The 56,517-nt window shown below is 61.4% G+C and carries 52 protein-coding genes and 2 pseudogenes; 23 read left to right on the plus strand and 31 right to left on the minus strand.

Annotated features, from left to right (window positions below; genetic code table 11):
- Positions 1-545: 545 nt before the first annotated feature.
- Positions 546-1,109 (minus strand): DUF4174 domain-containing protein, encoded by a 564-nt coding sequence (locus SOP95_RS22355; protein ID WP_323608343.1) that lies wholly within the window; start codon positions 1,107-1,109, stop codon positions 546-548.
- A 169-nt stretch (positions 1,110-1,278) separates the two neighbouring features.
- Here SOP95_RS22355 and SOP95_RS22360 point away from each other — a divergent pair, with 169 nt between their 5' ends.
- Positions 1,279-1,647: a VOC family protein gene (locus SOP95_RS22360; RefSeq protein ID WP_323608345.1), complete on the plus strand. Its 369-nt coding sequence runs from the start codon at positions 1,279-1,281 to the stop codon at positions 1,645-1,647.
- Here the strand turns inward: SOP95_RS22360 and map are convergent.
- The 3 genes from map to SOP95_RS22375 form a co-directional block, all read right to left on the minus strand.
- The gene (gene map / locus SOP95_RS22365) at positions 1,634-2,428 is read right to left on the minus strand and encodes a type I methionyl aminopeptidase (RefSeq protein ID WP_323608346.1); all 795 of its coding nucleotides are present in this window, start codon (positions 2,426-2,428) and stop codon (positions 1,634-1,636) included. The genes SOP95_RS22360 and map overlap by 14 nt on opposite strands.
- Positions 2,425-2,691, minus strand: coding sequence for a ParD-like family protein (locus SOP95_RS22370; RefSeq protein WP_323608347.1), 267 nt, complete (start codon positions 2,689-2,691; stop codon positions 2,425-2,427). Before SOP95_RS22370 ends, map begins: the two co-directional genes overlap by 4 nt.
- A 94-nt stretch (positions 2,692-2,785) precedes the next feature.
- Positions 2,786-3,445, minus strand: a complete 660-nt coding sequence (locus SOP95_RS22375; protein WP_323608393.1) for a tetratricopeptide repeat protein — start codon at positions 3,443-3,445, stop codon at positions 2,786-2,788.
- Positions 3,446-3,762: 317 nt separating this feature from the next.
- On the opposite strand from SOP95_RS22375, the gene speF reads away from it, so the two are divergent.
- The 3 genes from speF to SOP95_RS22390 are packed head-to-tail and all read left to right on the plus strand — an operon-like array spanning position 3,763 to position 8,300.
- The gene (gene speF / locus SOP95_RS22380) at positions 3,763-5,949 is read left to right on the plus strand and encodes an ornithine decarboxylase SpeF (protein ID WP_323608348.1); all 2,187 of its coding nucleotides are present in this window, start codon (positions 3,763-3,765) and stop codon (positions 5,947-5,949) included.
- Positions 5,950-6,004: 55 nt separating this feature from the next.
- On the plus strand, positions 6,005-7,345 hold the full coding sequence (gene potE, locus SOP95_RS22385; protein WP_323608350.1) for a putrescine-ornithine antiporter: 1,341 nt from the start codon (positions 6,005-6,007) through the stop codon (positions 7,343-7,345).
- 46 nt (positions 7,346-7,391) lie between these two features.
- Positions 7,392-8,300, plus strand: a complete 909-nt coding sequence (locus SOP95_RS22390; protein WP_323608351.1) for an amino acid ABC transporter substrate-binding protein — start codon at positions 7,392-7,394, stop codon at positions 8,298-8,300.
- Positions 8,301-8,307: 7 nt separating this feature from the next.
- On the opposite strand, the gene SOP95_RS22395 is transcribed toward SOP95_RS22390, so the two are convergent.
- Together SOP95_RS22395 and SOP95_RS22400 are read right to left on the minus strand one after the other, a co-directional pair.
- Positions 8,308-9,093: a sulfite exporter TauE/SafE family protein gene (locus tag SOP95_RS22395; protein ID WP_274077031.1), complete on the minus strand. Its 786-nt coding sequence runs from the start codon at positions 9,091-9,093 to the stop codon at positions 8,308-8,310.
- A gap of 197 nt (positions 9,094-9,290) precedes the next feature.
- On the minus strand, positions 9,291-10,040 hold the full coding sequence (locus SOP95_RS22400) for a hypothetical protein (RefSeq protein ID WP_323608352.1): 750 nt from the start codon (positions 10,038-10,040) through the stop codon (positions 9,291-9,293).
- A 342-nt stretch (positions 10,041-10,382) separates the two neighbouring features.
- On the opposite strand from SOP95_RS22400, the gene SOP95_RS22405 reads away from it, so the two are divergent.
- Positions 10,383-11,207, plus strand: coding sequence for an aldo/keto reductase (locus SOP95_RS22405; RefSeq protein ID WP_323608353.1), 825 nt, complete (start codon positions 10,383-10,385; stop codon positions 11,205-11,207).
- Between the two features lie 27 nt (positions 11,208-11,234).
- Positions 11,235-11,705: a DUF1810 domain-containing protein gene (locus SOP95_RS22410; protein WP_323608354.1), complete on the plus strand. Its 471-nt coding sequence runs from the start codon at positions 11,235-11,237 to the stop codon at positions 11,703-11,705.
- Here SOP95_RS22410 and SOP95_RS22415 read toward each other — a convergent pair.
- Positions 11,670-14,030: a DNA polymerase II gene (locus tag SOP95_RS22415; RefSeq protein ID WP_323608355.1), complete on the minus strand. Its 2,361-nt coding sequence runs from the start codon at positions 14,028-14,030 to the stop codon at positions 11,670-11,672. The two genes, SOP95_RS22410 and SOP95_RS22415, sit on opposite strands and share 36 nt — an antisense overlap.
- A gap of 250 nt (positions 14,031-14,280) precedes the next feature.
- On the opposite strand from SOP95_RS22415, the gene SOP95_RS22420 reads away from it, so the two are divergent.
- Positions 14,281-14,721 carry a CBS domain-containing protein gene (locus SOP95_RS22420; RefSeq protein ID WP_180204955.1) on the plus strand — a complete coding sequence of 147 codons (441 nt, stop codon included), beginning with the start codon at positions 14,281-14,283 and terminating at the stop codon, positions 14,719-14,721.
- A 117-nt stretch (positions 14,722-14,838) separates the two neighbouring features.
- Here SOP95_RS22420 and SOP95_RS22425 read toward each other — a convergent pair whose 3' ends face one another.
- Both SOP95_RS22425 and SOP95_RS22430 read right to left on the minus strand, forming a co-directional pair.
- Positions 14,839-15,462 carry a glutathione S-transferase N-terminal domain-containing protein gene (locus SOP95_RS22425; RefSeq protein WP_323608356.1) on the minus strand — a complete coding sequence of 208 codons (624 nt, stop codon included), beginning with the start codon at positions 15,460-15,462 and terminating at the stop codon, positions 14,839-14,841.
- Positions 15,463-15,583: 121 nt separating this feature from the next.
- A complete protein-coding gene (locus SOP95_RS22430) occupies positions 15,584-16,669 on the minus strand; it encodes a DUF1615 domain-containing protein (RefSeq protein WP_274077037.1) in 1,086 nt (361 codons plus the stop codon).
- A 250-nt stretch (positions 16,670-16,919) separates the two neighbouring features.
- On the opposite strand from SOP95_RS22430, the gene SOP95_RS22435 reads away from it, so the two are divergent.
- Together SOP95_RS22435 and SOP95_RS22440 are read left to right on the plus strand one after the other, a co-directional pair.
- On the plus strand, positions 16,920-19,121 hold the full coding sequence (locus tag SOP95_RS22435) for a TonB-dependent receptor (RefSeq protein ID WP_323608357.1): 2,202 nt from the start codon (positions 16,920-16,922) through the stop codon (positions 19,119-19,121).
- Positions 19,122-19,305: 184 nt separating this feature from the next.
- Positions 19,306-20,841, plus strand: a complete 1,536-nt coding sequence (locus SOP95_RS22440) for an FAD-dependent oxidoreductase (RefSeq protein ID WP_323608358.1) — start codon at positions 19,306-19,308, stop codon at positions 20,839-20,841.
- Between the two features lie 10 nt (positions 20,842-20,851).
- On the opposite strand, the gene hemB is transcribed toward SOP95_RS22440, so the two are convergent.
- Together hemB and SOP95_RS22450 are read right to left on the minus strand one after the other, a co-directional pair.
- Entirely contained in the window at positions 20,852-21,826 is a 975-nt protein-coding gene (gene hemB, locus SOP95_RS22445) for a porphobilinogen synthase (protein WP_274077040.1), read from the minus strand.
- A 128-nt stretch (positions 21,827-21,954) separates the two neighbouring features.
- Positions 21,955-22,665 carry a glutathione binding-like protein gene (locus SOP95_RS22450; protein ID WP_323608359.1) on the minus strand — a complete coding sequence of 237 codons (711 nt, stop codon included), beginning with the start codon at positions 22,663-22,665 and terminating at the stop codon, positions 21,955-21,957.
- A gap of 367 nt (positions 22,666-23,032) precedes the next feature.
- Here SOP95_RS22450 and SOP95_RS22455 point away from each other — a divergent pair, with 367 nt between their 5' ends.
- A complete protein-coding gene (locus SOP95_RS22455; RefSeq protein WP_274077042.1) occupies positions 23,033-23,707 on the plus strand; it encodes a histidine phosphatase family protein in 675 nt (224 codons plus the stop codon).
- Between the two features lie 134 nt (positions 23,708-23,841).
- On the opposite strand, the gene mnmH is transcribed toward SOP95_RS22455, so the two are convergent.
- The gene (gene mnmH, locus SOP95_RS22460; RefSeq protein WP_323608360.1) at positions 23,842-24,945 is read right to left on the minus strand and encodes a tRNA 2-selenouridine(34) synthase MnmH; all 1,104 of its coding nucleotides are present in this window, start codon (positions 24,943-24,945) and stop codon (positions 23,842-23,844) included.
- The gene (gene selD / locus SOP95_RS22465) at positions 24,945-25,979 is read right to left on the minus strand and encodes a selenide, water dikinase SelD (RefSeq protein WP_323608361.1); all 1,035 of its coding nucleotides are present in this window, start codon (positions 25,977-25,979) and stop codon (positions 24,945-24,947) included. The genes mnmH and selD overlap by 1 nt, the downstream gene beginning before the upstream one ends.
- Before the next feature lie 166 nt (positions 25,980-26,145).
- Between selD and SOP95_RS22470 the strand changes: the two genes are divergently transcribed.
- Positions 26,146-26,373, plus strand: coding sequence for a DUF6555 family protein (locus tag SOP95_RS22470; RefSeq protein ID WP_020799440.1), 228 nt, complete (start codon positions 26,146-26,148; stop codon positions 26,371-26,373).
- Between the two features lie 32 nt (positions 26,374-26,405).
- A complete protein-coding gene (locus SOP95_RS22475; protein WP_274077045.1) occupies positions 26,406-26,678 on the plus strand; it encodes a hypothetical protein in 273 nt (90 codons plus the stop codon).
- 25 nt (positions 26,679-26,703) lie between these two features.
- Here the strand turns inward: SOP95_RS22475 and SOP95_RS22480 are convergent, their stop codons facing one another.
- From SOP95_RS22480 to SOP95_RS22490, 3 genes are all read right to left on the minus strand, one after another.
- On the minus strand, positions 26,704-26,865 hold the full coding sequence (locus SOP95_RS22480) for a metallothionein (protein WP_274077046.1): 162 nt from the start codon (positions 26,863-26,865) through the stop codon (positions 26,704-26,706).
- A gap of 91 nt (positions 26,866-26,956) precedes the next feature.
- Positions 26,957-27,415: a DMT family transporter gene (locus tag SOP95_RS22485; protein WP_323608362.1), complete on the minus strand. Its 459-nt coding sequence runs from the start codon at positions 27,413-27,415 to the stop codon at positions 26,957-26,959.
- Positions 27,415-27,909 (minus strand): DMT family transporter, encoded by a 495-nt coding sequence (locus SOP95_RS22490; RefSeq protein ID WP_323608363.1) that lies wholly within the window; start codon positions 27,907-27,909, stop codon positions 27,415-27,417. The genes SOP95_RS22485 and SOP95_RS22490 overlap by 1 nt, the downstream gene beginning before the upstream one ends.
- Positions 27,910-28,020: 111 nt before the next feature.
- On the opposite strand from SOP95_RS22490, the gene SOP95_RS22495 reads away from it, so the two are divergent.
- A complete protein-coding gene (locus SOP95_RS22495; RefSeq protein ID WP_323608364.1) occupies positions 28,021-28,953 on the plus strand; it encodes a LysR family transcriptional regulator in 933 nt (310 codons plus the stop codon).
- A 61-nt stretch (positions 28,954-29,014) separates the two neighbouring features.
- On the opposite strand, the gene SOP95_RS22500 is transcribed toward SOP95_RS22495, so the two are convergent.
- Complete coding sequence (locus tag SOP95_RS22500; protein WP_323608365.1) at positions 29,015-30,331, minus strand: Na+/H+ antiporter family protein; 1,317 nt, start codon at positions 30,329-30,331, stop codon at positions 29,015-29,017.
- 429 nt (positions 30,332-30,760) lie between these two features.
- Here SOP95_RS22500 and SOP95_RS32235 point away from each other — a divergent pair.
- From SOP95_RS32235 to tal, 3 genes and pseudogenes are all read left to right on the plus strand, one after another.
- Positions 30,761-31,831: pseudogene (locus SOP95_RS32235) on the plus strand (HAMP domain-containing protein); the annotation flags it as partial.
- Between the two features lie 345 nt (positions 31,832-32,176).
- Positions 32,177-32,689, plus strand: a pseudogene (locus SOP95_RS32240) (methyl-accepting chemotaxis protein); the annotation flags it as partial.
- 315 nt (positions 32,690-33,004) lie between these two features.
- Entirely contained in the window at positions 33,005-33,931 is a 927-nt protein-coding gene (gene tal, locus SOP95_RS22510) for a transaldolase (RefSeq protein WP_274077052.1), read from the plus strand.
- A 197-nt stretch (positions 33,932-34,128) separates the two neighbouring features.
- Here tal and rssC read toward each other — a convergent pair whose 3' ends face one another.
- The 3 genes from rssC to SOP95_RS22525 form a co-directional block, all read right to left on the minus strand.
- A complete protein-coding gene (gene rssC / locus SOP95_RS22515) occupies positions 34,129-34,611 on the minus strand; it encodes an anti-sigma factor antagonist RssC (protein WP_274077054.1) in 483 nt (160 codons plus the stop codon).
- Entirely contained in the window at positions 34,611-35,792 is a 1,182-nt protein-coding gene (rssB, locus tag SOP95_RS22520) for a two-component system response regulator RssB (RefSeq protein WP_274077055.1), read from the minus strand. Before rssB ends, rssC begins: the two co-directional genes overlap by 1 nt.
- A 329-nt stretch (positions 35,793-36,121) precedes the next feature.
- Positions 36,122-36,811: an MlaA family lipoprotein gene (locus tag SOP95_RS22525; RefSeq protein WP_274077056.1), complete on the minus strand. Its 690-nt coding sequence runs from the start codon at positions 36,809-36,811 to the stop codon at positions 36,122-36,124.
- Positions 36,812-36,997: 186 nt separating this feature from the next.
- Between SOP95_RS22525 and SOP95_RS22530 the strand changes: the two genes are divergently transcribed.
- Together SOP95_RS22530 and SOP95_RS22535 are read left to right on the plus strand one after the other, a co-directional pair.
- Positions 36,998-37,627 carry an HAD family phosphatase gene (locus tag SOP95_RS22530; RefSeq protein WP_323608367.1) on the plus strand — a complete coding sequence of 210 codons (630 nt, stop codon included), beginning with the start codon at positions 36,998-37,000 and terminating at the stop codon, positions 37,625-37,627.
- A 109-nt stretch (positions 37,628-37,736) separates the two neighbouring features.
- A complete protein-coding gene (locus tag SOP95_RS22535; RefSeq protein ID WP_323608369.1) occupies positions 37,737-38,000 on the plus strand; it encodes a DUF4404 family protein in 264 nt (87 codons plus the stop codon).
- Between the two features lie 119 nt (positions 38,001-38,119).
- Here the strand turns inward: SOP95_RS22535 and queF are convergent, their stop codons facing one another.
- Together queF and copI are read right to left on the minus strand one after the other, a co-directional pair.
- Entirely contained in the window at positions 38,120-38,950 is an 831-nt protein-coding gene (gene queF / locus SOP95_RS22540) for an NADPH-dependent 7-cyano-7-deazaguanine reductase QueF (protein ID WP_323608370.1), read from the minus strand.
- Positions 38,951-39,011: 61 nt separating this feature from the next.
- The gene (gene copI / locus SOP95_RS22545; protein WP_323608371.1) at positions 39,012-39,533 is read right to left on the minus strand and encodes a copper-resistant cuproprotein CopI; all 522 of its coding nucleotides are present in this window, start codon (positions 39,531-39,533) and stop codon (positions 39,012-39,014) included.
- A gap of 156 nt (positions 39,534-39,689) precedes the next feature.
- Here copI and SOP95_RS22550 point away from each other — a divergent pair, with 156 nt between their 5' ends.
- Together SOP95_RS22550 and SOP95_RS22555 are read left to right on the plus strand one after the other, a co-directional pair.
- A complete protein-coding gene (locus SOP95_RS22550) occupies positions 39,690-40,370 on the plus strand; it encodes a heavy metal response regulator transcription factor (RefSeq protein WP_323608372.1) in 681 nt (226 codons plus the stop codon).
- Positions 40,370-41,719 (plus strand): heavy metal sensor histidine kinase, encoded by a 1,350-nt coding sequence (locus tag SOP95_RS22555; protein WP_323608373.1) that lies wholly within the window; start codon positions 40,370-40,372, stop codon positions 41,717-41,719. Before SOP95_RS22550 ends, SOP95_RS22555 begins: the two co-directional genes overlap by 1 nt.
- Before the next feature lie 123 nt (positions 41,720-41,842).
- Here the strand turns inward: SOP95_RS22555 and SOP95_RS22560 are convergent, their stop codons facing one another.
- The 3 genes from SOP95_RS22560 to SOP95_RS22570 form a co-directional block, all read right to left on the minus strand.
- A complete protein-coding gene (locus tag SOP95_RS22560; protein WP_323608374.1) occupies positions 41,843-43,087 on the minus strand; it encodes a lipoprotein-releasing ABC transporter permease subunit in 1,245 nt (414 codons plus the stop codon).
- Between the two features lie 66 nt (positions 43,088-43,153).
- On the minus strand, positions 43,154-43,837 hold the full coding sequence (gene lolD, locus SOP95_RS22565) for a lipoprotein-releasing ABC transporter ATP-binding protein LolD (protein ID WP_274077064.1): 684 nt from the start codon (positions 43,835-43,837) through the stop codon (positions 43,154-43,156).
- A gap of 7 nt (positions 43,838-43,844) precedes the next feature.
- Positions 43,845-45,095, minus strand: coding sequence for a lipoprotein-releasing ABC transporter permease subunit (locus tag SOP95_RS22570; RefSeq protein WP_274077065.1), 1,251 nt, complete (start codon positions 45,093-45,095; stop codon positions 43,845-43,847).
- 94 nt (positions 45,096-45,189) lie between these two features.
- Here SOP95_RS22570 and SOP95_RS22575 point away from each other — a divergent pair, with 94 nt between their 5' ends.
- Positions 45,190-45,771: a PilZ domain-containing protein gene (locus tag SOP95_RS22575; protein ID WP_274077066.1), complete on the plus strand. Its 582-nt coding sequence runs from the start codon at positions 45,190-45,192 to the stop codon at positions 45,769-45,771.
- A 14-nt stretch (positions 45,772-45,785) separates the two neighbouring features.
- Positions 45,786-46,508: a glycerophosphodiester phosphodiesterase gene (locus SOP95_RS22580; RefSeq protein ID WP_274077067.1), complete on the plus strand. Its 723-nt coding sequence runs from the start codon at positions 45,786-45,788 to the stop codon at positions 46,506-46,508.
- 42 nt (positions 46,509-46,550) lie between these two features.
- Here SOP95_RS22580 and sthA read toward each other — a convergent pair whose 3' ends face one another.
- The 6 genes from sthA to SOP95_RS22610 form a co-directional block, all read right to left on the minus strand.
- Complete coding sequence (gene sthA, locus SOP95_RS22585; protein ID WP_077047123.1) at positions 46,551-47,945, minus strand: Si-specific NAD(P)(+) transhydrogenase; 1,395 nt, start codon at positions 47,943-47,945, stop codon at positions 46,551-46,553.
- A gap of 207 nt (positions 47,946-48,152) precedes the next feature.
- The gene (locus SOP95_RS22590) at positions 48,153-49,097 is read right to left on the minus strand and encodes an FAD:protein FMN transferase (RefSeq protein WP_323608378.1); all 945 of its coding nucleotides are present in this window, start codon (positions 49,095-49,097) and stop codon (positions 48,153-48,155) included.
- Positions 49,098-49,471: 374 nt separating this feature from the next.
- Positions 49,472-50,911: an efflux transporter outer membrane subunit gene (locus SOP95_RS22595; RefSeq protein WP_323608380.1), complete on the minus strand. Its 1,440-nt coding sequence runs from the start codon at positions 50,909-50,911 to the stop codon at positions 49,472-49,474.
- 9 nt (positions 50,912-50,920) lie between these two features.
- The gene (locus SOP95_RS22600; protein WP_323608381.1) at positions 50,921-53,071 is read right to left on the minus strand and encodes a glycosyltransferase family 2 protein; all 2,151 of its coding nucleotides are present in this window, start codon (positions 53,069-53,071) and stop codon (positions 50,921-50,923) included.
- A gap of 1 nt (position 53,072) precedes the next feature.
- The gene (locus SOP95_RS22605; protein ID WP_274077070.1) at positions 53,073-54,317 is read right to left on the minus strand and encodes a hypothetical protein; all 1,245 of its coding nucleotides are present in this window, start codon (positions 54,315-54,317) and stop codon (positions 53,073-53,075) included.
- Complete coding sequence (locus SOP95_RS22610; RefSeq protein WP_323608383.1) at positions 54,314-55,519, minus strand: HlyD family efflux transporter periplasmic adaptor subunit; 1,206 nt, start codon at positions 55,517-55,519, stop codon at positions 54,314-54,316. The genes SOP95_RS22605 and SOP95_RS22610 overlap by 4 nt, the downstream gene beginning before the upstream one ends.
- A gap of 486 nt (positions 55,520-56,005) precedes the next feature.
- Here SOP95_RS22610 and SOP95_RS22615 point away from each other — a divergent pair, with 486 nt between their 5' ends.
- Positions 56,006-56,335 (plus strand): hypothetical protein, encoded by a 330-nt coding sequence (locus SOP95_RS22615; RefSeq protein WP_274077072.1) that lies wholly within the window; start codon positions 56,006-56,008, stop codon positions 56,333-56,335.
- Positions 56,336-56,517: the final 182 nt, after the last annotated feature.

The raw sequence follows: 56,517 nt of genomic DNA on the forward strand, positions 1-56,517 counted from the left end.
GGTCCTGATTGGTGCAGGTGAATTCGATGCGATAGGTGAAGGGCTGGCTGAGGTGTTCTTCGCCCTCGAAGGCCAGGACGTCGAAGACGGCGTCTAACCAGCGAATGGCAAATTTGTGGCGAGTGTGGTCGAAAAAGATGCGCGGTGGCGTGCTCATGGTCAGTCCTTCCTGGTCTGCGGGGAGAATTTGCAGGAAGGGTTTTGCGTTCACCCAGGTCCTGATGGATGAAAGCTTTGGTTAAGTTGAATAAGTTGGAAATGGGACGTTTCTGAGAAGGGTGTAGGGCTTTTCTGTATTGGAATACCGGGGTTAAAAGTATCGGACAACCCTGTAGGAGCGAGCTTGCTCGCGATGGTCGTTAACGAAAACTCTGTAAGCCTGACACCCCGCGGCCATCTCGGTTTTTTCGCGAGCGAGCTCGCTCCTACATGAGGGTGGCAGCTGTACGCAGGTGTGGAAGACCAGGCCAATCCACGGGCCCTTGCCTACGCAGCCTTGGGCAGTAACGGCGGGTTATCGCTACCAGTGGTAAACCGGTAAAGGCTCAATCATCCGGCATTTCCGGTGGCTTGGCCGGTTTTGCCGGTTTGCCGTTTTTTGCCGCCTTGGCGGTCCCTTTGGGCGGTGGGGTTTCGGCAACCGGAGGTGGCGTTGGCGCCGCAGCTTCCTTCTCGGCCGCCGGCAAGGCATCGACGGTGTCGAAGATTTTCTTCAGGTCGACCGACCTGGATTCATCCCCCGAGCTTTCGAGTTTCTTCTCGCCGTCCTTGCCCATCAGGATCACTTTGGGCAACGCGCCGGCCCCCAGTTTCAGCGCACGGATCAAGGCCATGGTGTCCTGTTGGCCGAGGTCCTTGCCGTCCAGTTGGCCGGACATGTTCAGCACGCTGTACACCCGGATGTTGCGCTCGGCGACACCCTGCTTGTTGGCCGGATCTTCCAGCGACTTTTTCAGGTTGACCCAGACCGGGTCGACGGTGCTCGAGGCAATCACGATCAGCGGCCGGGCCCTGCCCTTGTCGATATCCAGAGGTGAATCGCCGTCGGCGGCGAACAAGGGGCCGGCAATCGCCAGCAAGGTAGCCAGGGTCAGTGACCTGATGAGCATGCGCATCTCCTTTTGATATCCACGCTCTAATGATTGCGCATCGCGGCGTTCGTTCCGGTGACGCTTGGCAAATGTGTTTCACCTTGCTCCAAGCTTAGGTCAGGGCGGTCATTGCGCAACAGGCTGGGCTAATCTGAAAGCATGAAATAAACCTCATGAGGAGCCGTGCATGAGCGTTCGACTGAACCACACCATCGTCTGGTGCCGCGACAAACAACGGTCGGCCCATTTCCTCGTTGAACTGCTCGGCCTGGCGGCGCCGGAGCCCTTCGGGCCGATGCTGGTCGTCAGGCTCGACAACCAGGTGTCGCTGGACTTCTACGACAACGACCCGCCGATCGCCTCACAGCATTACGCGTTCCTGCTCGGCGACGACGAATTCGATCAGGCCTTCGCCCGCCTGCAAGCAACCGGGCAGCCATGGTGGGCCGATCCGGGCAAGCAGCGGCCGGGTGAGATCAATGACCATGGCGGCGGACGGCGGGTGTATTTCGATGACCCGGACGGGCATCTGCTGGAGATCTTCACCCGCGAATAGCGGGATACTCATCACTGCTGTCCGGCCAGGTCGTCAACACCTGAAAGCCATCTTCAGTGACCGCCACCATATGCTCCCACTGTGCCGAAAGGGAGTGATCCTTGGTGACCACGGTCCAGCCGTCGGCCAGGGTTTTGACGTGGCGCTTGCCCAGGTTCAACATGGGCTCGATGGTGAAAATCATGCCGGCTTTCAACTTCATTCCCTGGCCTGGGTAGCCGTAGTGAAGGATTTGCGGTTCATCGTGATAGATCTTGCCGATACCGTGACCGCAGTATTCGCGCACGACACTGAACCCGTCATCTTCCGCCACCTTCTGGATGGCATGCCCAATGTCACCCAGCGTAGCGCCGGGGCGGACCATGCGGATACCGGCGCACATGGCGTCATAGGTCGTCTTGACCAGGCGTCGTGCCTGCGGGCTGGGTTCGCCCACGAAGTACATGCGGCTGGTGTCGCCGTACCAACCGTCCTTGATCACGGCAATGTCGATGTTCAGGATGTCGCCATCCTTCAAGACCCGGTTCGAAGGGATGCCATGGCAGACCACTTCGTTGACGGAGGCGCATACGGTCTTGGGAAAGCCGTGGTAGCCGACATTGCCTGGAATGGCTTTCTGCACATTGACGATATGGTCGTGACAGAGCCTATCGAGTTCGTCGGTGGTGACCCCTGCTTGCACATGGGGCGTGATCATCGCCAGCACTTCGGCCGCCAGCGTGGCCGCCGCGCGCGACTGGGCTATTTCTGCCGGGGTATTGAGCTTGATATTGGCCTTCATTGCTTGCCCCTGGACGTTGCATGAACCGGCGAGGCTTGGGAAACATCCGCGATCGCACAGAGCTGTTTTACATCAAGGCCACCGGCCAGTTCGGCACGAATGAGCAGGCGGCAGATGTCGCTGTGATTCAATTCTGGATGTAGCTCGGCCAGCATCCCGATGCGCATCCAGTGTTCGGCTTGCGCATTGATCGAGCGACTCAGCGCATCGCTGGCGACGCGCAGGTTCTCATGCATGTCTTCTGAAATCTTGACGATACCCATCTACTTGCCCGATACGAAATATATATGAAACATATACTAATCGTTTCAGGTGCTGGAGCGCAATTTCTGGCACTGGGTTCAACCAGAAGAATACTCAACCCTGCATCAGGACGGCGCCTGGCGGAACCCGCTTGCGCAGCTTCTTGCAACTCCCGGGCGGGGGCTGTTGCCCCGGCGGGCGATCGGCGAACCAGATGCGGCATTGGCCTGGGGGCGGCCAATGGCCGCGGGGAATCGTTATCTCATCGGACGCGGGCTCTGGCTCCAGCGCAGCCACCTTGAATTGTCCTGCGCTCTGTGGCCCGGCAGTCGCCGCGGTCACTTGCGCTTCGCGCGCCTTCTGTACGGCAACCGGATTCTCCTGCGCCTTGGGCGGGATACCCGAAGCCTGGGCCTGCTGCGCCGCCTGGATCAACTGGAGATTGCGGTTGCGTAACGCCTCGTTGCCTGTAATCCGCATGTTCGAGCGCAACGCCAGGGTTTGCGCCTGCTGGTATTGCCCCTGCTGCAGGCGCAGCACGCCGAGGTAATGCAGGGTCGCGGGATTGTTCGGCTGGATATGCAGGGCACGCTCCAGCGTGGCGGCGGCCTGGTCCAGCTGGCCACTTTCATACTGGCGCGAGGCGGTTTCGATCAGGGCGGTTGAGGCACTATTGCTTTGCGCGGGCGTTTTTCGCTCGGCAGCCACCGGGCCAAACGACGCGACGGCGCAAAACGCCAGGAGGAAGCTGGGCAGGAAACGCTTGGTTGGCATCAGGGGGCAGACTCGGCTGATCTCGGAGGGCACCGCCATGAAAGCAGGCCACCAGCACTGCTCGGAATCTCCGATACAGGGCCCCTACTGACCTGGCCTGCACCCTGAAGTTCCCGTTGCCACGGCCACTTCAGCCCACGTTCGACCTCTGCCAGTCGAACCGACAGGACCTGCTCCCGCACACATCATTAAATTTTCATCTTCAGGAAAATCAACTATACCCAATTGGGCAATCAGTATTGATCCCGGCCCCAAGCACCCGTGCAGTCGCTGGTCCCCGGTCACTCAACGTCAGGACAGACCACGAGACTCTGGTTATGAATGGTTTGAAAGTCGCAGCAGGCGATACCGTTCTGGATTGCTTCCATACTTCCCGCCCGATTGTTGCCCTGGATCAAACCGACTTCACCGATGTTGCCGCCGCGGTACTGACCGTCGACGATGTCATGGGTGGCGCGCTCGATGCCATTCAACGAACAGGTTTCGACATCCCCCTATTCCTGGTGGTCCCTCGCGGCGGTGCCGGCAACCGTGCACTCGATGTCTACAAGCGCCTGCACGAGGTCATCCTGCTGGTCAACGGAGTGTTTGACCTCTCCAGCTACAACGCCGAGTACTACGGCAATCAGCTGGAAACAGCCGCCAAGGCCTATGAAGAAAACCTGTTGCCGCCCTTCTTCGACGTCCTCAAGCACTACACCGAAGCAGCCAATGCGACCTTCGCCTGCCCCGGCCACCAGGGCGGACAATTCTTTCGAAAGCACCCCGCCGGCCGCCAGTTCTTCGATTTCTTCGGCGAAACCCTGTTCCGCGCCGACATGTGCAACGCCGACGTCAAGCTCGGCGACCTACTGATCCACGAAGGCCCGGCCCTGCTGGCGCAAAAGCATGCCGCCACAGTGTTCAACGCGGACAAGACCTACTTCGTGCTCAACGGCACCTCGGCGTCGAACAAGGTGGTCACCAATGCGTTGCTGACGCCTGGCGACCTGGTGCTGTTCGACCGCAACAACCACAAGTCCAACCACCAGGGGGCATTGATCCAGGCCGGTGCCACGCCGTTGTACCTGGAAACCGCGCGCAACCCCTACGGCTTCATCGGCGGCATCGATGCCCATTGCTTTGAAGAAGACTACCTGCGCGAGCTGATCAAGGAAGTCGCCCCGGACAAGGCCCAGCTACCGCGACCGTTTCGCCTGGCGATCATCCAGTTGGGCACCTATGACGGCACCATCTACAACGCGCGCCAGGTGGTCGACCGCATCGGCAAGCTGTGCGATTACATCCTGTTCGACTCGGCGTGGGTGGGCTACGAGCAGTTCATCCCGATGATGAAGGATTGCTCGCCGATGCTGCTGGACCTTGGCGAAGACGACCCGGGCATCTTCGTCACGCAATCGGTGCACAAGCAACAGGCCGGCTTCTCCCAGGCCTCGCAGATCCACAAGAAGGACCGCCACATCAAGGGCCAGGCGCGCTACTGCAATCATGCGCGGTTGAACAACGCGTTCATGGCCCAGGCCTCCACCAGCCCGTTCTACCCGCTGTTCGCCTCGCTGGATGTGAATGCGCGCATCCACGCTGGCCGCAGTGGCTTGCGCCTGTGGGAAGACTGCGTGAAGTTCGGCATCAATGCACGCAAGCTGATCCTGGAAGCCTGCACGCTGGTGCGCCCCTTCGTGCCGGAAACCATCGACGGTCGCCCCTGGCAGGACCACCCCACCGACGCCATCGCCAGCGACCTGCGCTTTTTCGAGTTTCACCCCAAGGATCGCTGGCACGCCTTCCCCGGCTATGCCGACAAGCAATACTTCATCGACCCCTGCAAGCTGCTGTTCACCACCCCCGGGATCGACCCGATTGATGGCAGCTACACCGACTTCGGCATCCACGCCGGCATCCTGGCCAACTTCCTGCGCCAGAACGGCATCGTCCCGGAGAAGTGCGACCTCAACTCGATCCTGTTCCTGCTCACGCCCGCCGAAGACTGGGCGAAGATGAGCCATCTGGCCGCGCAACTGGCGCGCTTCGAGCAGTTCCTCAGCGATGACGCGCCCATGAGCCGGGTGCTGCCGGCCATCTACGCCAGGTTCGAGGACCGCTACCGCAACTACAGCATCCGCCAGCTCTGCCAGGAAATGCACGACCTCTACCGCAGCCATAACGTGCAGCAACTGCAGAAGGACATGTTCCGTAAGGAACACTTCCCGAAAAAGGCGATGAATCCGCAACAGGCGCAGATCGAATACATCCGCGGCAATGTCGAGCTCGTCGCGTTGGCCGATGCGGACGGTCGTATTGCGGCCGAAGGGGCACTGCCCTACCCGCCCGGTGTGCTGTGCGTGGTGCCGGGTGAAATCTGGGGTGGTGCGGTGCTCAAGTATTTCCTCGCGCTGGAAGACGGCATCAACGCCTTGCCCGGCTTCACGCCGGAACTGCAAGGCGTGTACCTGAAAGAACAAGGCGGCCGCATTCGCGCTTATGGATACGTGCTCAAGACCTGATCCTCGCCCCATTCAAAGAGCAGCGTTTCCTGCGACTTACAGCAAGGAGTGTGCGATGGCAGATTCAAGCAAGAAAATGGGCCTGATGGGGCTCACCACCCTGGTAACGGTCAACATGATGGGCTCAGGCATCATCATGCTCCCCACCAACATGGCCCAACTGGGTGCCGTCTCGCTGTTGTCGTGGATTTTCACGGCGATCGGCTCGATGGCCATTGCCTACTGCTTCGCCCAGTGCGGGGTGTTCTGCGCGCGTTCCGGCGGCTTGTCCGCCTACACCGAAGAAGCCCATGCGAAGTCGGGGTTCTTCCTATGCTCGTACCTGTACTTCCTGTCCCTGGCGATCGCCAACGTCGCCGTTGCCATCTCGGCAGTGGGCTACATGAGCGCCTTCCTGCCCTGGCTGAGCACGGGAGCCATCCCGCTGTTCGTCGGCACGGTCGGGCTGATCTGGATTACCATCATCGCCAACTTCGGTGGCCCGAGCATCACCGGCAAGATCGGCGCGATCACCGTGTGGGGCGTGATCATTCCGGTGGCGGGCCTGTGCATCATCGGCTGGTTCTGGTTCGATGCCAACGTGCTGGAAGCCGCCTGGAACCCCAACAACCTGGCGATCTCCGACGCCATCGGCAAGGCCATCCCCCTGACCCTGTGGGCCTTCCTCGGCATGGAATCGGCGGCCCAGGCCACCGATGCGGTGGAAAACCCCAAGCGCAACGTACCGCTGGCCTGCCTGTTCGGCACCCTCGGTGCAGCCACGGTCTATGTGCTGTCGACCACCGTCATCCAGGGCATCATTCCCAACGCCGAACTGGCCAACTCCTCGGCACCGTTCGCGCTGGTCTACGCCAAGATGTTCAGCCCGCTGGTGGGTAACATCGTCATGGCCCTGGCGGTCATGGCGTGCGTGGGCTCGCTGCTGGGCTGGCAGTTCACCCTGGCCCAGACCGCGAAGATGACCGCCGACCAGAACCTGTTTCTCAAGCTGTTCAGCAAGGTCAACGCCAGCGATGCCCCCGTGATCGGCATGATCGTCTGCGGCGTGCTGCAGACGCTGATGGCCGTGTCGACCATCTCGCCCGATGCCGCTGCACAGTTCAGCAAACTGGTGAGCCTGGCGGCCGTGACCAACCTGATCCCGTACATCACGGCGCTGACCGGTTTGCTGGTGATCATGCACAAGGCCCAGGTGGGCCCCGCGGTGTACTCGCGCAACGTGGTGGTGTTGCTGGTGGCGGTGGCCTACTCGTTATATGCGCTCTACGCCTGCGGCAAGGATGCGGTACTGGGCGGCACCCTGGTGCTCGCCTTTGGCTACCTGCTCTATGGCTTCCTCGCCAAGCGTTTCGTCGACGCGCCCACCGTCACCCAGGCCAGGACCGGCAATGTTTAGGCATGGCAATCAGGACTGCTCAGACTTGTACACGGGGAAACCGGACATGAACGTACCTTTTGCTGCAAAAACCACCCGCCTGCTGCTGGCCCTGGTGGTCACCGCCCTGCCGATGGTGGCGGGTGCCAACACCCTGGAGCGCATCCGCACCAGCAATGCCTTTACCCTGGGCTACGTGCCGGACCTGTCGCCCTTCAGCGTTCAGGATGGCGACAAAGCCAGCGGTTATGCCATCGACCTGTGCCTGAAGATCGCCGACAAGCTCAAGAGCGAACTCGACCTGCCCAACCTGCAGGTGCGCTACCAGCCCGTCACGTCTGCCGAAGAGACCAGCGCGGTGAAACTGGGCAAGGTCGACATCCTCTGCACGCCGACCCCGCCTACCCTCGAACGGCGCAAGTCCGTCAGCTACTCGATACCGGTGTACACCGCCGGCCTCTCGGTACTGGTGCGCAAGGATGCCACCGAACCGCTGCTCAACGCGCTCAACGGCAAGGAAGCCATCCCCGGCCCGACCTGGCGGGCGACGATCAACCGCGGCCTGGCCAACCAGACCTATGCCACCGTCGAGGGCGGTGTAGTCGAAGACTGGATACGCGAACAGATGCGCATGCTCGGCGTGATCGCTTCGCTGGTGACGGTGGCCAATACCGAAGAAGGTGCAGCGATGGTCGCCACGCGCAAGGCCGATGCGTTCTTCTCCGAGCGCATGCTCCTGAAAAACCAGGTGGCCAAAGGCGGCGCCAACAATGACCTGATGGTCCTGGACCGCATCTTCGAGTTCTCCCCGGTGGCCATGATCGTCGAACGCGGTGACGAAGACTTCCGGCTGCTGGTCGATATGGCACTGAGCGAGGCTTATCGCTCCGGCGCCATCGAGCAGGAGTACGACAAGTACCTGGGCGGGATCAACGAGACGATGAAGAAGCTGTTCCGGGTGTATGCATTGCCGTGAGGATTTCTCAGAACGCCAGTTTGTAGCCGATCAATACCAGCATGGTCGCCAGGCAAGGACGCAACACTTCATCGGAGATGCGCCCGGTCAGGTGGCTGCCCAGGTAAATCCCCGGCAACGAACCGACCAGCAGATAGCCGAGTACGTGCCAGTCCATGTTGCCCATGCTCGCATGGCCAAGGCCGGCGACCAGGGTCAGGGGCACGGCGTGGGCGATTTCGGTGCCGACCAGGCGGCGGGTCGGCAGCAACGGATAGAGGATGAACAACGCCACGGTGCCCAGGGCCCCCGCGCCGATCGAGGTCAAGGCGACCATGGCGCCCAGCACCAGGCCGGTGATCACGGTCAGGACATTGAGGCGCGCGCCGCTGGGGTTGTAGTTGCCGCCCGCGCGCTTGTGGGCGAAATCGAGCAGGCGTTTCTTGAACAGGATCGCCAACGCCGTGGCGAACAGGACAAAGCCCAACGCCTGCTTGATGATCGCGTTCATCGCGTCGGGTGCTTCGTTCAGACTGCTCAGGAACCACAACGTCAACGCCACCGCCGGCACGCTGCCGAGGGTCAGCCAACCGGTGATCGACCAGTCGATGTTGTTGTTCTTGCGGTGAACCAGGACGCCGCTGGATTTGGTGATGGCCGCGTACAGCAGATCGGTGCCGACTGCGGTTGCCGGGTTGATGCCGAACCATAGCAGGATGGGGGTCATCAACGACCCGCCACCGACGCCCGTCATGCCGACGATAAAGCCGACCACCAGCCCGGCCACGACCAACCCGAAATTCAATAGATCCATTGATACGTCCACAAACCGCAGGGAATAACTGGCCCGCAGCATAGCGACAATTCTTATAACCAGTTATATCGATGCGATCTATCTTTATACCCCGATGTCATCACAACCTGTAGGAGCTGCCGAAGGCTGCGATCTTTTGATCTGGTTTTTGAAGATCAAAAGATCGCAGCCTTCGGCAGCTCCTACAAAGGGGTGGGTCATTGCACCGGCAGGAAATTCAGGAACAGCAGGCTCTGGGCATAATTCAGGCCGATCCGCCGGTAGCGTTCGTCGAGCATCTGGGTCACCAGGTCCAGGCGCGCGACGATCTTGCCGAACTCCACGGCGAAACTCAGGTTGCTGCCCTCCTCCGAGATTTCGTTGGAGAACAGCATGGGCTGGCCGTCCTTGTTCTGCCGCTGGCTGAGGATCCAGGTGGCGATCTCGATGTTGCGCGCGGCATTGCTGACGAACGTCGGGTTGATCGCGTCCGTCATGTAGAACTCCAGGCGATTGCCGTGGGCGGTGACCAGCATGCTGCCGATGGCATAGATGAACGCACCGACCCGATCGCCGAGAAACTCAGGGCTCATGGCAAACCGCAGCGCCGCCAGATCCTTCTTGTTCCCCAGCGTGGGCAAGGGCTGCTGCTGCTCAATGGCCATGCGCACCTGCTTGCCGGCGGTACGGGCATCGAGGAAGCCGGATTTCTTCAATTCCTCGGGGTTGCGCAGGTACAGCTTGCCCATCAGCAGGTAAAGGCTGTCGAGGTTGTCGCGCATGGCCAGCGTGGCCATGCGGTCGACGCTGGTTTGCAGGAACTCCTGGGGTTTGCCTTCGCGTATCTGGGTGAACAGGTCGTTGCCGGGTTGGTGGCTGCAACCGCTGGCCAGCAACAGCGACAGACCGGCCAGTAGCAGGCGATGGCGACGGATTGAGCGGATGATGTGGGGTGAAACTTCGGCCATGGGCATTGAACTTGGACATGGGCCGGCGGTGGGGATCGCCGTCGGCTGGCAATGGATAGAGCCGATAGATGGGGAAAAGTGCGGTGGCGAGGGTTGGCAATCGATCACCGGCAGGTTTGGGAGCAGAACCGGAACGAAGCCGCTTACCTTGTAGGAGCTGGCTCGCCAGCGATGGTCGTCAACGATAACGCGTGATGTCAGGTTCATCGCGGCGCTCTGGCGTTAATCGCTGGCAAGCCAGCTCCTGCAGGGGATCGGGTACATCCGCGTGCAGTTGGCCGTCGGGATGGAACCCTTGGGTCTATCCTGATGCCAACCGAAATATCACTAAAAGGAGCAAGCATGCGCACCCAGCAATTGGCCGGCACCCAAGTGCCCGTGATTGGCCAGGGCACCTGGCAAATGGGCGAAGACCCCGCCCGCCATAAAGAGGAAGTCGCCGCCCTGCGCCTGGGCATCGACCTGGGCATGACCCTGATCGACACCGCAGAAATGTACGCCGAAGGCGGCGCCGAGATCGTGGTGGGTGATGCCATCGCCGGCCAGCGCGACCGGGTCTTTCTCGTCAGCAAGGTCTACCCGCACAACGCCAGCCGCCAGGGCATTCCCCAGGCGTGCGAGCGCAGCCTGCGGCGGCTGAAGACCGAGACTATCGATCTGTACCTGTTGCATTGGCGGGGCCAGTATCCCCTGGAAGAAACGGTCGAGGCCTTCGAACGCCTGCGTGAAGCCGGCAAGATTGGCCGTTGGGGCGTGTCCAACCTTGATCTCGACGACATGCTGGAACTCCCGGCAAAGGAGGCCTGCGCCACCAATCAGGTACTCTACAACCTGGAGGAGCGCGGCATAGAATTCGATCTCTTGCCCTGGTGCAAGGCACACGGGATGCCGGTCATGGCCTATTGTCCAATCGGCCAGGCAGGGAACATGCTGGCCAATGCTACGCTCAAACAAGTAGCTGCCCGCCACGACGCCACGCCTGCCCAAGTCTCGCTGGCATGGCTGCTGCGCCAGGACGGCGTGATCGCCATCCCCAAGGCTGTCCGCCCGGACCACGTGCAACTCAATGCGCAAGCGGTACGGTTGAAGCTGGAGGCTGGGGATCTGGAGGCGCTGGACCAAGCGTTTCACGCGCCCAAACGCAAGCAGCGGTTGGCCATGGTCTAAGCCATCGCGGTGACAGAGGGCTTCGATATGAGAAGCACCGATCAACCGGACGTCTTTAACCTGCAACGCTTTATCCAGGCGCAGAACCCGGTGTTCGACCGGGTTCAAGCCGAACTGGAGGCCGGCCACAAGCGCAGTCACTGGATGTGGTTCATTTTCCCGCAATTTGCCGGGCTGGGTGACAGCGACATGTCGCGCCGCTTCGCGATCCGCTCCCGGCAGGAAGCACAGGCCTATCTCGACCACCCGCTGCTGGGTGCCCGGCTAAGGACTTGTACCCAGCAAGTGCTGGACATCCCGCAGCGCTCGGTGGCAGCGATTTTCGGCCATCCCGACGACCTGAAGTTTCGCTCCTCGATGACCTTGTTTGCCCAGATAGCGGCCGCCGACAGCCTCTTTCATCAAGCCTTGAACCAGTATTTCCACGGCATCCTGGATGACTGGACGCTGTCGCTGATGGACTCAAAACAAGCCCAGTTGCCCCCCCACCAGGGTTGAGAAATCGTCGTCGACAAAGGGCAGGATCGCGTCCGCCACCGGTTGCAGCTGCCGGCTGATGTAGTGGTCGTAATCGATGGGCGCACTGCGGATTTCCAGCGGCTCGGGGCCGGCGACGGTGATCACGTAGCTGATCCAGCCGCCATTCTGGTACTGCCGCGGGCGGCCCTGGCGATCGTTGTAATCATCGGCGATGCGCGCCGCCCGTACATGAGGCGGGACGTTGCGCTGGTAGTCGTCAAGCGTGCGGCGCAGGCGCTTGCGGTAGATCAAACGCTCGTCGAACTCACCGGCCAGGGTCTTGCGCACGTACTCGCGCACATAGTCCTGATAGGGCTTGCGGTGGAAGATCAGCGAATACAGCTCCTGCTGAAATTGCCGGGCCAGCAGCGACCAGTCGGTGCGCACGGTTTCCAGGCCCTTGTAGACCATCTCGTCACTGCCATCGGCGCGCGTGACCAACCCCGCGTAACGCTTCTTGCTGCCCTCCTCCGCACCGCGAATGGTCGGCATGAGGAAGCGTTTGTAGTGGGTTTCGAACTGCAGCTCCAGCACGCTCTCCAGGCCGTACTCGCGGCGTACATGCTCGCGCCACCACTGGTTGACGTGATCGACCAGCGCGCGGCCGATCTGCGCGGCTTCCTGCTGGCCGTGGGCGCGCCGCAGCCAGACGAAGGTCGAGTCGGTGTCGCCGTAGATCACCGTGTGGCCCTGGGCCTCAATCAGCTCACGGGTGCGCAGCATGATCTCGTGGCCACGCAAGGTGATCGATGACGCCAGGCGCGTGTCGAAGAAGCGGCAGCCACTGGAGCCCAGCACGCCATAGAACGCGTTCATGATGATCTTCAGCGCCTGGGACAGCGGCGCGTTGTGCTCTCGCTTGGCGGTTTCCCGGCCTTCGGCGACCCGGGCGACGATGGCCGGCAGGCAATGCCGGGTGCGGGAGAACCGTGCGCCGCGAAAACCCGGTACCGATTCCTGGTCATCGGGGTGCTGTAGCCCTTCGATCAGGCCTACCGGGTCGATGAGGAAGGTGCGGATGATCGACGGATAGAGGCTTTTGTAGTCGAAAACCAGTACCGACTCGTACAGCCCCGGCTGCGAGTCCATGACAAAACCCCCGGGGCTGGCTTGCGCCGGCTTGCTGCCAAGGTTGGGCGCCACGAAGCCCTGGCGATGCATCAGCGGCATGTACAGGTGGGTGAACGCAGCCACTGAGCCGCCCATGCGATCGGCCGGCAACCCGGTGACACTGGCCCGCTCCAGGAGGAACTTGAGCAGTTCGGTCTTGGCGAAGATCCGCGTGACCAGCTCGCAGTCCTTGAGGTTGTACTTGGCCAGCGCCGGCTTGTCCTCGGCGAACATGCGGTTGATTTCATCCATACGCTGGTACGGGTTATCGATCGCCTTGCCTTCGCCCAGCAGGGTTTGCGCGACGTTTTCCAGGCTGAAAGAGGGGAAACTCCAGGTCGCCGAGCGCAAGGACTCGATGCCGTCGATGATCAGCCGGCCGGCGGCGGAGGCAAAGTAATGGTTGCCGCTGCCGTGTTCGCGCCATTGCATTTCCTCGCCGGCACGCCCCAGTTTCAGCGGCACGCCCAGGCGCCGGGCGTGCTCGTGCAACACTCGCAGGTCGAACTGCACGACGTTCCAGCCGATGATGGCGTCGGGGTCGTGGCGGGCGAACCATTCATTGAGCTTTTTCAGCAGCAGGGTTCGCGACTCGCAGTACTCAAGTTGGAAATCCACTGCGCTGTGGTCGCCGTTGGGCGGGCCGAGCATGTAGACCTGACGCTCGCCGCAGCCTTCCAGGGCGATGGAATACAACTCGGCCTGGGCGGTGGTCTCGATGTCCAGGGACACCAGTTTCAGGCTGGGCCGATAGTCGGGGTCGGGTTTCATCTGTGCATCGAGCAGCAGGCCATCGGCATCCGGTGTACCGCCAAAACGTACCGGTGCGGTAATGAACCGTTCCATCATGTAGCGCTCCGGCGGGCGCACATCGGCCTCGTACACTTCGACGCCTGCCCGGCGCAGCGCGGTTTCCAGGCGCATCAGTTGCCCGTGCTGCTGGCAATACAGGCCGAGCACCGGGCGATGTTCGAAATCCAGCAGGGCCAGGGGCTTGAGCTCGACGTTCTTTTCGTCGCGCAACAGCGCCTCGGCCTGCTCGCGCTGCTCGGCCGGGATGAACGCCACCGACGGCTGATGAGGCAGGCGGATGCGCCGGGGGCCGCTGTCGGTCGCCAGCCAGAACTCGACTTCGGTGCCCGCCGGTGTGTCGCGCCAATGCCGGGTCAGGACGAAGCCCTGGGGTAAATCCACCACTGCAAACCTCAACGTTGATTCAGAGGGTGATTCTACGCGTTAGCCTGGAAAAGATCGCAGCCTTCGGCAGCTGCTACAGAAGAACGCATTTCCCCTGTAGGAGCTGCCGAAGGCTGCGATCTTTTTGGTTTAACAGAAAAAAACCGCCGGATGACGTTTTTTGCATGCTATCTGCCGCATTCGCCCTTGCCCTCAACGCCTGGGTCTACGATCCTTCAAGGACAACGACAACACCCGGGAAACCGCCATGAAAACCGTCGCGCAACTGCTCAAGATGAAAGATCAGAAGAACCAGGAAGTGCACCAGATCAAACCGGATCACATGGTGCTCGAAGCGCTGATGAAGATGGCTGAAAAAAACGTCGGTGCCTTGCTGGTGGTGGAGAATGACGAGGTGCTGGGCATCATCAGTGAACGCGACTACGCGCGCAAACTGGTGCTGCATGGCCGCTCGTCCGTGGGTACGCCGGTACGCGACATCATGGTATCGCCCGTCATTACCGTGGACACCCATCAAACCGTCGACACCTGCCTGGGCATCATGTCCGACAGACGCCTGCGCCACCTGCCGGTGGTGGAAAACGGCAAGTTGATCGGCCTGCTGTCGATCGGCGACCTCGTCAAGGAAGCCATCGCCGAACAGGCCGAGCTGATTCGCCAGCTGGAGCAATACATCCGCGGCGAATGATGAGTCCTCTGTACCTGTAGGAGCGAGCTTGCTCGCGATGGTGGATCAGCTGCACAGGTGTCGACTGACACACCATCGCGAGCAAGCTCGCTCCCACAGGGGGAGGAGTTGATGAGTTTACGAAGGCCAATGCCGGGCAAACACCGGCGCCAATGTCGGGTGCCGGTCAATCCGTTCCAGCCAGGCGGAAAAACCCGGCCGGGTATGGCGCAAATGCTCGCGGCTGCCCGCCCACCGCGTGACCACCGCCGCCAGCACATCCAGGGCTCCCGGTGTCTCGTCACCCAAATACAACTCCGCGGAAAACTGGTCGGCAAACACTTCCCAACTCCAGTGCAGACGCTGCCGGGCACCGGCCATGAGGTTTTGCCGCGACGCTTCATCCGCCCCGGCCAGCCAGCGTTCGGGGTAATCGATGATGCCGATGGCCGCATAACAATTGGTGACGATGAACGCCAGGCCACGAATGGCCTGGTCACGGTCGGCAGGGTCGGCCGGCAACAGGTTCGACTGGGGAAACGTCAGCCCGAGATGAATCAGGATCGCCGCGCTCTCGGTGAGGATGCCGCCGTCGGGCAGCTGCAGCGTCGGAATCTGCTTGAGCGGATTAAGCTTCTCCAGTGCCTGGGCGGCCTCCGGGGAGGTCTCGACATCGATGAAGCGATAGGCGATCTCGCACAGCTCCAGTGCGGCCTCGATCGCCGCCGCGCCAGAGTTCTGATGTCCGTAGAGTTGATACATGCACGCCTCCTGATTGACCGAGATCAGCACCCGCTATGCAGTGTAGAAGGCGCCATCGACCACGCCTCGACCGTCCGACGACTGTAACATCACGGCCATCAAGGGAATTGCAGCGCCGCGTTCAACGCGCCATGCAGCGCTGGTAACGCTCGTCGACCCGTTTGGCGAACCAGGCGGTGGTGAGCTTGCGGGTGATTTTCGGGCTTTGCAGCACGATCCCCGGCAGTACCGCCCGCGGCAGGGCACGACCTTCGGCCTGTTCGGCCAGGGCGAAGACCCGCTGATAGAGTTCGCTGTCCTCGAACGCCAGGGTGTTGCCCTCCTCCAATTGATCCCTGATCGTCGGGTTGCGCATGCCCAGCTGCTTGCCCAGGGTGCGCACCGCCAGTTCGGTGCTGCCGGGCATGATCGAATCGTAGCGGACCAGGTCGCCGTCCAGCGCCAGTGGAATGCCCGAGGCCCGGCTCACGGCGTTCTGGAAGGCGGCATTGCGACTGGCGTACCAACCGGCGTTGAAATCGGCGAAGCGGTACAAGGGTTGCTTGTAGCTCACCGGATAACCGAGCAAATGCGCGATGCCGAAGTACATGCCGCCGCGCCGGGTAAAGACTTCGCGTCGTATCGAGCCCTCCACCGGATACGGATAGCCTTTGGCCTGCTGTTCGGCAAAGTCGATGCTGACCTGCATCGGCCCGCCGGTGTGCACCGGGTTGAAGCCGGCGAACAGGGTCTTGCCCATGGGCACCATGCCGATGAAGTCATCGAAAATCGCGCTCAGTTCCCGTTCGCTGCGTGCCGCATTCAGCCGGTCGCTGTAGGTCTTGCCGTTGGGCGAACTCACCCGCAGCGCACCGCTGACCAACAGTTCGGGGATATGCGCCTTGGATGCCCGGAGATCGATCTCGTCCCGGGCGATCTTGCCCAGCCCCGGCACGCGGGGATCAACCTGGAAGGTCGATTCCTGCTCGGTGACCGCCAGCACGGCACAAATGTTTTGCGTGGTCGGTGCAATGTCCTGCGCGGCAAACGCGGCATAGATGTCCGTGGCCCACCCCTGGCGATCGACGGTCTTGGCCGGCAGCAGGCGCACGATCTGCGCCTTGACCTCGGCGGGCTTGCGCGCCAGCGGTTCCTGGGTGCGCTGGCTGCTGCAGCCGGCCAGCACCAGCAACGCGGTGATGCTCATGATCAATCGATGGGCTTGCATGTTGCTCCAGAGCGTTCGTTTAACCGGTTAACCATACGACCAATGGCATGGCCCAGGCTATGACCGTGGCGTGAGCCCGGCTGTTCCTCTGGTGCCCATGAAACGTTACCTACACACCGTCATACAAATTGATTGCAGGATATGACTGAGAACTCCTATCATTCGCGCCAGGAGTCGCATTTGCGCAAGGAGTTCCGCGCCGTCATAACTTTTTTATCAGCGGCGGCGCCGCCCAGGAACCCATTCCATCATGACTCCAGCCCGAACCGGCATACCCTACCGTCCTACGCTACTGGCCTTGTTTTGCTCATTGTCGGTCACGGCCCACGCCGCGACACCCGCGTCAACCAACTCTTCAGCGCTGGTGCTGGACGACGTTAACGTCAATGCCCAGGCGCCCTCTTCGTCCGACCTGCCTCCGGTATACGCTGGCGGCCAGGTCGCGCGCGGTGGGCAACTGGGGGTGCTGGGCAACCAGGACATCATGGACGTGCCCTTCAGCGTCACCGCCTACACCGAAGAACTGATCCGCGACCAGCAAGCCGAAACCGTGGGCGATGTGCTGCTTAACGACTCGTCGGTGCGCCAGGCCTCCGGGTTTTCCAACCAGGCCCAGACCTTCATGATCCGCGGGCTGCCACTGAACGGCGACGACATCTCCTTCAACGGCCTGTACGGCATTTTGCCGCGGCAGATCATTTCCACCGATGCCCTGGAGCGCGTAGAAGTGTTCAAGGGCCCGAACGCCTTCATCAATGGCGTGACTCCGTCCGGCTCGGGCATCGGCGGCGGCGTCAACCTGCAACCCAAGCGCGCCGCTGACGTGCCTTTGCGGCGCTTCACCACCGACATCAGCGATGAAGGGCGTATCGGCGAACACCTGGACGTCGGCCAGCGCTTCGGCGAGGACAACCGCTTCGGCGCACGGATCAACCTGTCCCAGCGTGAAGGCGATACCGCCATCGACGATGAAAACCAGCGCTCCAAGCTGTTCGCCATAGGCCTCGACTACCGCGGCGATGCCCTGCGCCTGTCCGGCGATTTCATTTATTCCAAGGAGCGCATCAACGGCGGCCGCAGCTCGGTCAACCTCGGCAATACCACTCACATCCCGGATGCGCCATCGGCCGACACCAATTATGCGCAGAAGTGGGGCTTCAGCCAGATCGAAGATACCTTCGGCATGCTGCGCGCCGAGTACGACCTCAATGAAAGCTGGACCGCCTACGCCGCCGCTGGCGCCAAGCACACCCGCGAAGTCGGCAAGTACGACGGCACGACCCTGGTCGGCAACGATGGCAGTTCCGTGACCACAGGCTCGTTCATTCCCCATGACGAGGACAACAGCAGCGCCATGGCCGGCCTCAACGGCAAGTTCGCCACCGGCCCGGTCAGCCACCGGCTCAATTTCGGCCTGGCCGGGATCTGGACCCAGCAGCGCAATGCCTTTGATTTCGACCTGACCCGCTACCCCAACAACATCTACCACCCGGTCGACGTGCCGGCGCCCCAGGGCGGTTTCTCCGGCGGCGACCTGCACGATCCGGGCATCACCGGCAAAACCTTCGTGCGCAGCGGCGCGGTGTCCGACACCCTGGGCTTTTTCGATGATCGCCTGCTGGTGACCGTCGGTGTGCGTCGCCAGCAACTGGTGGTCCAGGGTTATGCCTATGGCACGGGAACCCGCACCTCCAACTATGACGAATCGATCACCACCCCGGTGTACGGCATCGTGTTCAAGCCGTGGGAACACGTGTCGTTCTACGCCAACCGTATCGAAGGCCTGGCAGAAGGCCCGACAGCCCCCAACACTGCCGGCTCGCGGGTGGTGGTCAACGGCGGTGAAGTCTTTGCCCCGGCCCGCTCCAAACAGCTCGAAGCCGGTGTGAAGGTCGACATGGGCACCTACGGCGCGACCTTCGGCGTCTATCGCATCGAACAACCGGCCGACGGCTACACCGAAGTCATCGACGCCGGCACCGCGCGTTTCGTGCACAAGGGCGAGCAGGTCAACAAAGGCGTGGAACTCAACGTCTTCGGCGAACCCCTCGACGGCCTGCGCCTGCTCAGCGGAGTGACCGTGATGGACACCGAACTGAAGAAAACCCAGGGTGGCCTCAACGACGGTAACCGGGCCATTGGCGTGCCGACCTTCCAGTTCAACGCCAGCGTCGATTGGGACGTCCCCGGCCTGCAAGGCGTCGCGTTGAACGGTCGGATGTTGCGCACCGGCGGTCAATACGCCGACGCGGCGAACAACCTCAGCCTGCCGACCTGGAACCGCTTCGATGCCGGAGCCCGCTACGCCTTCAAGGTGCAGGAAAAGGACGTAACCTTGCGCTTTGGCGTGGAAAACGTGGCCAACAAGAAGTACTGGGAATCGGCCCAGGGCGGCTTCCTGACCCAAGGCGAACCACGGGTGGCCAAGCTGTCGGGGACTATCGACTTCTGATTATGTGGGAGCGAGCTTGCTCGCGATGGTCGTGAACGATAACGCGCGCTTTCCGGGCAGCGCGGCGCACCTGAGATCATCGCGAGCAAGCTCGCTCCCACAGGTATTTTTCCATTCAGCGGTCAGCCTGGCCGCTGCGCAAGGCTGGACCATACTTGCTGCACACGGCAATGAGGACTGGTTTATGCAGCGTAGCGATGTGTTGATCATCGGGGCCGGCCCGACCGGGCTGGTCCTGGCGCTATGGCTGAGCAAACTGGGGGTGCGCGTGCGGATCGTCGACAAGACCTCTGCACCGGGCACCACCTCGCGGGCGCTGGCGGTGCAGGCGCGCACACTGGAGCTGTATCGCCAGCTGGACCTGGCCGACGCCATCGTGCACAAGGGTCATCGGGTAGCCGCCGCCAATTTCTGGGTCAAAGGCCAGCCCGTGGCGCGCCTGCCGTTGAGCCGCGTCGGCGAGGGCCTGACGCCCTACTCCTTCCTCGAAATCTTCCCCCAGGACGAACACGAACGGCTATTGATCGAGCGCCTGCAATCCTTCGGCATCACGGTGGAACGCAACACTGAACTCGAAGGTTTCGAGCAAACCGATGACGGCATCAGCGCCACGCTGCGCCTGCCCGACGGTCAGCAGGAAACCTGTCAGGCCTGCTACCTGGCCGGTTGCGACGGCGCCCGTTCGATCGTGCGCAAGACCCTCGACACCGGTTTTCCCGGCGGTACCTACCAGCAGGTGTTCTACGTCGCCGACGTCCAGGCCAGCGGCCCGGCCTTCAATGGCGAATTGCATGTGGACCTGGATGAAGCGGATTTCCTTGCAGTATTCCCGCTGGCTGGCAGCGGTCGAGCGCGCTTGATCGGCACCGTGCGCGACGAACGCGCCGAACAGGCGCACACCCTGCAATTCGAAGACGTGAGCAGTCGCGCCATCGAACATATGCAGGTCAAGATTGAGCAACTGAACTGGTTCTCGACCTACCGCGTGCATCATCGGGTGGCCGATCACTTTCGCAGCGCCCGCGCCTTCCTGTTGGGCGATGCTGCCCATGTGCACAGCCCCGCCGGGGGCCAGGGCATGAACACCGGGATTGGCGATGCCATCAACCTGGCCTGGAAACTCGCGGCGGTCCTGAGCGGCGGTGCCGAGGCAAAACTGCTCGATACCTACGAAACCGAGCGCATCGCCTTCGCCCGCAGACTGGTGGCCACCTCTGACCGGGTGTTTACTTTCGTCACCGCCGAAGGGCCTATCGCCGACTTGCTGCGCACACGGCTGGCACCCTTCCTGATTCCGAAAATGGCCTCGTTCGAAACCACCCGCGAGTTCCTGTTTCGCACGGTGTCGCAGATCACCCTGAACTATCGCGGCATGCCCTTGAGCACGGGGGTCGCCGGGCACGTGCATGGCGGCGATCGCCTGCCGTGGGCCCATGACGGTGAAGGGGACAATTTTGGGCCGCTCAAATGCCCGACCTGGCAGGTGCACGTGTATGGCGACACCAGCGACGAGATGATCGCCTGGTGCCACGAGCACCATCTGCCGCTGCATGTATTCTACTGGCGCCCGGCATTCGAAGCGGCGGGCCTTGGGCGTAACGGCTTTTACCTGTTACGCCCGGACACCTATGTGGCGATCGCCGAAACCTGCTCGGACCCCAAGGTCATCGAACGGTATTTCCGCGATCACGGCATCCGCCCGTATTTTGGCGCGCCCTGACCGGTTTTTTTCAGATTCCGGCCAGTGCCAGGTCCATCGCAAAGTAGGTGAAAATCAGGTCGGCCCCTGCGCGCTTGATCGCGCCGAGGCTTTCGCGCACCACACGATCCTCGTCGATGGCCCCGGCCTGGGCGGCGAACTTGATCATCGCGTACTCGCCGCTCACCTGATACGCCGACAATGGCAGGCGCGAGGCTTCGCGAATGTCGCGGATGATGTCCAGGTACGCACCGGCCGGCTTGACCATCAGCGCGTCGGCGCCTTCCTGCTCGTCCAGCAGCGACTCACGCACCGCCTCACGGCGATTCATCGGGTTCATCTGGTAGCTTTTGCGGTCGCCCTTGAGCGCGCTGCCCCCGGCTTCGCGGAACGGACCATAAAGCGCCGAGGCGAACTTGGTCGAATAGGCCATGATCGGCGTCTGGGTGAACCCGGCGGCATCCAGTGCCCGGCGAATGGCCTGGACCTGCCCGTCCATGGCCGCGGACGGGGCAATCACGTCAGCGCCGGCACGGGCGGCGGCCACCGCCTGTTTGCCGAGGTTGAGCAGGGTCTGGTCGTTATCGACCTCGTGATTGTGCATCACGCCGCAATGCCCGTGGTCGGTGTACTCACAGAAACAGGTGTCGGACATGACGATCATTTCCGGCACCGCATCCTTGGCGATGCGCGACATGCGCGACACCAGGCCGTTGTCGTGCCAGGTGTCGCTGCCGTCGCTGTCCAGGTGGTGGGACACACCAAAGGTCATCACCGACTTGATCCCGGCCCGGGCATAACGCTCGATCTCGCCAGCCAGCTTCGACTCGGGAATGCGCATCACCCCCGGCATGCTCTTGATCGGCACGAAGTCGTCGATTTCTTCTTCAACGAAAATCGGCAGCACCAGATCGTTCAGGCTGAATTCGGTTTCCTGGAACAGACTGCGCAGGCTCGCATTGCGGCGCAGACGGCGGGGACGTGCTTCGGGGAACTGACTGGACATGGGTATTCCTGAAAACTGTAGGAGCGAGCTCGCTCGCGATGGTCGTCAATGATAACGCGCACAGTCTGAAGGATCGCGTTGTCCTGGCGTTTTTCGCGAGCAAGCTCGCTCCTACAGGGGGTAAGGGTTTAATTTGCGATTGGTTTCGGAATTTCCAGCCCGCGCTTCACTGCCGGCCGCGCGAGGAATTTCTCCAGCACCCGGGTGACGTTGGGGAAGTTCTGGATACCCACCAGATCGCCCGCTTCATAGAAGCCGATCAGGTTGCGCACCCACGGGAAGGTCGCGATGTCGGCGATGGTGTAACGCTCGCCCATGATCCAGTCGCGTCCTTCAAGTCGCTTGTCGAGGACGCTGAGCAGGCGTCGGCTTTCTTCCACATAGCGGTCGCGTGGACGCTTGTCTTCGAAGTCCTTGCCGGCGAATTTATTGAAGAAACCGAGCTGGCCGAACATCGGACCAATGCCACCCATCTGAAACATCAGCCACTGAATGGTCTCGTATCGCGCTGCCGATTCCTGGGCCAGCAACTGCCCGCTCTTGTCGGCGAGGTAGATCAGGATCGCCCCGGACTCGAACAGCGGCAACGGCTGGTCGTCCGGACCGTGGGGATCGAGAATGGCCGGGATCTTGTTGTTGGGGTTCAGCGACAGGAACTCGGGGGACATCTGGTCGTTGCTCTCGAAGCCCACGCGATGGGGCTCATAGGGCAGGCCGATCTCTTCAAGCATGATCGATACCTTGACGCCATTGGGGGTCGGCAAGGAGTACAGCTGAATCCACTCCGGGTACTGGGCCGGCCATTTTCGGGTGATGGGGAACGCAGACAAATCGGTCATGTGGGCATCCACGGGAAAATTGAGAATGCCGATCATAATGGAGATAACCCGGGCTGCGGCGTCTGGCGCCATGAATATCAATGATGGTGGAGATCAAGCGAGATCACGGCGCGCTGGCGTGCCGGCTAGTGTAGGGTGTCCATAATTCCGCAACATCCTGTCGATAACCTTTGCTCCAACCCGTGCAAGGTTACCGGTAAAGTGCTGCGCTCTCGGCCGGAATCGAACCAAACGGGCCTCAGAGGACTCTGAGATGCGTCCCTTTGATACGGACCGGCTTCACGACATGGAAAACACCCGACGCAGGAAAGTCGCGGTGCAAAGGTTTGTCAGCCTTAACTCAATGCGCTGAAGAACCGTTTACTCCATGATCAATCCGTTGAAATTCACCCAACACTTCAAACGTCGCGCTTATTTGATCCTGCCCGCCTTGCTGGTGACCAGCGCGTTGTTTTTGGCGCTGGAGGCCCGTGAAAGTCGCGCCCAGCCGGCGGATGGCACCCAGACCCTGGTGTTCCTGCGCCATGCGGAAAAGCCTGAGGGCGGCCTGGGCCAGCTCAATTGCCAGGGTTTGAACCGCGCCATCGACCTGGCCACGCTGCTGCCGGAAAAATTCGGCAAGGCCGACTACGTGTTTGCCGCCAACCCGACGCGCAACGTCGAGGAAGGCGAACTGGACAATTCCTACAGCTACATCCGCCCCTTGATGACCATCAGCCCCAGCGCGATCAAGCTCGGTTTGCCGGTGAACATCAACTTCTCGGCCAACGACACCAGCGACCTGGCCGATGAACTGCTGCACGACAAGTACCACAACTCGGTCATCTACACCGCCTGGTCCCACGGCTATCTGCCGGAATTGATCAACAAGGTCGCCGGTGAAGCCGTTGGCCAGAAACAGAAGATCACCGAGGACTGGGAGTCCAATGACTACGACTCGCTGTATGTGCTGACCCTGACCTGGCACAACGGCAAGGCCAGTCTGCAGAGCCACAGCTACAAGCAGGGGTTGGACAACGGGCAGCAGACTTGCCCGACTTGAATTGGTGCTTTAAGTCTTGTAGTGCCTTGACGGCCCCCTTCGCGAGCAAGCCCGCTCCCACACACAAAATTTGTGTTCACTGAAGATCTACTGTGGGAGCGAGCTTGCTCGCGATAGGGCCGGCAAAACCACCCTCACCCGCGCCGACCACCCCGCTCGCGCAAATACGCCAACACCTCATCTCGCTCCCCCGCAAACTCGATCCGCGCCCCTTTCTTCTCCCGCTGAAAGACATACATCGGGTCGTAATACTCCACCAGCAGCCCTTCGATCCACGCCCGGTGCAAATCCACCGCCCCACTGCGCGCCTGCTCGGCCAGCGCGTCTTCCATCAGGATCAGCATCCGCTGGTGCCGTTCACCGCCCAGGCGTTTGCGCACATTGTTCAGGCTCGCCAGCAAACGCTCGGAAAACAGCGCAAAACCTTCCTCACCATGGGCACCGATGAACTCGGCACACAAATCCACCACGTAATCGCGCAGGATCCGCTCGACTCGCCCGTGCAGGCTGTCTTCGAGCCAGACCATCGGAAACTGCTGCATGCCCTGGTACAACGGCAGTGGCAGCGCGCAACTGCCGACCGCGCGGCTCTCGTCTTCGAGCACGAACTGTTCGATTCCGCGGGCGCGTTTTTTCAACACGTCCACCGCCAGGCAGTTTTCAAAGTCGATGTTGGACGGCTGGCCAGTGACGCGTTTGCCGAAACTGGAACCGCGATGGTTGGCATGCCCCTCGAGGTCCAGGCCGTTGTCCAGTTGCGTGAGCACGTCGGTTTTACCGGTGCCGGTCATGCCGCCCAATAACACGAAATCGCACTGGGAGACGGCCTCGTCCATGGTTTCCAGGAGGAAGGTACGCAGGGCCTTGTAGCCGCCGCCCACCCGCGGATAGTCGATGCCCGCCTCGTCCTTGAGCCATTGCTGGACGATCTGCGACCGCAGCCCGCCACGAAAGCAATACAACAGACCATCAGGATGGGCCCGGGCAAAATCCGCCCAGGCCTGGATGCGCTCGGCCTTGATGGCGCCGGACACTAATTGATGGCCCAGCTCGATCGCCGCCTGCTGGCCTTGTTGCTTGTAGCAGGTGCCAATCCGTTGCCGTTCCAGATCGTTCATCAGCGGCAGGTTGACCACGCCGGGGAACGCGCCCTTGAGAAACTCGACCGGCGCACGGGCATCCATCATCGGTCGATCGCTGAGAAAAATGTCGCGGTAATCGGTGCAGTCGACAGGCATCAGGACACCTCGACCGCGTGGCTCTGTCGCTCCACCAGTTCGCCGATCGGCGCCAGGTCCAGCCCCAGTTCGGCCGCCACCGCGAGAAACCCGGCGTTGCCTTCGGGTGTCACGGCGATCAGCAGGCCACCGCTGGTTTGCGGGTCGCACAGCACTCGCTTGTGCAGCTCCTGGAGGCGCCCGACCTTGCTGGCGTAGCTGTCGTAATTGCGCAACGTGCCGCCCGGCACGCAGCCCTGGTCGAGGTAATACTCGACGCCCGGCAAGCGCGGTACCCGGTCATACCCGATGCGTGCGGTGAGGTTGCTGCCATCGGCCATTTCCACCAGGTGCCCGAGCAGGCCGAAACCGGTGACATCGGTCATCGCCGTCACACCTTCGAGCTTGCCGAAACGGCTGCCGGGTCTGTTCAGGGTGCACATCCAGTCCCGGGCCAGGCCGATATCGGCGTTGCGCAATTTGCCTTTCTTCTCAGCCGTGGTCAGCACGCCGATGCCCAAGGGCTTGGTCAGGTACAACAGGCAGCCGGCCGTGGCCGTGTCGTTGCGCTTCATGTGGCGCTTTTCCACGAGCCCGGTGACGGCCAGGCCGAAGATCGGCTCCGGTGCGTCGATCGAATGCCCGCCGGCCAGGGGAATCCCGGCCTCATCGCACACCGCGCGCCCGCCGCGAATCACTTCCCGGGCAATCTCCGGCGCCAGCACGTTGACCGGCCAGCCGAGGATCGCGATCGCCATCAACGGATCGCCGCCCATGGCGTAGATGTCGCTGATGGCATTGGTGGCGGCAATACGGCCGAAATCGAACGGATCGTCGACGATCGGCATGAAGAAGTCGGTGGTCGATACCACGCCGCGCTCTGCATCGATGGCATACACCGCCGCATCGTCGCGCGAGGCATTGCCGACCCAGAGTTTCGGATCAAGATTCTGCGCACCGCTGCCGGCCAGGATCACTTCCAGCACCTGGGGAGAAATCTTGCAGCCGCAACCAGCGCCATGGCTGTATTGGGTCAGGCGAATCGGTTCGCTCATAGGGCACCTCATGGGGTCAATGGGGCCGATTCTAGCAGAGCGGCCGCTGCCTCTGTGGCAGTGAGCCGGCTCGCGAAGCGGTCATGAATTCACCGTCCGCCAATCCGAATGAATTTTCCCATCGCCCAACGATCCCTCTATGTACACAGGGAGGAAGAAAGGCTCTATGAACAACGCAAAACTGTTCGTCATTGAATACACTCTTCATGGCGTCCCCAAGTCGTTCATCATCCGTCTGGACAAAATGGACAACGCGGAGGCATGGCATTGGGCAAGCTGCGACGCGGGGGTCGGACGTATCCCTCGCTTCGGCCGCGAAAAAGTGCAGAAGACCAGCAAACCGATGGCGGAAAAATTCGGCGTGGAAAACGTCAAGTGGCGCCCGGCCGGTTAACCCGGCAGCGCTCAGGATTGGGGGATCAGTAAATGACACTCGTCAGCAGCCCTGCACATCTGGACTACGGTCTGGATACGTTGTTCGGCCGCATCACCAAGAGCACCGAATGCCGGGTCGGCCTGGAACAGGTCGAAGATGATCCAATGCGCTTCGCGATCCGCGTTCCAGCGCCATTGCCGGAAGACCTGGAGCAGGCCAAGACGGTGGTGGTGCGGGTCGATGGACGACGCCTGGCCGGCACCGTGCGCCACAGCGAACGGCTTGACGACGACAGCCTGAAACTGGAAGTGGAGCCTGACTAGGCCCCACGTTCCCGCGCTGCAAGTGTCAGTGGGCGCACTTGCAGCCTTTATGGGCGCACTCTTCGCCGTGCTCGTGGTGCTTGGAACAGGCTTCACAGCAGTAATGCTTGCCGTGGCGCACGATCGGATGTTCACCGAGCTTGCAGTTGCATTTCGGACAGTCACAGACGCTTTTTTCATCAGTCATGGCGCTGACTCCTTGGGCAGTGGTCGTCGGCGGGCCGCATCAGCAACCCGTTGTACCAGTGTAGGAGTTGATCAAGCGTACACCTGACCGTTCAACCCGCAACCCGACTGCTGCTGCGGTACATGAACACCAGGGCCAGCCCCAACAGCACCATCGCCAACACCCGGCTCCCCGATAACTCGATGGCCGGATTGCCCAGCCAGCCAAAATTATCGATCAGCATCCCCATCCCCAGTTGCCCGACGATCACCGCCACGGTCGCCACCGCCGTCCCCACCCGCGGCACCGCACCGACCATGACCATCATGTAGACCACGCCAAACAGCGCCCCGCTGAGCTGCCACTTCGGCACGTCCAGCAGGCTCGTGGCATGGGCCGGTTCAAAAAAAACGATCAGCAACCCGGTCAGCACCGCGCCCACCACGAAGGTCAGCAAGCTGCTGCGCAACACCCCGACCGTTTCCCCCAGACGCCCGTTGATCGCCGCCTGCACACTCAGGATCGCCCCGGCCGCCACGACCACTGCCAACAAAATAATCAGACTCATCATCAACCCCGTGCAATCAGGACAAGTGCCGCGACAATCAGCAGCAAGGCCAGCCAGCGTTCAGCGTTGACCTTCTTGCGAGTGGTGCCGAACCAGCCGAAATGGTCGATCAGCACACTTTTGCCGACCTGCCCGGACAGGATGGCGATCATGGTCATCGCGATACCGATGTGCGGTGTCGCCAGCGTCAGCACCACGACATAGATCGGCCCGAGAAAACCGCCGATCAGCTGCCAGCGCGGTAATTCGCTCAGCGCCGGGCCCTGTCGCGGGCCGCTGAGCAGCAACAGGAAAAACAGAATCGCCGAGCCGACGCCAAAGATGCTCAAGGTCGCCCACAGGTGACCGACCTGAACGCCCAACGGCCCGAGCAAACCGGCCTCCACGGACAGGCCCATGCCCGCCAGGATCACCAGGGGCAGCAGCAATAGCCGCAACCCTGGCCGGGTGCTCGGTGCCACTGCAGCACCGACGTTGTCGAGAGAAGAAGACTGCATCGATAAAACTCCGTTCGAGAAACATGGCGCGCATTATCGATTGGCGGTGCTTTGCGATAAATGGGAGCATCCTGACAACACTTTTGCGTAACTCGCACAGCAGGACTGACCATGCACGGCCTCAACGAACTGGGATTCAAGGCGCTTCGGCTGTTTGTCGCGGTGCTCGATCACGGCAGCTTTTCCGAAGTCGCCCGCCGCGAGGGCCTGGCGCCCTCTTCGATTTCCCGCCAGATCCAGTTGATGGAACAGGCCCTGGGCCAGCAATTGCTTTACCGCCACACGCGCGCCGTCACGCCCACCGAGGCCGGGCGATTGCTGGGTGAACACGCGCGACTGGTGCTGGTGCAACTGGAGGAAGCCGAACAGGCGCTGCAGGAACAGCAAAGCGAGCCCAGCGGACTGGTACGGATCAACGCGCCAGTGGTGTTCGGCCAGCGGCATTTGACGCCGTGGCTGGGGCAGTTGTGTGCGCGCTATCCCAAACTGCAACTGGACATCCAGCAGACCGACAGCTACGTCTCTCCCTTGCAGGAAGGCGCCGACCTGCTGTTTCGCATTGGCCCAATGCATGACTCCAGCATGCAGGGGCGGATCCTCGCGCCCCATCGCTTTCAGGTCGCGGCGAGCCCGGCGTACCTGCAACGCCACGGCACGCCACAACATCCAGACGATCTCGCTGCTCATCAATGCCTGGCCTACAAAGGCGTGTCAGGCCTGCAGCGCTGGTTTTTCCGCAAAGGCCAATTGCCCTGGACACCCTATACGGTGAAAGGGCCGATCACCGGCAACCACGCCGACACCCTGACCCAGGCCGCCGAGCAGGGCCTGGGGCTGGTGATGTTTCCGTCGTGGTTGATCGGCGAGGCCGTGCGCAACGGCACGCTGGTGCCGGTGCTGGGGGACTACCAGGTGTCCAACAGCCTCGAGCCGCAGCAGATCGCCGTGCTCTGGCCCGGCAGCCGGCGCCTGTCGGTGAAGGTCAGGACGGTGATCGACTTTTTTGTCGAATGCTTTGGCGAAGTGCCGTATTGGGACCTGTAGGAGCCGGCTTGCTGGCGATGCGAGGGTGGCCGTTATGCCGCCTTCGCTGCCGTATGTGAAATCAGAGCACCATCGCCGCAATCCAGCCGAACACCAGCAACGGCAGGTTGTAGTGCAGGAAAGTCGGGACCACGGTGTCCCAGATGTGGTGATGCTGGCCGTCGATGTTCAGGCCGGAGGTCGGCCCCAAGGTCGAATCCGAAGCCGGCGAACCGGCGTCGCCCAATGCACCCGCGGTGCCGACGATACAGACGATGGCGATCGGGCTGAAGCCCAGCTGCACGCACAAGGGGACGAAAATCACCGCCAGGATCGGCACCGTGGAAAACGACGAACCGATGCCCATGGTCACCAACAGCCCGACCAGCAACATCAGCAAGGCGCCGACGGCCTTGCTGTGGCCGATCCACGAGGCCGAGGTTTCGACCAGCGTCTGCACTTGCCCGGTGGCCTTGATCACTTCGCCAAAGCCGGACGCGGCGATCATGATGAAGCCGATCATCGCCATCATCTTCATGCCTTCGGTGAACAGCTCATCGGTGTCACGCCACTTGACGATGCCCGACGCCGAAAAAATCAGGAAACCCACCAACGCGCCGATGATCATCGAATCCAGCAGCAGCTGGATGATGAACGCCGCGGCAATGGCCACGCCGGCAACCATCAGGCTCAGCGGGTTGTACTGCACCGCGACCTGCTCGACCTGTTCGATCTTTGCCAGGTCGTAGACGCGCTTCTTGCGGTAACTGACAAACGCGATCAGCAGGCCTACCACCATGCCCAGTGCCGGGATACCCATGGCGTGAGTCACGTTGATGCCGCTGATATCGACGCCGCTGCGGGCGACGTTGGCCAGCAGGATCTCATTCAGGAAAATGTTGCCGAAGCCCACCGGCAGGAACATGTACGGGGTGATCAGGCCGAAGGTCATGACGCAGGCGATCAACCGGCGATCGAGCTGCAGCTTGGTCAGCACATACAGAAGCGGCGGCACCAGCAATGGAATGAACGCGATATGGATCGGCAGGATGTTCTGGGACGCGATGGCCACGACCCACAACAGGCCGATCAGCAGCCATTTGACCTGGCCACCGCCATTGGCATGTTGGCGGTCGACCATTGCCAGGGCCTTGTCAGCCAAGGCATGGGCCAGGCCGGACTTGGCAATCGCCACCGCAAACGCGCCGAGCAACGCATAGGACAACGCCACCGTCGCCCCTCCGCCCAAGCCGCTGTTGAACGCCTTGAGGGTCGCGTCGATGCCAAGGCCACCGGTCAGCCCCCCCACCAGTGCCCCTACGATCAGCGCGATGACCACATGCACGCGGGACAGGCTGAGTATCAGCATGATGCCGACCGCGGCAATTACTGCATTCATTGTCGTTACCTCTGGGCAAGCGAAAAGAGTCCGGCCGGCAGTCTGCGAGAGCCGCCAGCGGATAAAGGAATAGGTTTTATTAGAGGGCGCGCACTTTGAAGGAAGCCGCTGCAAGCTGCAAGCCTCAAGCGACAAGTTTTGGCTCAAGAAAGCTGCTTTCAGGCCGTTACAGAGCAAAGTCGCAGATATTTATCGAATAAGGACGCCTCCATGTCGCTCAGACAACTTTCCATTCAATGGAAAATCACCCTGTTGGCCGGCCTCTGCCTGGCGGGCATCGTGACCCTGCTGGTGGGTCTTTCGCTGTATCGCATGGAGCACAGTTCCGCGCTGGTGAAAGCCTCGAGCATGGAGATGCTGACCGAAGCGGCCCAGGCGCGGATCGAGTCCCAGGGTGAAAACCAGGCGCTGATGATCCGCCAGCAGTTCATGGACGCCTATCAATATGGCCATGGTTTCTCGCGCCAGGTGCTGTTCCTGCGCGACCAGGCGGAAAAACGCTTCCTCGATGCCTTCGACCTGCGCGAAGACCTGACCCGCCAGGTCAAGTCGGCACTGCAAGCCAACCCCGACCTGCTCGGACTGTCCCTGGTGTTCGAACCCAACGCCCTGGACGGCAAGGACGAACTGTTCAGCGGCCAGGCGGAGCTGGGGAGCAACGACAAGGGCCGTTTCGCCCTCTATTGGTCGCAGCCGACACCGGGCAAGGTGACCTCCATGGCGCTGCCTGAAAGCGACATGGCCGACACCAGCACCGGCCCCAGCGGCGAACCGGCCAATGCCTGGTTCACCTGCCCGCGCACCCGCCTCACGCCTTGCGTGATCGAGCCGTACTTCTATGTGATCGACGGCCAGAACGTGCTGATGACCAGCATCGTGTTCCCGTTGATGGTCAACGGCAAGGTCATCGCTTCGCTGTCGGTGGACATCAACCTCAACAGCTTGCAGGCAATCAGCCAGAACGCGAGCAAGAAGCTCTATGACGGCCAGACCAGCGTCAGCATCGTCAGCCCGGCCGGCCTGCTCGCCGGTTACAGTGCCGATGCGAGCAAACTCAGCCAGCGCCTGGAAGTCGTGGACACCCGCACCGGCGCCGAGCTGATGCGCATGCTTGCCACCAGCAGCGCGACCGCCAGCCTGCACAAAAATCAGCAATTGAAAGTGCTGGCGCCATTCCAGCCGATTCCCGGCGGCAAAGCCTGGGGCGTGCTGCTCGACGTGCCGGAAAAAGTCCTGGTCGGCCCGGCCGAGACCCTGAAAAAACAACTGGATGACAGCAACACCGCCGGCACCCTGACCGAACTCGGCCTGGGCATCCTCGCCGCGCTGATCGGCTTGCTGCTGGTGTGGCTGATGGCGCGCAGCGTGACCCGGCCGATCCTCGGCGTGGCGCACATGCTCCAGGACATCGCCAGCGGTGAAGGTGACCTGACCCGCCGCCTGGCCTATGACAAACAGGATGAACTGGGCCAACTGGCGGGCTGGTTCAACCGTTTCCTCGACAAGCTGCAACCGATCATCGCCGAGGTCAAACGCTCGGTGCAGGACGCCCGCGGCACGGCGGACCAGTCGTCCGCCATCGCCACCCAGACCAGCGCCGGCATGGAGCAGCAATACCGTCAGGTCGACCAGGTCGCGACCGCCTCCCACGAAATGAGCGCAACCGCCCAGGACGTCGCCCGCAGCGCCGCACAAGCGGCACAGGCGGCGCGCGATGCCGATCAGGCCACCCGCCAGGGCCTGACCGTGATCGACCGCACCACCGCGAGCATCGACAACCTCGCCGCCGACATGAGCGCGGCGATGGTCCAGGTCGAAGGCCTGGCGGCCAACAGCGAGAAAATCGGTTCGGTGCTGGAAGTGATCCGCGCCATTGCCGAACAGACCAACCTGCTGGCCCTCAATGCCGCCATCGAAGCCGCCCGGGCCGGTGAAGCCGGGCGCGGTTTTGCCGTGGTGGCCGATGAAGTGCGCAACCTGGCGCGGCGCACCCAGGAGTCGGTCGAAGAAACCCGCGTGGTGATCGAACAACTGCAAAGCGGCACCCAGGACGTGGTCGGTTCGATGGGCAACAGCCACCGCCAGGCCCAGGACAGCGTCGAACAGGTTGGTCAGGCCGTGACGGCGCTGCAGCAGATCGGCGACGCGGTCACCGTGATCAGCGACATGAACCTGCAGATCGCCAGCGCCGCCGAAGAGCAAAGTGCCGTGGCCGAGGAAATCAACCACAACGTGGCGACCATCCGCGACGTCACCGAGTCGCTGTCGGGGCAAGCCAACGAGTCGGCGCGGGTGAGCCAATCGCTCAATCGCCTGGCCAATCAACAGCAGAGCCTGATGGATCAGTTCCGCGTTTAACCCATACACACATCCAATGTGGGAGCGGGCTTGCTCGCTAATGCGGTGTGTCAGTCAACATGAGTATCGACTGACACACCGCATTCGCGAGCAAGCCCGCTCCCACAGGTCTATCTATCGTACATAAGATGCACACCCGGTCAGTTGCCCGGAACCTGCGCGGCGTTTCGGCATCCTATCTACCGATACCGCGCCCCGCCATTCAAACAGCCGTTTTGCGGTTGTTGCCCCTGGGGCCATCGATACACATACATGCCCTTGAGTGGCTGTCAGCGCTCGGGTAATGTCATCAGACCCATAGGACAGAGCACGCCCATGACTTCCAAGCTGGAACAACTCAAACAGATGACCACCGTGGTTGCCGACACCGGCGACTTCGAAGCAATCGCTCGCGTCAAGCCCGTGGACGCCACCACCAACCCTTCCCTGCTGCTCAAGGCAGCGGCCATTCCTGCTTATGCCGAACTGCTCAACGCTTGCGTCGCCGACTGCAAGGGCGATGTGGGCCTGGCCAGCGACCGTTTTGGCGTCGCGGTGGGGCAGGAAATCCTCAAGGTGATTCCCGGCCGTATCTCCACTGAAGTGGATGCGCGCCTGTCGTTCGACACTGACGCCGTACTCAAGCGAGCGCACCGTCTGATCGAGCTGTACGAAAACGCCGGTATCGGCCGCGACCGGGTGCTGATCAAGATCGCCTCCACCTGGGAAGGCATCCGCGCTGCCGAGATCCTGGAAAAGGAAGGCATCCAGACCAACCTGACCCTGCTGTTCTCGTTTGCCCAGGCGGCTGCCTGCGCCGACGCCGGGGTGTTCCTGATTTCGCCGTTCGTGGGCCGCATCTACGACTGGTACAAGAAAGCCAACGGTAACGACTACGTCGGCGCCGATGATCCGGGCGTGCAGTCGGTGACGCGCATCTACAACTACTACAAGGCCAATGACTACAAGACCGTGGTCATGGGCGCGAGCTTCCGCAACCTCGGCCAGATCGAGCAACTGGCCGGTTGCGACCGCCTGACCATCAGCCCCGACCTGATCGACAAGCTGGCGGCGGACACCGGCAAGCTGGAGCGTAAACTGGCGCCGGGCAGCGCCGGTGAAGCGCGCCTGAACCTCAATGAAGCGCAATTCCGCTGGCTGTCCAACGAAGACGCCATGGCCACCGAGAAACTGGCCGAGGGTATTCGTCAATTCGCCCGGGACCAGGAGAAGCTGGAGGCGTTGTTGCAGGCCAAGTTGTGATCCGGATCGCGTAATGCAAAAAGGGCGAACCCTGGTGGGTTCGCCCTTTTTTGTGCGTCCTGATCGAGTGAGGTGTTCTTGCGGACGCCTTCGCTGGCAAGCCAGCTCCTACAGGGGGATTTGTTCACGCAACAGATCCAATGTGGGAGCCAGCTTGCTGGCGATGAGGCCAGCCCGGCCAACATCCCTCTAAGGGATCAGTGACGCTCCAAAGCATTCACCAGGTCATGAAAGGCTTCCCGATTGGAGTCGTTCAAGCCCATGAGGATCTTGTGCGCTTCCAGCACCTTGATCCGCACCACCTCCTCCGACTGATCCTGATCAGGCAGGTCGTCCAGGCATTCCGGGCATGGCACCGGCTGGTCGACGATGTTGAACACCTGCTCGAACCCCATCGACTGCAACAGACGGGTGATGTCTTCATGGGTGGTGACAACGGTTGGCAGCAGTCCGACCTTCTGCCGCGACAGGATCGACAGTTTGGCCAGCAGGCCCAGGGTGGTGCTGTCGATGCTGCGGGTTTCGGTCAGGTCGATCACGATCGCGTTGAAATTCAACGCGGTGAAGATCCGCTCAATAGTTGCATCCAACGCCGAACACAGGGTCAGGCGAACTTCACCGACGAATTTCAGGACAAAGGTGCCGTCCTGCTCGGCGAACTGGATTCTACCGGTACTCATCAAAGATTCCTGCTCAACACCAACAGGGCGATATCATCCGGCATCTCCCCAAGCGTGGCCAATCCAAAAACCTGCCGCAGGCCATCCAGGCTGCCGCCCGCCGCCTTGACCCGTTCGGGCAAGGCAGCCTCTTTTTCTTTGAGTGTGGGTTCCGGCAAAAGGTCCAGAATGCCATCAGACATCAGCGTCAGGCTGAACGTCGGCGGCAATTCCAGCACGTGATCCTCGTAGGTGGCTTCATTGAAGAGGCCTACCGGCAGACCACGCCCTTCCAGGTAACGAACACTGTCGGGTGTGTACAACACAGGCAACGGCAAATGACCACCGATGCTATAGGTCAACAAACCTGTCTCCTCGTCGATGACTCCACCGACCATTGTGACGTGTTTGCCCAGCTTACAACTGATCAGGCCCCGGTTGATATGCCCAAGCACTTCAGACGGCTTGAATTCCGGCAAGGTGCCGTTGCGCTTGGACTCGAACAACAGGCGCGTGGTCATGAATTTCAACAGCACGGTGACGAAGGCTGAAGAGGCGCCATGCCCGGAAACGTCCGCCAGGTAGAACGCTACCCGGCGCTCGTCGACCCGGAAATAGTCGACAAAATCACCCGACAGGTACAGCGACGGAATGATCTGGTGGGCAAACTTGAAATCGTCGATGGTCCAGGGGCTGACCGGCAGCATGTTCATCTGCACCTGGCGACCGGCGTTCTGGTCTTCCTGGAGCAGGTTCAGGCTGGCGGCGAGCTCGCGGTTGGCCTTTTCCAGCTTCTCGCGGTAGCGCTGGTTTTCCACCAGCAGGCGTGCGCGATCCAGGGCCCGACGCACCGAGTGCTCGAGCACGGCCAGATCTTCGAGAGGCTTGATCAGGTAATCCGCTGCGCCCAGGCGCAGGGCCTCGACCGCGTCGTTCATGACGCCGGCACCCGACACCACGATCACCGGTGTTTGCGGTGACAACTCGGTGACTTGACGGATGAGTTCGAGACCGCCCATCTGTGGCATGCGCAGATCGCAGATGACCAGGTCGGGCTTGTCTTGCTCGAATACCTGAAGACCCTGCTGGCCATTGCTGGCCTGCAAGACGCTGAAACCACTGTCTTCCAAATAGGCCGCGAGGCTCGCGCGCACTACTTCGTCATCATCGATTATCAGCAGCGTGGCACTGGTTTTTGGCATGTGGGCAAACGGCGCCAGAATTAGGTTGGCGTAGCGGCTCGGATTTTCGCCCGGCTCAGACTACTGGATTCGCTTTCTAGCCTCTCTGCTGCACTGTTTTCGAGCGTTTACCCGACTCACAGATCCACCAGAGGTGCCCTTCTAAGGCGCAGACGGTACTCCCATCCGCGAGGCGTTTCAAGCTCACGCCGATGGTCTCTTGGCGACGAGACTTTTCAAATCACCGGGAGTTATAAGAACCTGCAAAACCGAAACCCAATGAAAGGTTGCTCAGGGCAATAAAAACGAACAAGGCGGCTCGTTGGCCGCCTTGTTCTTACCGGTCGAGATCAGAAATCGTCTTCGACCTGGCCGTCTTTCACCTTGAATTCACGGTTTTGCAGATAAGCGTTGCGGATGAAGGTGTACTTGTCGCCGGTGATCAGCTTCTCGGAGGACAGCAGGCTCGCACGGGTATCGACGATGTTCAGGCCGAAGATCGAGTTACGCACCGGTACATCGTGGATGTAGCGGTACGGGCCGGTGTAGCCGTCGACGTACTTCGAGGGCGCATCACGCAGCGTACTTGGGCCGAGCAGGGGCAACATCACGTAGGGACCACTGCCAACGCCCCAGTAACCCAGGGTCTGGCCGAAGTCTTCGTCATTGCGGTGCAGGCCCATGTGGGTACCCACGTCGAAGAAGCCCAGCAGGCCGAAGGTGGTGTTGAAGAGCAGGCGCGCCGTGTCGATACCCGCCGCGTGAGGTTTGACCTGGAGGATATTGTTGGCGAGGTTGGTCACATCGCCGACGTTGCGGAACATGTTGTGGATGCCATCTTCGAGAAACTCTGGCGTCACGAACTGATAGCCCTGGGCCAAAGGTTTCAAGGCATAGGTATCGACGAAGTCGTTGAACTCGAAGATCGGACGGTTGACGCCTTCCCAAGGATCATCTTCCGAGGCTGCCTGGGCAGCAAACGGAACCAGCAGCGCACTGGCGCACACACAAAGCCGAGCGAGAGGATTGCTCCAGCGCATAGAAAAACTCCTTGGACTGTAACGTCGCGGGGCGCTTGGCCCGGCGCAAAGATCGATAGTATAAGACGTAACTGCCACTTTAGGCAGTATTGGACCCGCCCCCCTCACAGGGCGAGCAATTCACAACAGTGTCACTCAACTGTCACCGTCGCCCTTTAGCCTCGAGGCTATTTCAGGGACGTAGACATGCCACACGCCGAAATCACCCCGCAAACCGCGCCGAACCTGACTGCCGTGCTGTTCGGCCTGAGTGGTTGCCTGGTGGATTTCGGCGCCTGCATGCGCCTTCAGGGCAACCATGACGCCGCTCACGCCGAGGTCACGCCCGGCGCCCTGGACAGTCTGCACAGCTTGCAGCGCCAGCAGGTCCCCTGCGCCTGGCTCGATGAACTACCTCCCTCGACCAGCCATGCTTTGGCTATCGGCCTGCCGCAATGGATCAAGCCTTCGCAGCCTCTGCAACAGCTTGCAACAATCAAACCCTGGCCGGCACCGGATGCGTGCTGGCAAGCCTTGATGGCCCTGGACATCGAACGCCTGGAAGGCTGCGTGCTGGTCAGTGGCGAACCGCGACTGCTGCAATCGGGTCTCAATGCCGGGTTGTGGACCATCGGCCTGGCCTCCTGCGGCTCGCTCTGCGGGCTGTCGCCGGCGCAATGGCAGGCATTGTCCGCACAGGAACGCGACATCAAGCGCAGCAAGGCCACGGTGCAGCTGTTCGGTCTGGGCGTGCATTCGGTGATCGATCACCTCGGTGAACTCGACACTTGCCTGGCAGACATCAGCTTGCGTCGGCTCAAGGGCGAAAAGCCCTGATACAGATCATGCAGGTTAGGCGCGAGTGGATTAATCTAAAGATAAGCCATAGACCTTTGGCGCGCCGTCGCGGTCTATGCCAGTGCCTATCGATAAAAGGAAGAACGCCATGTCTGCCCGCGAACTGCAAGAACAGCTCAATGCCCTGCGCGAGCAATTGGACAAGAAACCTTCGCTGACCGAAGTCGAGCGCGAAGACCTGCACGCGCTGATGCAACAGATCGAACTTGAACTGGAGCTGGAAACCAAGACCCAGGACGTCAACCTCGCCGATAACGTCAACCTGGCCGTCGAACGCTTCGAACTCGAACACCCGACCCTCTCCGACGCCCTGCGCCGGATTGGCACGGCCCTGCACAGCATGGGCATCTGATCCTGCAGATACATGTGGGAGCGAGCTTGCTCGCGAAAAACCAGAGATCACCGCGGGGAGTCAGGCTTCCCGCGTTATCGTTGACCTCCATCGCGAGCAAGCTTGCTCCTACAAATCATTTACTGACGGACCAGGCGATGGTTCGGCAGTTGCACCTCTTCAGTACTGCGATACGGATTGATATCCAACCCACCCCGCCGCACATACCGCGCATACACCGTCAATTTCTCCGGCTTCAGCAACCGCTGCAGATCAAGGAAAATCCGCTCCACGCACTGCTCATGGAAGTCCGAGTGCTGACGGAAGCTGACGATGTACGCAAGCAGGCTCGCGTGATCCAGCGCCGCGCCACGGTACTCCACCGCCACGCTGCCCCAGTCCGGCTGGCTGGTCACCGGGCAATTGGACTTGAGCAAATGGCTGTGCACGCTCTCTTCGACAATGCGCGAATGATCACAACGCAGCAGGTCCGGGCGCGGGTGCTCGTAGGTGCTGACGCTGATGTCCAGATCGTCGATGCACTCCCCTGGCAATGCCACCACACCTTCAGCCTCGACTTCTTTCAGGCTGCGGATGCGCACGCCCACGGGCTTACCGGCGGCGGCCGACAGGTCCTTGGCCAGGGTCGATTCGAGGCTGGCGGTGTCGGCAAACGGCGTCTGGTTCAAGGAGTTGAGGTAGAGCTTGAACGACTTGGATTCGATGATGTTCGGCGAATCCGCCGGAATGCTGAATTCGCCGATCGCCACCACCGGTTTGCCCGATGGCAACAACCACGACAGTTCGAAGCAGTTCCAGAAATCCACGCCTTTATACGGCAGTGTTTCAGCCGTCAGGCCCAGCTCCGCCCATTTCGCGGTGCGCGGGATCGGAAACAACAGGGACGGCGTGTAAGTGGCAATGTATTCGCTGGATTTGCCCAGCGGCGAGTGTTCGGCTGCGGGATGCATGGCGGAAACCTGACTGAAGAATCAGCGGATTCTACCAGCCTTTGCCGCAGCCTTTGAGTGCTTACTGACTGACAGTCAATTTGCCTACCATGCCGGCCTGGTAATGACCGGGGATGTTGCAGGCAAATTCGAGGCTGGTGGCCTTGGTGAACGTCCAGGTCAGCTCGGCGGTCTTGCCAGGCTCCACCAGCACGCTGTTGGGGTCGTCGTGCTGCATGGCATGGCCCATTCCGGCCATGGCGCTGTGGTCCATTGCCTTCACGCCGGTAGGCGTGAGCATGCCGTGTTGCTGCATCTGCAGCATTTCCTGCTGATGCCTGGCATGCATCGCGGCATCGCCGAGGTTGAATTCGTGCAGCAACTGGCCTTTATTCACCAGCACGAAGCGCACCGTTTCCCCGGCCTTGATCTCGATCGCCTTGGGGGTGAACGTCATGTCACCCATGACCACCTCGACGCTGCGGCTCGCCTTGGCGGCCGGTGCCGGCTGACCAAAATCCCAGGTTTGCGCCGGCGATGCCCACACCGGCGAACTCAGCGCCAACAGACAGCTGGCCAACAACACGGATTTACGCAAAAACATCGAAGTACTCCAACAAGATCAAGGTTCAGCCTGTGGAAAACTCTAAACTGCCACCGCTGCCCGTTACCTGACAGCCAGATTACAACTTTGTCAGCTTGGCCTGCAGCGTCGTCGCCCAAGGTATAACGCTGTCGTGCCATTTAGCCCGAGTCGCCCATGAAACTGCTGATCGTCGAAGACCAACCGAAAACCGGCCATTACCTGCGCCAGGGCCTGACCGAGGCCGGGTTCACCACGGAGCTGGTGGCCGACGGCAGCACCGGTCAGCAACTGGCGCTGAGCGGTGACTATGCCCTGCTGATTCTCGATGTGATGCTGCCCGGTCGCGATGGCTGGCAGATCCTGCAAGCGGTGCGCAGCGCCGGCCTCGACACGCCGGTGCTGTTCCTCACCGCCCGGGACGCCGTGGAAGACCGGGTACACGGCCTGGAGCTGGGCGCCGACGATTACCTGGTCAAGCCGTTCGCCTTCTCCGAGTTGCTCGCGCGGGTCCGCAGCCTGTTGCGCCGTGGCAGCACCCCACCCCAGGAAACCTGCCTGCAACTGGCCGACCTGCGCCTGGACCTGATCCGTCGCCGCGTCGAGCGCAGCGGCCAGCGCATCGACCTGACCGCCAAGGAGTTCGCCCTGCTGGAAATGCTCCTGCGCCGCCAGGGCGAAGTCCTGCCCAAATCGCTGATCGCCTCCCAGGTCTGGGACATGAATTTCGACAGCGACACCAACGTCATCGAAGTCGCGATCCGCCGCTTGCGCCTGAAGATCGACGACGAGTTCCCGAACAAACTGATCCACACCGTGCGCGGCATGGGCTACGTGCTTGAAGAGCGCCAGCCCTGATGCGCCGGCTGTCCTTGAGCGCGCGCCTGGCACTATTGTTCGCCGCGTGCACCGCCGTGGTCTCGCTGTTCGCCGGGTTTCTGTTCAGCCGCGCCAGTGAGGCGCACTTCATCGAGCTCGACCAACAGTTGCTGGACGCCAAGCTTGTTGGATTACGAAGGGCATTGCCGGATATCCAATCAAGCGAAGGTCAAGCCCGGCTGGCCGACGAATTGAGTCGCCAGGCCGACCTGTCACTGCGCATCAGTGGCAGCGATGGCCGCCGCTGGCATGACAGCTCCCCGCGCCTGCCGCCGACCTTGCCGCGCCAGCCCGGCTTATCCACGGTGAGCCACGACGGCACCGACTATCGCGTGCTGAACGCGCCGCTGTACCTCGACCAGGTCGATTCGCCGCAACTGACCCTGCTGCTGGACATCACCCATCACCAGCATTTTCTGCAACGCATGCAACACCTGATCTGGCTGACTGTCGGCCTGTCCGCCCTGGCCACTGCCCTGCTGGGTGCCTGGGCCGCGCGCAGCGGGTTGCGACCGTTGCGCCGCATGAGCGCGGTCGCCCGTGGGGTCTCGGCGCACTCGCTGAACGCCCGCCTGCCGGAAGCACAGATGCCGCCGGAGCTTGCCGAAATGGCCCACCACTTCAACGCCATGCTCGGACGCCTCGACGACGCCTTCCAACGGCTCTCGGCCTTCTCCGCCGACATTGCCCATGAGCTGCGCACACCGCTGTCGAACCTGCTGACCCACACCCAGGTCACCCTCACCCGTGAGCGCCCCCTCGAGGATTATCGCGAAGCGCTGCACAGCAACCTCGAGGAACTGCAGTGGATGGCCCAACTGGTCAACGACATGCTGTACCTGGCCAAGGCCGACCACGGTTTGTTGATGCCCAAGCGCGAACCGCTGGAACTGGCTGAGGAAGTGGATGTGTTGCTGGAGTTTTTTGCGCCCTTGGCCGAGGACACTCAACTCACCTTGAGCCGCGACGGAAATGCATGCATCGAGGGTGACCGCAGTATGTTGCGCCGGGCGCTGTCCAACTTGCTGGATAATGCATTGCGGTTTACCCCGGTTGGAGGCGAGGTTCGGGTGCGGATTGTCGATCGGCCCGAGGGCTTGAGGCTGACGGTGGAAAATAGCGGTGAGGGGATTTCAGCGGATTTGCTGCCGCGCCTGTTTGATCGTTTCTACCGGGCTGATCCGGCGCGACATGAAGGCAGCAGTGAGCATGCGGGGTTGGGGTTGGCGATTACCCAGTCGATCATCCGGGCCCATGGTGGGCAGATTCGGTGTGAATCGGCTGATGGGTGGACCAGGTTTGTGATTGAGTTGCCCAAGGGAGATTGAGGCTAGCCAGGCCGGCCTCATCGCCGGCAGGCCAGCTCCCACAGTATTTTGTGATGTTCACATAATTTGTGTACGACGCGATCCCTGTGGGAGCTGGCCTGCCGGCGATAGCGGTATCAGCGGTTACGAATAACGCAACGCGTGAGCCGGCTCGATCTTCGCCGCACGCCACGCCGGATAAACCGTGGCCAAAAAACTCATGACAAACCCCGCCGTGCAGATCAGCGCGACGTCCGCACCCTGCAATTCAGACGGCAAATTACTGACGAAATACACATCGGAACTGAAGATGTGCTGTCCGCTAACCCGCTCTACCCAGCCGACCATGGCACTGACATTCAACGCCGCAATCACGCCCAGCACGCCGCCGATCAGGGTGCCTACAATCCCGATCACGGTGCCCTGGACGATGAAGATCGCCATGATCTGCCGTGGCGTGGCGCCGATGGTGCGCAGGATCGCGATGTCCGCGCCCTTGTCGTTCACCACCATGATCAAGGTGGCGATGATATTGAATGCCGCCACCGCGACAATCATCAGCAACAACAGGCCAATCATGGTTTTTTCCATCTTCATGGCGCTGAACAGGCTGCCCTGGGTGTGGGTCCAGTCGTCAGCCTTGTAGGCGGCGCCCAGCCCCGTGGCGATGTCGCTCGACACTTGCGGCGCGGCGTACAGGTCCTTCACCGCCAGGCGCACGCTCTGCACCTGGTTCGGCGCCCAATGCTGCATGGCCGCGGCATCGGCCATGTGGATCAGTGCCATCGAACCGTCCAGTTCGGCACCGACCTTGAACACCCCGACCACGTTCAGCCGTTGCATGCGCGGGGTGATGCCGCCCGGCGCATTGCTGACTTCCGGCACGATCAGGGTGATCTTGTCGCCGACATTCAGGCGAAACCGCCGCGCCGTGATCTCGCCGATCACCACGCCAAACTCGCCCGGCTTCAACGCATCCAACCGCCCCTGGACGATATGCTGGGCGACGATCGACACCTTGCCTTCCAGCGCCGGATCGATGCCGCTGACCTGGATCGGCTGCATCGTGCCCTTGTAGGACAGCATGCCTTCCATCTCGGTGAACGGCACGGCGGCCGTGACTTGCGGGTTTTTCATCGCGGCCGCCGCAACGGGCTGCCAGTCATCGATGGGATTGACCCCGACGATGGTCGCATGCGGGACCATGCCGAGGATGCGTGAGCTCATTTCGCGCTGGAAGCCGTTCATCACCGACAGCACCACGATCATGGCCAGCACGCCCAGGGCGAGGCCGATCATCGAGGTCATCGAGATGAAGGAAACGAAGCGATTGCGGCGCTTGGCGCGGGTATAGCGCGTGCCGATAAAGATCGATAACGGTCTGAACATTCGCTGGGGCACCGTATAAAAATAGAAAACCCGACTGGCTTTTCAGTGCCGTCGGGTTGCAACCGGTCAGATAGGCGTCAGGCAACCTTCCTGCAAATGCAGGACGCGGTCCATCTGGCGGGCCAGGTTCATGTCGTGGGTCACCACCAGGAACGCCGTGCGCATCGAGGTGCTGAGTTCCAGCATCAAGTCCTGGATGCCCTGGGCGGTGTGGGAGTCGAGGTTGCCGGTCGGCTCGTCGAGCATCACCAGGCCCGGATTGTTCACCAGGGCGCGGGCGATGGCCACGCGCTGGCGTTCGCCACCGGACAGCTCCGCCGGCTTGTGCTCCAGTCGGTGGCCCAGCCCTACCCGCGTCAGCAACGCGGTGGCACGTTGACGCGCCTCGGGGATCGCGGTCTTGCCGATCAGCAGCGGCATGCAGACGTTCTCCAGGGCGGTGAATTCCGGCAGCAGGTGGTGGAACTGGTACACGAAGCCCAGGGCGCGGTTACGCAGCAGCCCGCGTTTTTTCTCGCTCAGCGCCGACAGCTCTTCGCCGTCGAGCCAGACGCTGCCCTTGGTCGGCGTATCGAGGCCGCCCAGCAGGTTGAGCAAGGTGCTCTTGCCCGAGCCCGACTTGCCGACGATCGCCACACGCTCGCCCGGGTGCAACTCCAGTTGCAGGCCCGCCAACACTTCCACCGACTCCGGGCCTTCCTCGTAGGATTTGCCCAGGCTGCGGCAGCTCAAGATTGCTTTATCACTCATGCCCGACTCACTCATAACGTAGCGCCTCCGCCGGCTGGGTGCGCGCGGCACGCCAGGCGGGATACAGGGTGGCGAGGAAACTCAGGACCAACGCCGCGCAGCAGACCATCAGGACATCCTGGCTCTGCACCTGCGACGGCAGGTAATCGATGAAATACACGTCGGCGTTGAGGAATTTGTGGCCGATGAGGCCTTCAAGCGCCGAGATCGCCGCGCTGACATTGAGCGCGGCGAAGATCCCGACCACCGCGCCGATGGCCGTGCCGACCACGCCGATCACCGTGCCCTGGACCATGAAGGTGCGCATGATCGTGCCCGGCGTGGCGCCGAGGGTGCGCAGGATGGCGATATCGCTCTTCTTGTCGTTCACCACCATCACCAGCGTGGAAATGATGTTGAACGCAGCGACCGCGACGATCAGCAGCAGCAATAGGCCGATCATGGCTTTTTCCATGCGGATCGCCTGGTACAGGTTGCCGTGGGTGCGGGTCCAGTCGCGGGCATAGAAACGGTCCTCGCCCAGCTCGCGGGCGATGCTCCACGCCGTGCGCGGCGCCTGGAACAGGTCGTCGAACTTCAGCCGCAGGCCCTGCACCTGATCCGGTTTCCAGCGATGCAAGCGCGCCAGGTCCTGGAGATTGGTGATACCCAGGTAACCATCGAGCTCGCCGGCACCGACATGGAAGATGCCGACCACGGTGAAGCGCTTCATGCGCGGGAACATCCCGGCGGGAGTCACGGTGACTTCCGGCGCGACGAACGTCAGCTTGTCGCCGATGGCCGCACCGAGCTTGGCCGCCGCCTTGTCGCCGATGACGATGCCGAACTCGCCCGGCGCCAGGTCGTCGAGTTTGCCCTGGGTCATGAAGTTGTCGATGATCGATACCTGGCGTTCCTGCGCCGGGTCGATGGCATTGAGCAGGATCTTGTTGACCTTGCCGTTGTTGGTCAGCAAACCCTGCATCTGCGTGAACGGCGCCACGGCCGTCACCTGAGGATTCTGCTTGACCTTGGCGGCCAGGCCCTGCCAGTCGCTGAGCGGCTCGCCGGATTCGATGGTCGCGTGGGGCACCATGCCCAGCACGCGGGTGCGCATCTCATGATCGAAGCCGTTCATGACCGACAGCACCACGATCATCACGACCACGCCAAGGGCGAGTCCGATCATCGAGGTCAGGGAAATGAATGACACAAAATGATTGCGACGCTTTGCACGGGTATAACGCGTGCCGATAAATACGAAGAGAGGTCTGAACATGTCGGGGCTTGTTCGGAGGGAAAAGGAACGTCCTTGTGGCGGGGGTCGATAACCAGCTTTACACTCAGACCACCGCCGCTACCATGGGTTCGCCATGTCGACATTAGATGAAGAAGATCGCCGCGAATACTACCGTATCGAGGACATGATCGCACTGGAAATTCGGCCCCTGTCCGCCCTCGAAGCCGCCGGGCAGGAAGTGTTGCAGGATGCTTCCCCACTGTTCAATCTGCTCAGCGAACTGCACCTGAGCGAATTCGAGTCGCAGCACCTGCTGCGCCAGATCAGCGAGCGCGACCGCAACCTCGCGGCGTTCCTCAAATCCCAGAACAAGCGCATCGATCTGCTCAGCCAGGTGATCGCCATCACCGTGCTCGGGCAGATCGGCGAACCGCAGCCGGTGATCATCTCCGAAGGCGGCATCGACTTCCAGCACCCTTCCCCCATCGCCGCCGGTTCGCGCCTGTCGATCAAGCTGGTGCTGATGCCCCAGGCCCTGGGCCTGTTGCTGCGCGCGCGCGTCACCCATTGCGACCGCAAGGGCGATGGCTTTGATGTCGGCACCGAGTTCGAACACCTGACCGATGCCCAGCGGCAACTGTTGGCGCGCCATATCTTGCAGAAGCAGGCCCAGGAACGACGCCTGGCCCGCGAACTGAACGAATCAGGCATTTAAATAAAGGAATAATCGTGACCCTCATCTACGGCCACCGCGGCGCCAAGGGCGAAGCACCGGAAAACACCCTGACCAGCTTTCAGGAATGTCTCAAGCACGGCGTACGCCGTTGTGAACTGGACCTGCACCTGTCCATGGACGGCGAGCTGATGGTCATCCACGACCCGACGCTCAAGCGCACCACTGACCGGCGCGGCAAGGTGGTCGAGCACACTGCAGCGGAACTGGTGACCTACGACGCGCGCAAGGGTGGCCCGGGCTGGATCAAACCGTGCCCGATCCCGACCCTCGAAGAGCTGTTCGAGCAATGCGATTTCGAGCATTGGCAACTGGAGGTCAAGAGCGCTTCACGCACCCGCGCCGCGACGACAGTGCTGGCGATTCGCGAAATGGCCCAACGGCATGGCCTGCTGGACAGGATCACCATCACCTCGAGTTCGCGGGAAGTGTTGAAGGCGGCCCTGGACCTGGTGCCGGACGTGTCCCGCGGCCTGGTGGCCGAATACGCCTGGCTCGACCCGTTAAAGGTCGCCCAAGGCTACGGCTGCGAGATCCTCGCGCTGAACTGGACCCTGTGTACGCCGGAACGCCTGCAGAAGGCGCAGCGCCAGGGGCTGCATGTGTCGGTGTGGACAGTCAACGAACCCGCGCTGATGCGCAGGCTCGCTGATTTCGGCGTTGACAGCCTGATTACAGACTTTCCCGGTTTGGCCACTGCCACGCTCGAGAATTGCTGAAATCGGTCTCCCCGGCCGGCTCAGGCCACCGGCCGGAGCCGCTCAAAAAAGCCGGTTGAGGCCGTCGTACGCGGCGACCCGATAGGCTTCGGCCATGGTCGGGTAGTTGAACGTGGTATTGACGAAATACTTCAAGGTGTTCAGCTCGCCCGGCTGGTTCATGATCGCCTGGCCGATGTGCACGATCTCCGATGCCTGGTAGCCGAAGCAGTGAACGCCCAGCACTTCCAGGGTTTCACGGTGGAACAGGATCTTCAGCATGCCTTGCGGCTCGCCGGCGATCTGCGCCCGGGCCATGCTCTTGAAGAACGCCTTGCCCACTTCGTACGGCACCTTGGCCTGGGTCAGCTCCTGCTCGTTCTTGCCGATCGAGCTGATCTCCGGAATGGTGTAGATCCCGGTCGGTACGTCGTTGACGAAGCGCCAGCTGCCGTTGTCGACGATGCTGCCAGCGGCCGAACGGCCCTGGTCGTGGGCGGCACTGGCCAGGCTCGGCCAGCCGATCACGTCACCGGCGCCGTAGATGTTCTGGATGCCGGTGCGGTACGCCTCGTCGACTTCGATCTGGCCACGGCTGTTGACCTTCACGCCGATGTTTTCCAGGCCCAGCTGGTCGGTGTTGCCGGTGCGGCCGTTGCACCAGAGCAATGCGTCGGCCTTGATCTTCTTGCCGGACTTGAGGTGCAGGATCACGCCGTTGTCCACGCCTTCGACGCGGTCGTACTCTTCGTTGTGGCGAACAGTGATGTTGTTGTTGCTGAAGTGGTAGCTCAACGCCTGGGAAATTTCCGAGTCGAGGAAGCTCAGCAACTGGCCGCGGTTGTCCACCAGCTCGACCAACACACCCAGGCCACTGAAGATCGACGCGTATTCGCAACCGATCACGCCGGCGCCGTAAACGATGAGTTTACGCGGGGTGTGGCCGAGGCTGAGGATGGTGTCGCTATCGTAGATACGCGGGTGATGGAAATCGATGTCGGCCGGGCGATAAGGGCGCGAACCGGTGGCGATGATGATGTGCTTGGCCACCAGTTTTTCCACCACGCCATTGGCGCAGACCACTTCGATGGTTTGCTCGTCGGCGAAACTGCCGGTGCCGAAGAATACATCGACGCGGTTACGGGCGTAGTAGCCGGTGCGCGAGGCGACTTGCTTGGAGATCACTTTCTCGGCGCTTTTCAACACGTCCGGGAACGAGAACCAGCGCGGCTCACCAATGGCCCGGAACATCGGGTTGGTGTTGAACTGCATGATCTGCCGGACCGAGTGACGCAGTGCCTTGGACGGGATGGTGCCCAAGTGAGTGCAGTTGCCGCCGACCTGGCGACGGCTGTCGACCATCGCCACCTTGCGCCCTGCCTTGGCGGCGTTCATTGCCGCGCCTTCCCCCGCCGGGCCGGAACCCAACACCACCACGTCGTAGTTGTAGACAGCCATGCGTACTCCTCAGAACAGGCCGTGGCGCCAGCGGCACCTGCGGCTAAATCACGCCAATCTGTGGCATGAAGGAACAATTTGGGGCCCATGCAGAACCCGGACACAGTCTATAGAAGCGTCAACGCCGCGCACATTAACCCTTGGTCGCGTCGTAGGCTAGTTTTGCCTGCACTACAACGCCAGGTTTCAATGCCTGAATCGCCGTTATCATTCGGTTTTTTCGCCACTCAGGCGTGCAAAAGCCTGACTGCTGCGTGTGACGAAACCTGTATCGGTGCGCATCACAAAAAATGCGCCGATGCCGTGTTTTTCCGCGTAGTCCCAGCCCCGCTCCGGGCCAAGAATCAGCAACAGCGTCGATAAGCCATCGGCCATCAGCGCTGAAGGATGAATCACCGTGACTGACGCCAGGTTGTGTGAGACCGGTGTACCGGTCCGGGCATCGAGGGTGTGGGAAAAACGCTGGCCACCCTGTACGAAATAATGTCGGTAGTCGCCGGACGTGGACAGGCCATAGCCGTCGACGGCGATGATGCGCTCGGTCACCTGCTGATCGTCCCGAGGTTCCTCCAGGGCGATGCGCCAAGGAGTGCCGTCCGGTTTGCGGCCCGCCGCCTTGAGTTCGCCGGTGGCTTCGGCGAGGTAGTCGTGGATGCCCATGGCCTCGAGTTTCGCGGCAATGGTGTCCACCGTGTACCCGGCCGCGATGCTGTTGAAGTCGACTTCGACGGCGGCGTCCTTGCACAGCCGGTCACCGTCGATGCGCAGATGCTCGTGACCGACACGTCGGCGCGCATCGGCCAGCGCTTGGGTAGTGGGGATTTTTTCTTCACGGGCCTGTGGGCCGAAACCCCAAAGATTCAGAAGCGGCTCCACGGTCAAATCGAAAGAGCCCTCGCTTTGCACTGACAACTGCTCGCCGACGCGGACCAATTCGAGGATCGGCGCGGGCATGACCAGACAGTGATTGGCGGGCAAAGCGTTGAAGCGCTCGATGTCCGAGTCGATGCGGTAGGTCGACATTTGCCGGTCGACTTCAGCCAGGATCTTTTCCACCTGAGCCTGGACCTCTGCCGGGGCAGGAAGGCCGGCGTGTCGCACGTACTTGATCGACCAGGTGCTACCCATGGTCGGCCCGCCGAAGCTTTCCATGGATTCGCCATTGCCGCAGGCGGACAAGATGCCAATCAATACCAGAAAAACGGCCTGCCACCTGTTCAACAAATCCCCCACTCCCCAAAGCACTTCCTGACCCAACGCCAAGGTGAGCCATTATGCGATAGAACTGTAGGAGCGAGCTTGCTCGCGAAGGCGTAGTGTCATTCACCAATGATGTTGCCTGACACGCCGCCTTCGCGAGCAAGCCCGCTCCCACAGGGTAATGCTGTTCACTTTAGGTTGGAGGGCTTCAGGTGGATATTTGGATTAGGTGTATATCCCCCAATCCAGTTCTTAACAACACCATGCTTAAGTGAACAGCATTAGCTCCCACAGGGGGGATTTGTGGTGTGAATGAATTGGCGTGGTCAACGTTCCGCCATCTTCAAGGATTGGCTCCACCCTCCCCCCAGCGCCTTGTACAACGTCACTTGATTGATCTCCCGCGCCAACTCCAGCTGCGCCCATTTCTGCTGCGCATCGAACAACGACCGCTGCGCATCCATGGTGGAAAAATAGCTGTCCAGCCCCGATTCGAAACGCAGGCGCGACTGCCGGTAGGCTTCCTGATAATCCCCCACCAGTTTTTTCTGGTACTCGACCTGAGTGAGCATTTCCTGGCGCGCATTCAGGGCATCGGCCGCCTCCCGAAAAGCGTTCTGCACCGTGGCTTCATAGGCCGCCGCCTGGCCGGCGAACCGAGCGTGACTGGCATCGACCTGCGCCCGTCGCGCGCCGCCGTCGAGCAAGGGCAGCGAGCCGGCCAGCGCCACCGACCAGAACTCCGCCGGGCCAGTAAGCAACTGGGAAAACTCTCCGGTCAGGCTGCCCAATGCCGAGGTCAGGGAAAAGGTCGGGAAGTACGCCGTGCGCGCCGCGCCGATATCCGCGTTGGCGGCACGCAGCTGCGCCTCGGCGGACATGATGTCGGGCCGCCGCTCGACCAGCGCCGAAGGCAAACCCGCCGGCACGTCCAGCGTCGCCAACTGCTCCCCCAACGCGCCGGTCGGCAGCAACCCCACCGGCACCGGTTGCCCCACCAACACCCGCAGCGCATTGCTGTCCTGCGCCACTTGCATGCGATAGGTATTGACCTGCACCGCCGCGGTGTTGGTTTGCGCATCCGCCTGATGCACATCGATACGCGCACTGGAACCGAGGTTATAGCTCTTGCGCAACAACTGCCCGTAACGATCCTGGGATTGCCAGGTGTTCTGCGCCAGGTCGAGCAGATGCTGGTTGGCCTTGAGGCTCAGCCAGGTGCTGGCGACTTCGCCGATCAGCGCCAGCCGCGCCGTCTGATAATCCGCCTCGGACGCTTCGAAGCGCGCCCCGGCGGCATTGCGCTGACTGCGGATACGCCCGAACAGGTCCAACTCGTAGGAGGTAAAGCCCGCCGTTGCCTGATAGGTGTTGGCGATACTGCCAGCGGTATCGCCGCCTCCGGGTGTGCGCACCAGCGGCGGCAACTTGCTGCGACCGGCGTAAGTGTCGATGCCGATCGTAGGAAAAAGCCCCGAACGCGCACTGTCATACCCGGCCCGCGCCTCTTCGACACTGGCCGCGAACTGTCGCAGGCTGCGGTTGTTGGCCAGGGCCATGTCGATCAACTGGCGCAGTCGCTCGTCGACCACAAAACCGCGCCAGTCCTTATCGAACGCCTGCTTGCCTTTGCAACATTCACCGGCGGTATTGGCCGGCCATTGCTGGTCGATCGGTGCTTCGGGTTTCTCGTAGGTCGGCTCCAGCGAACAACCACCGAGCAAAAACAATGTCATGAAACATGTAGTGGGCAAGCAACTGTTCATGGCGCGCACCTAAAAACGTTGGCCGAGCAAAGCTCGCAAGGGGGAAAGAAGCAACGACCACAGGCCCGACCGACCGACACTGATGTTCGGCAGCGCCTGTTTACGCGAACGCACAGTGATCGGCCGCCAGCGGGGTGCAGGGACGTAGGTCGGCGCCTTGACCGGCTTGGCGGCACGGGTTGCCAGGCGTTTTTCACCGATCAACGAGCGCTGCAGCAACGTGCCGAAGGCCTGCGCCGGCTGCGCCTTGCTGACCACGTTGATCGTGGCGTCACTGAACAGCCGGGCAATCAGTTGCCGCCGCAGCCCTTCGTCAAGGTCGGCAAACCTCAAGCCCAATTGGTCCTCGCCGTGATTGCGCATGACTTCGACGTCAATCCAACCCAGCTTGTCGACCCACAGCTGCCCGCACAGCCCCGGCTTGATCGAGGAAGCGAAGGCGCAGTTGAGCGACGCACCGCTGAGGGAAATATCCATCAGGCGCCCCGGCAGGACCTTGCCGCCAAAACGAAAACCGGTGGGTTTGTCGAACGGAAACCGCTCTTCGCCATGCAACCGCGGCCGGTCGACACAAGCCACCAGGGTCGCCAGGTTGTACACCAGCGCGACCACCGTCCAGCACAGGTTGAACAGCATGTTGCCGTCGAACGAGGCGGCGGTGCTGATGGCGATGTAGGCGCCAAATTGCGAGAGCAAGGTCAAGGCCAGAAAGAAGCCGAACAGCTTCCAGTGGACCATGGTTTTCGTCCGGTCGAGGCCCTTCGCGGTGACCTTGAACGGCCTGCCGAACGGACGAATCATGGCGCTGGCGATGGTGGCCGTGACCGCCAGCGAGGCAACGATCTGCGTGACCTCGGTAAAGATCGGCAAGGTTCGCCGGTCCGTCACCCAGGTCCCGTAACCCCAGAACGCAATCAGCGCCGGCATGCCGAACGCCAGGAAATCCACCGGATTGGCGTAGAACCCGGCGATGCCGAAGTACCAGTACAGCACCGGCGACACCAGCATCATCAGAATGAACGGCTTGGAAAACCAGTGCATCAGCCCATGGATATAGTGCAGCCGGTCATTGAGCGTGTAGCCGCTGCCGCGCAACGGGCCCTCCTTGAGCAGCGCCACCTGGATCGTGCCCAGGCACCAGCGCCCACGCTGATTGATGTACTCGGTCAAACCTTCGGCAGACAAGCCAATGGACAGGCGCTCGTTCAACCAGCGGGTGGCGTAGCCTTTTTGCAGCAAGCGGTAAGTCGTGTAGATGTCTTCGCAGACCGACCCTGTAGGAAAACCGCCGACTTCGGTGATCAAATCGCGTCGCACCACGAAGGACGTGCCGACACAAAACGCCGCATCCCAACCATCCTTCGCCGGCTGGAACACATCGAAGAACACCCGCTGTTCATCGACCCAGCAGGCCGACGTGCCGAGATTGTGCTGGATCGGGTCGGGGTTGTAGTAGAACTGCGGCGTCTGCACCAGGCCGACCCTGGGATCGTCGAACAGCCCCAGGGTCCGCAGCAGGATCGGTTGCTGCGGTGCAAAGTCGGCGTCGAGCACCAGGATGTACGGCGCGTTGCTGAGGGCCGCCGACTGGCGCAGACCGTTGTTGAGGTTGCCCGCCTTGGCGTGGGAATTGTCGGGGCGCCGCGCGTACTGCACGCCCATTTCGGCGCAGTAGTCGCGCAACCAGTCGCGCCGGGTGTCGTCGAGCACCCAGATGGTGAAGTTCGGGTAGTCGATGGCCTGGGCGGCAATAATGGTTTTTTCGAGGATTTCCAGGCCCTCGTTGTAAGTGGCGATGAAGATATCCACCGCCGGCACCGCGTTGCCTTGCTGGCGCAGGCGGCGTTCGCCGGCATCGGCCGCTTTGTGGTGATCCGTGCGACAGAGCATCACGACGATGGAAAACAGCGTGTAACCGATCGCCAGCATCTCGAAGAACAGGAAGCTGTAGGCCCAGACCGTGGCAAATCCGGAATGACCGTCGGGCAAGGTGTCGCGAATCCGCCAGGCTGCATAGTTGATCAGCAAAAATGCAGTGATGGCACCGAATCCGACCCGCGCGGCCCATTGATCACGATGGGTCAGGCAGGTGAACAGAATCACCGCCGCCAGGGTCCAGAAATTGATTTGCAGCAGTTGCAGCGAGTCCAGTGCCTGCATGTCAGTCAGCCTCTTGCGAACCGGTAAAGGGATTGACGCCGGTGGCAGCAATCGCCGCCCACGCTGTGGCGCCCAAGTGAGGCAGGTGGTAATAGAAGAAATCGTTGCTGACCGAGTCCGGGCCTATGGCCAGCCCGGTACTGATGCGCGCTTGCGGTGTGGCGAACAGCCAACCGTTGCCTGCCTGCTGGGCCAGCAGCACGCTCCACAGCGGCTGGGCTTTCTCACTCAGGCCGCTCAAGCGCGCCACCGCAGCGGCCTGGGCGGTGCCTTCGGTCCACAGGCCATCGGGGTCGCGGTTGAACCCGTAACCTTCGCCGGCACGGTGAGCGTGGTCGATGAAGGCGAAGACTCGTCGCCAGTCCTTGGGCGGCTCATGCAGGGCGATCAAGGGCCAGATCTGCGCATCCAGCCCCGAGCGCACGCGGTCCGAGGTCTGGCCATCCGCGCCAGTGCCGATCAGGAAGCGGCCTTCCCCGGCATCCCATTGGCTCGAGACAAACTGCCGGGCGATCCGTGCCTGTTTCGCCGCATCCTGATTCGGCGCCACCGCGTCGAGTGCCGACCACGCCGCGGCGAGGTCGACGTTGTGCTCAGTGGATTTCCAGTTCTGCTGTACCTGCTTGTCAAAATACCCGTAGTAGCCGCCACTAAAGCCGGCCGGCGATTGCCCGTCGTAGGTGTTTTGCTGCGACCAGTGCAGGGCTTTGCGCGCGGCCGCAAGGTATGACGCCTCGCCGCTCTGTCGATAGGCCTCCAACAAGGCCAGTGCCGCCCAGGCCTGGTTACCGGTGGCGCTGCTGACCTGATAGGCGTCCTGGTTCCAGGCGTTGCGCTCGACACTCCAATAGCCCGGCAACTTCATCGACGGCGCCGCCACCGGGCCGGCGGCATAGGCGTTGCGCAAGCGTCCGTCCTGGTACTCCGGATCGTGCAGTGTGGCGAACGCCAATGCATCGGCAATCCGCCGCGCCGATTCGGCCTTGCCGCAGGCAAACAGGGCAATGCTGGCCAGTGCGTTGTCGTAAGTAAACGCCACCCCGCGCAACGCCAGGATCGGCGCAGGCTGGCCATCCAGCGGCGGATAACTGGCCACCAGTACCGGGCCCGCCGGCTGTGATGCCACGGCCTGATCCAGGGCGGCGCAGGTCATTGCCGCCAGTTGCGGCCGGGCTTGCGCAGCCCATCCGCTTGCCGCACCGGTCATCAACATCAGCCCCACCATCGCTCGCAATAAAATGCTCATGGCCGCGAGACCTCGGCACTGGCCCACAACCCCGGGTTACAGGTCATGGCGCGCTGGCTGTCCGTGAGGTCGGCGGCAAAGGTGCCGACCACGTACACCGAATTCTGCTCGGCATAGGGAAACGGCACGCTGTAGGTATTGGCGCGGATGTCCGAAGCGCTGGACAACAACTGCACCACACTGGCCTTGAGCGGCTGGTCGAGGCCGCGGATTTTCACGGTGAGCACGCTGTCGCGGTCGATCTTGCTGGCCATGCGCTCGGGGAACACCGCGATCACGTAGCTCTGCGCGCAATCGGTGGCCCGCAGCAGAGTCGAGCCGGCCTGCACCAGGGTGCCTTGGGGGGCGAGCAGTTCCTGGACGGTACCCGGCGAATACGCCACGACGTCGTAGCCGGCCATCAACTTGATCCGGTTCTGCTCCGTATCGATCAGCTGGTTGAGGTTGGCGAGTTCCTGTTGATAGGTCGCCCGGTTGCGCGCCTGATTCTCCAGGCTGAGCTTGAGCGTAGTCATCTGCGCGTTGAGATCGAACATGCGCAGCTGATCGGGATCGAGGTAGACCCGCTTGTTGGCGGCGCTGACGTCACCATCGGTGATGCGCAACTGCGAACGCACAGACTCGGCCGCGCCCTGCAACGAAGCCAGCTGCGCTTTCGACGAAGCCACCACCGCCCCACTGACCGCCCCCTGGACGAACAACTCGAGATTGCGCTCGACCGTTTCCTGGGCATCGATCAACCGCGCACTGGCGGCACTGTTCTCGGCTTTCAGGGCTTTTTGCGTGTAGAGCTGGCGGGTATGGAAGGCGGCCTGGTATTGCTGGCTGGTCTTCTCCAGTTCCTCGTAATAGCGCTGATCGTGCTCGGCCTGGCTGACCGAAGACGACAGCTGCTGCTCCAACGTCAGGCGCCGGGTTTGCAGGGTCAACAAGGTTTCCTGGTTCGCCCGCGGGTTTTCCACCACGGCAATCTTCTGGCCCTGGCTAAACGTCACACCGGGCTTGACCGCCAAAGAACTCACCACCCCATCGATTGGCGTGGTCAGCAAAATCACCGGCGCATTCAGAATCGCCCGGGTGGCAGAGGCCGACACCAGCGGCATGAGCAAAGTGGATAGCAACAGCCAGACAACAAACCCCAGCACACCCAACCCCACCAGGCGCGGTAACAGGGACAATAACTTCGATCGTTCTTCCGCCATGTTCGACTCTCCCGATAGACCAACCGCATTTCAGCCAGGCAATAGCAGGCCTGGCTGCGAAAACACTTTTGGCAGGGTGAGCAAAACGTAATTGATCTGTGCACGACAATTAAGCCGACGCTAGTTTATGTGATTTTTATTGTGATGTGAGCGGGAATGTGATTCCCGTCTTTTTGGAGAGTTGCTGTAAAGCATGACTTTGGTATTGCCCGAGGCAGAGCGGGCGGTGTCATGGGCGACACTAGATTCAGTGCTTTGGGGTGTCAAGTAAATGAATGGAACAATTGAATGACGTCAAATATGTAGCGGGTTTATGATTGGATCCACGCCATGCATTAGTCGGCAAGCTGTTATTTTTATTGGTGGTTTTTATTTTTTATTGCGAATTGAACTTTTTATCGGATTTTAAATAATTATTAAATGATGACTGGAAAGATTAAAATGATATAAGTCAGTCACAATCGATACAGGAGACAGCCTGCATTCATGCTTTGGCGCCTTTCAGGGGCGCGCGTGGTCCGTGGTGCATTGTTTCAAGCGATCCGCATCAGTACCGCTGCCTTCGCTGTGATCAATATCGCCATTTGCATCAAGATAGATGTGCGTAGTGGACCATTTCGGGGATATATTGACGCAGTGCCGGAGATCCTTATCATTCCACCAAGAGATCTCCATGAAAAACTTCTCATCTGGAAACAAGAACCCATAATCCCGTGTACTGCTGCCTGGGGGAAGGCGCCCTTTGTAAATCCGGTGCTGTACATTCCAGATGAACCGCAGTTCATCCACGCCGTTCTTGGAGTAATGGACCGTTGAAACAGGCAGCACAATAATTCGCCAGAGGACAATTATCAAAAACACCAGCAGGGGAATTAATAGCGGTAGCAGCAGAATCCATAGCCACCGAATGTAACATAATCTGGATTTATTTGCTGAGGTGCACACGGACTTCACCCCCCAATTTTATCGAGCAATTCCCAACACTTCATTCATGATGA

The sequence above is a fragment of the Pseudomonas sp. YuFO8 genome (genome assembly GCF_035065025.1).
Classification (GTDB): Bacteria; Pseudomonadota; Gammaproteobacteria; order Pseudomonadales; family Pseudomonadaceae; genus Aquipseudomonas; species Aquipseudomonas putida_AE.

Excerpts from the sequence above, each read along its gene's own strand:
- SOP95_RS22605 (WP_274077070.1), bottom strand. The coding sequence starts at position 54,317 with ATGAGCATTTTATTGCGAGCGATGGTGGGGCTGATGTTGATGACCGGT.
- rssC (WP_274077054.1), bottom strand. The coding sequence starts at position 34,611 with ATGAGTACCGGTAGAATCCAGTTCGCCGAGCAGGACGGCACCTTTGTC.
- SOP95_RS22590 (WP_323608378.1), bottom strand. The coding sequence starts at position 49,097 with ATGGAAAGCTTCGGCGGGCCGACCATGGGTAGCACCTGGTCGATCAAG.
- SOP95_RS22475 (WP_274077045.1), top strand. The coding sequence starts at position 26,406 with ATGACACTCGTCAGCAGCCCTGCACATCTGGACTACGGTCTGGATACG.
- SOP95_RS22370 (WP_323608347.1), bottom strand. The coding sequence starts at position 2,691 with ATGGGTATCGTCAAGATTTCAGAAGACATGCATGAGAACCTGCGCGTC.
- SOP95_RS22615 (WP_274077072.1), top strand. The coding sequence starts at position 56,006 with ATGCTTTGGCGCCTTTCAGGGGCGCGCGTGGTCCGTGGTGCATTGTTT.
- SOP95_RS22610 (WP_323608383.1), bottom strand. The coding sequence starts at position 55,519 with ATGGCGGAAGAACGATCGAAGTTATTGTCCCTGTTACCGCGCCTGGTG.
- tal (WP_274077052.1), top strand. The coding sequence starts at position 33,005 with ATGACTTCCAAGCTGGAACAACTCAAACAGATGACCACCGTGGTTGCC.
- SOP95_RS22550 (WP_323608372.1), top strand. The coding sequence starts at position 39,690 with ATGAAACTGCTGATCGTCGAAGACCAACCGAAAACCGGCCATTACCTG.
- mnmH (WP_323608360.1), bottom strand. The coding sequence starts at position 24,945 with ATGCCTGTCGACTGCACCGATTACCGCGACATTTTTCTCAGCGATCGA.
- SOP95_RS22355 (WP_323608343.1), bottom strand. The coding sequence starts at position 1,109 with ATGCTCATCAGGTCACTGACCCTGGCTACCTTGCTGGCGATTGCCGGC.
- rssB (WP_274077055.1), bottom strand. The coding sequence starts at position 35,792 with ATGCCAAAAACCAGTGCCACGCTGCTGATAATCGATGATGACGAAGTA.
- SOP95_RS22490 (WP_323608363.1), bottom strand. The coding sequence starts at position 27,909 with ATGCAGTCTTCTTCTCTCGACAACGTCGGTGCTGCAGTGGCACCGAGC.
- SOP95_RS22500 (WP_323608365.1), bottom strand. The coding sequence starts at position 30,331 with ATGAATGCAGTAATTGCCGCGGTCGGCATCATGCTGATACTCAGCCTG.
- SOP95_RS22425 (WP_323608356.1), bottom strand. The coding sequence starts at position 15,462 with ATGTATCAACTCTACGGACATCAGAACTCTGGCGCGGCGGCGATCGAG.
- SOP95_RS22410 (WP_323608354.1), top strand. The coding sequence starts at position 11,235 with ATGAGAAGCACCGATCAACCGGACGTCTTTAACCTGCAACGCTTTATC.
- SOP95_RS22570 (WP_274077065.1), bottom strand. The coding sequence starts at position 45,095 with ATGTTCAGACCTCTCTTCGTATTTATCGGCACGCGTTATACCCGTGCA.
- SOP95_RS22395 (WP_274077031.1), bottom strand. The coding sequence starts at position 9,093 with ATGGATCTATTGAATTTCGGGTTGGTCGTGGCCGGGCTGGTGGTCGGC.
- SOP95_RS22485 (WP_323608362.1), bottom strand. The coding sequence starts at position 27,415 with ATGATGAGTCTGATTATTTTGTTGGCAGTGGTCGTGGCGGCCGGGGCG.
- SOP95_RS22495 (WP_323608364.1), top strand. The coding sequence starts at position 28,021 with ATGCACGGCCTCAACGAACTGGGATTCAAGGCGCTTCGGCTGTTTGTC.
- SOP95_RS22450 (WP_323608359.1), bottom strand. The coding sequence starts at position 22,665 with ATGACCGATTTGTCTGCGTTCCCCATCACCCGAAAATGGCCGGCCCAG.
- selD (WP_323608361.1), bottom strand. The coding sequence starts at position 25,979 with ATGAGCGAACCGATTCGCCTGACCCAATACAGCCATGGCGCTGGTTGC.
- SOP95_RS22430 (WP_274077037.1), bottom strand. The coding sequence starts at position 16,669 with ATGCAAGCCCATCGATTGATCATGAGCATCACCGCGTTGCTGGTGCTG.
- SOP95_RS22405 (WP_323608353.1), top strand. The coding sequence starts at position 10,383 with ATGCGCACCCAGCAATTGGCCGGCACCCAAGTGCCCGTGATTGGCCAG.
- SOP95_RS22400 (WP_323608352.1), bottom strand. The coding sequence starts at position 10,040 with ATGGCCGAAGTTTCACCCCACATCATCCGCTCAATCCGTCGCCATCGC.
- SOP95_RS22420 (WP_180204955.1), top strand. The coding sequence starts at position 14,281 with ATGAAAACCGTCGCGCAACTGCTCAAGATGAAAGATCAGAAGAACCAG.
- SOP95_RS22595 (WP_323608380.1), bottom strand. The coding sequence starts at position 50,911 with ATGAACAGTTGCTTGCCCACTACATGTTTCATGACATTGTTTTTGCTC.
- SOP95_RS22560 (WP_323608374.1), bottom strand. The coding sequence starts at position 43,087 with ATGTTCAGACCGTTATCGATCTTTATCGGCACGCGCTATACCCGCGCC.
- SOP95_RS22440 (WP_323608358.1), top strand. The coding sequence starts at position 19,306 with ATGCAGCGTAGCGATGTGTTGATCATCGGGGCCGGCCCGACCGGGCTG.
- SOP95_RS22470 (WP_020799440.1), top strand. The coding sequence starts at position 26,146 with ATGAACAACGCAAAACTGTTCGTCATTGAATACACTCTTCATGGCGTC.
- queF (WP_323608370.1), bottom strand. The coding sequence starts at position 38,950 with ATGCATCCCGCAGCCGAACACTCGCCGCTGGGCAAATCCAGCGAATAC.
- lolD (WP_274077064.1), bottom strand. The coding sequence starts at position 43,837 with ATGAGTGATAAAGCAATCTTGAGCTGCCGCAGCCTGGGCAAATCCTAC.
- SOP95_RS22575 (WP_274077066.1), top strand. The coding sequence starts at position 45,190 with ATGTCGACATTAGATGAAGAAGATCGCCGCGAATACTACCGTATCGAG.
- SOP95_RS22525 (WP_274077056.1), bottom strand. The coding sequence starts at position 36,811 with ATGCGCTGGAGCAATCCTCTCGCTCGGCTTTGTGTGTGCGCCAGTGCG.
- SOP95_RS22530 (WP_323608367.1), top strand. The coding sequence starts at position 36,998 with ATGCCACACGCCGAAATCACCCCGCAAACCGCGCCGAACCTGACTGCC.
- SOP95_RS22375 (WP_323608393.1), bottom strand. The coding sequence starts at position 3,445 with ATGCCAACCAAGCGTTTCCTGCCCAGCTTCCTCCTGGCGTTTTGCGCC.
- SOP95_RS22360 (WP_323608345.1), top strand. The coding sequence starts at position 1,279 with ATGAGCGTTCGACTGAACCACACCATCGTCTGGTGCCGCGACAAACAA.
- hemB (WP_274077040.1), bottom strand. The coding sequence starts at position 21,826 with ATGTCCAGTCAGTTCCCCGAAGCACGTCCCCGCCGTCTGCGCCGCAAT.
- SOP95_RS22435 (WP_323608357.1), top strand. The coding sequence starts at position 16,920 with ATGACTCCAGCCCGAACCGGCATACCCTACCGTCCTACGCTACTGGCC.
- SOP95_RS22535 (WP_323608369.1), top strand. The coding sequence starts at position 37,737 with ATGTCTGCCCGCGAACTGCAAGAACAGCTCAATGCCCTGCGCGAGCAA.
- speF (WP_323608348.1), top strand. The coding sequence starts at position 3,763 with ATGAATGGTTTGAAAGTCGCAGCAGGCGATACCGTTCTGGATTGCTTC.
- SOP95_RS22390 (WP_323608351.1), top strand. The coding sequence starts at position 7,392 with ATGAACGTACCTTTTGCTGCAAAAACCACCCGCCTGCTGCTGGCCCTG.
- SOP95_RS22600 (WP_323608381.1), bottom strand. The coding sequence starts at position 53,071 with ATGCAGGCACTGGACTCGCTGCAACTGCTGCAAATCAATTTCTGGACC.
- copI (WP_323608371.1), bottom strand. The coding sequence starts at position 39,533 with ATGTTTTTGCGTAAATCCGTGTTGTTGGCCAGCTGTCTGTTGGCGCTG.
- map (WP_323608346.1), bottom strand. The coding sequence starts at position 2,428 with ATGAAGGCCAATATCAAGCTCAATACCCCGGCAGAAATAGCCCAGTCG.
- SOP95_RS22555 (WP_323608373.1), top strand. The coding sequence starts at position 40,370 with ATGCGCCGGCTGTCCTTGAGCGCGCGCCTGGCACTATTGTTCGCCGCG.
- SOP95_RS22480 (WP_274077046.1), bottom strand. The coding sequence starts at position 26,865 with ATGACTGATGAAAAAAGCGTCTGTGACTGTCCGAAATGCAACTGCAAG.
- SOP95_RS22455 (WP_274077042.1), top strand. The coding sequence starts at position 23,033 with ATGATCAATCCGTTGAAATTCACCCAACACTTCAAACGTCGCGCTTAT.
- potE (WP_323608350.1), top strand. The coding sequence starts at position 6,005 with ATGGCAGATTCAAGCAAGAAAATGGGCCTGATGGGGCTCACCACCCTG.
- sthA (WP_077047123.1), bottom strand. The coding sequence starts at position 47,945 with ATGGCTGTCTACAACTACGACGTGGTGGTGTTGGGTTCCGGCCCGGCG.